At 59.7% G+C, this 56,799-nt stretch carries 55 protein-coding genes (2 of these 55 cut by a window edge); 13 read left to right on the top strand and 42 right to left on the bottom strand.

Features of this window, described 5'->3' with window-relative positions; all coding sequences use genetic code 11:
- The 36 genes from FW764_RS04510 to FW764_RS04335 all read right to left on the bottom strand — a co-directional run.
- Nucleotides 1-83 carry the 5' portion of a cold shock domain-containing protein gene (locus FW764_RS04510; protein ID WP_446432930.1) on the bottom strand. 118 nt of this gene lie to the left of the window's left edge, so the window shows 83 of its 201 coding nt (coding positions 1-83); it begins with the start codon at nt 81-83; its stop codon lies off the left edge, out of view.
- 521 nt (nt 84-604) lie between these two features.
- On the bottom strand, nt 605-1,741 hold the full coding sequence (gene flhB / locus FW764_RS04505; protein ID WP_446432929.1) for a flagellar biosynthesis protein FlhB: 1,137 nt from the start codon (nt 1,739-1,741) through the stop codon (nt 605-607).
- Between the two features lie 3 nt (nt 1,742-1,744).
- Nucleotides 1,745-2,530 carry a flagellar biosynthetic protein FliR gene (fliR, locus tag FW764_RS04500; protein WP_446432928.1) on the bottom strand — a complete coding sequence of 262 codons (786 nt, stop codon included), beginning with the start codon at nt 2,528-2,530 and terminating at the stop codon, nt 1,745-1,747.
- A 4-nt stretch (nt 2,531-2,534) separates the two neighbouring features.
- Complete coding sequence (gene fliQ, locus FW764_RS04495) at nt 2,535-2,804, bottom strand: flagellar biosynthesis protein FliQ (RefSeq protein WP_003214552.1); 270 nt, start codon at nt 2,802-2,804, stop codon at nt 2,535-2,537.
- Nucleotides 2,805-2,808: 4 nt separating this feature from the next.
- Entirely contained in the window at nt 2,809-3,552 is a 744-nt protein-coding gene (gene fliP / locus FW764_RS04490) for a flagellar type III secretion system pore protein FliP (RefSeq protein WP_017134948.1), read from the bottom strand.
- Nucleotides 3,552-3,992 carry a flagellar biosynthetic protein FliO gene (gene fliO, locus FW764_RS04485; protein WP_446432927.1) on the bottom strand — a complete coding sequence of 147 codons (441 nt, stop codon included), beginning with the start codon at nt 3,990-3,992 and terminating at the stop codon, nt 3,552-3,554. The genes fliP and fliO overlap by 1 nt, the downstream gene beginning before the upstream one ends.
- A gap of 1 nt (nt 3,993) precedes the next feature.
- Nucleotides 3,994-4,461, bottom strand: a complete 468-nt coding sequence (gene fliN / locus FW764_RS04480) for a flagellar motor switch protein FliN (protein WP_446432926.1) — start codon at nt 4,459-4,461, stop codon at nt 3,994-3,996.
- Between the two features lie 34 nt (nt 4,462-4,495).
- A complete protein-coding gene (gene fliM, locus FW764_RS04475) occupies nt 4,496-5,464 on the bottom strand; it encodes a flagellar motor switch protein FliM (protein WP_083357499.1) in 969 nt (322 codons plus the stop codon).
- Between the two features lie 9 nt (nt 5,465-5,473).
- The gene (gene fliL / locus FW764_RS04470; RefSeq protein ID WP_431752666.1) at nt 5,474-5,974 is read right to left on the bottom strand and encodes a flagellar basal body-associated protein FliL; all 501 of its coding nucleotides are present in this window, start codon (nt 5,972-5,974) and stop codon (nt 5,474-5,476) included.
- Nucleotides 5,975-6,193: 219 nt separating this feature from the next.
- Nucleotides 6,194-7,507, bottom strand: coding sequence for a flagellar hook-length control protein FliK (locus FW764_RS04465; RefSeq protein WP_446432925.1), 1,314 nt, complete (start codon nt 7,505-7,507; stop codon nt 6,194-6,196).
- Nucleotides 7,508-7,644: 137 nt separating this feature from the next.
- On the bottom strand, nt 7,645-7,989 hold the full coding sequence (locus FW764_RS04460; RefSeq protein ID WP_446432924.1) for an Hpt domain-containing protein: 345 nt from the start codon (nt 7,987-7,989) through the stop codon (nt 7,645-7,647).
- A gap of 30 nt (nt 7,990-8,019) precedes the next feature.
- Nucleotides 8,020-9,738, bottom strand: a complete 1,719-nt coding sequence (locus tag FW764_RS04455; protein ID WP_446432923.1) for an ATP-binding SpoIIE family protein phosphatase — start codon at nt 9,736-9,738, stop codon at nt 8,020-8,022.
- On the bottom strand, nt 9,735-10,040 hold the full coding sequence (locus FW764_RS04450; RefSeq protein ID WP_446432922.1) for an STAS domain-containing protein: 306 nt from the start codon (nt 10,038-10,040) through the stop codon (nt 9,735-9,737). Before FW764_RS04450 ends, FW764_RS04455 begins: the two co-directional genes overlap by 4 nt.
- Nucleotides 10,041-10,124: 84 nt before the next feature.
- Nucleotides 10,125-10,574, bottom strand: coding sequence for a flagellar export protein FliJ (fliJ, locus tag FW764_RS04445; RefSeq protein ID WP_056859755.1), 450 nt, complete (start codon nt 10,572-10,574; stop codon nt 10,125-10,127).
- 3 nt (nt 10,575-10,577) lie between these two features.
- Nucleotides 10,578-11,936 (bottom strand): flagellar protein export ATPase FliI, encoded by a 1,359-nt coding sequence (fliI, locus tag FW764_RS04440; RefSeq protein WP_094951616.1) that lies wholly within the window; start codon nt 11,934-11,936, stop codon nt 10,578-10,580.
- The gene (gene fliH / locus FW764_RS04435) at nt 11,926-12,690 is read right to left on the bottom strand and encodes a flagellar assembly protein FliH (protein WP_446432921.1); all 765 of its coding nucleotides are present in this window, start codon (nt 12,688-12,690) and stop codon (nt 11,926-11,928) included. The genes fliI and fliH overlap by 11 nt, the downstream gene beginning before the upstream one ends.
- Nucleotides 12,691-12,700: 10 nt before the next feature.
- Nucleotides 12,701-13,717 carry a flagellar motor switch protein FliG gene (gene fliG / locus FW764_RS04430; protein WP_446432920.1) on the bottom strand — a complete coding sequence of 339 codons (1,017 nt, stop codon included), beginning with the start codon at nt 13,715-13,717 and terminating at the stop codon, nt 12,701-12,703.
- Nucleotides 13,710-15,485 carry a flagellar basal-body MS-ring/collar protein FliF gene (gene fliF, locus FW764_RS04425; RefSeq protein ID WP_083357490.1) on the bottom strand — a complete coding sequence of 592 codons (1,776 nt, stop codon included), beginning with the start codon at nt 15,483-15,485 and terminating at the stop codon, nt 13,710-13,712. The genes fliG and fliF overlap by 8 nt, the downstream gene beginning before the upstream one ends.
- Before the next feature lie 16 nt (nt 15,486-15,501).
- Nucleotides 15,502-15,831 (bottom strand): flagellar hook-basal body complex protein FliE, encoded by a 330-nt coding sequence (fliE, locus tag FW764_RS04420; protein ID WP_016972029.1) that lies wholly within the window; start codon nt 15,829-15,831, stop codon nt 15,502-15,504.
- Between the two features lie 131 nt (nt 15,832-15,962).
- On the bottom strand, nt 15,963-17,360 hold the full coding sequence (locus FW764_RS04415) for a sigma-54-dependent transcriptional regulator (protein ID WP_446432919.1): 1,398 nt from the start codon (nt 17,358-17,360) through the stop codon (nt 15,963-15,965).
- A 7-nt stretch (nt 17,361-17,367) separates the two neighbouring features.
- Nucleotides 17,368-18,579, bottom strand: coding sequence for a sensor histidine kinase (locus FW764_RS04410; RefSeq protein WP_446432918.1), 1,212 nt, complete (start codon nt 18,577-18,579; stop codon nt 17,368-17,370).
- Between the two features lie 110 nt (nt 18,580-18,689).
- Nucleotides 18,690-20,165: a sigma-54 dependent transcriptional regulator gene (locus tag FW764_RS04405; protein ID WP_407019693.1), complete on the bottom strand. Its 1,476-nt coding sequence runs from the start codon at nt 20,163-20,165 to the stop codon at nt 18,690-18,692.
- A gap of 169 nt (nt 20,166-20,334) precedes the next feature.
- Nucleotides 20,335-20,631, bottom strand: coding sequence for a flagellar protein FliT (gene fliT, locus FW764_RS04400; protein WP_406980338.1), 297 nt, complete (start codon nt 20,629-20,631; stop codon nt 20,335-20,337).
- A gap of 24 nt (nt 20,632-20,655) precedes the next feature.
- Nucleotides 20,656-21,060, bottom strand: coding sequence for a flagellar export chaperone FliS (gene fliS, locus FW764_RS04395; RefSeq protein ID WP_446432917.1), 405 nt, complete (start codon nt 21,058-21,060; stop codon nt 20,656-20,658).
- Nucleotides 21,061-21,197: 137 nt separating this feature from the next.
- Entirely contained in the window at nt 21,198-22,607 is a 1,410-nt protein-coding gene (gene fliD, locus FW764_RS04390) for a flagellar filament capping protein FliD (protein WP_446432916.1), read from the bottom strand.
- Between the two features lie 81 nt (nt 22,608-22,688).
- Complete coding sequence (locus FW764_RS04385; protein ID WP_446432915.1) at nt 22,689-23,039, bottom strand: flagellar protein FlaG; 351 nt, start codon at nt 23,037-23,039, stop codon at nt 22,689-22,691.
- A gap of 74 nt (nt 23,040-23,113) precedes the next feature.
- Entirely contained in the window at nt 23,114-24,529 is a 1,416-nt protein-coding gene (locus FW764_RS04380; protein ID WP_446432914.1) for a flagellin N-terminal helical domain-containing protein, read from the bottom strand.
- Between the two features lie 285 nt (nt 24,530-24,814).
- Entirely contained in the window at nt 24,815-25,744 is a 930-nt protein-coding gene (locus tag FW764_RS04375; protein ID WP_446432913.1) for a ketoacyl-ACP synthase III, read from the bottom strand.
- 279 nt (nt 25,745-26,023) lie between these two features.
- Entirely contained in the window at nt 26,024-27,625 is a 1,602-nt protein-coding gene (locus tag FW764_RS04370) for a flagellar hook-associated protein 3 (RefSeq protein WP_446432912.1), read from the bottom strand.
- A 14-nt stretch (nt 27,626-27,639) separates the two neighbouring features.
- Entirely contained in the window at nt 27,640-29,685 is a 2,046-nt protein-coding gene (gene flgK / locus FW764_RS04365; protein ID WP_446432911.1) for a flagellar hook-associated protein FlgK, read from the bottom strand.
- A 10-nt stretch (nt 29,686-29,695) separates the two neighbouring features.
- On the bottom strand, nt 29,696-30,961 hold the full coding sequence (gene flgJ, locus FW764_RS04360) for a flagellar assembly peptidoglycan hydrolase FlgJ (RefSeq protein ID WP_446432910.1): 1,266 nt from the start codon (nt 30,959-30,961) through the stop codon (nt 29,696-29,698).
- 4 nt (nt 30,962-30,965) lie between these two features.
- The gene (locus tag FW764_RS04355) at nt 30,966-32,054 is read right to left on the bottom strand and encodes a flagellar basal body P-ring protein FlgI (protein WP_446433076.1); all 1,089 of its coding nucleotides are present in this window, start codon (nt 32,052-32,054) and stop codon (nt 30,966-30,968) included.
- 27 nt (nt 32,055-32,081) lie between these two features.
- Nucleotides 32,082-32,777: a flagellar basal body L-ring protein FlgH gene (flgH, locus tag FW764_RS04350; protein WP_446432909.1), complete on the bottom strand. Its 696-nt coding sequence runs from the start codon at nt 32,775-32,777 to the stop codon at nt 32,082-32,084.
- A gap of 53 nt (nt 32,778-32,830) precedes the next feature.
- A complete protein-coding gene (flgG, locus tag FW764_RS04345; protein ID WP_005790105.1) occupies nt 32,831-33,616 on the bottom strand; it encodes a flagellar basal-body rod protein FlgG in 786 nt (261 codons plus the stop codon).
- Between the two features lie 60 nt (nt 33,617-33,676).
- Nucleotides 33,677-34,417: a flagellar basal body rod protein FlgF gene (locus FW764_RS04340; RefSeq protein WP_083357477.1), complete on the bottom strand. Its 741-nt coding sequence runs from the start codon at nt 34,415-34,417 to the stop codon at nt 33,677-33,679.
- Between the two features lie 266 nt (nt 34,418-34,683).
- Nucleotides 34,684-36,246: a sigma-54-dependent transcriptional regulator gene (locus FW764_RS04335; RefSeq protein ID WP_446432908.1), complete on the bottom strand. Its 1,563-nt coding sequence runs from the start codon at nt 36,244-36,246 to the stop codon at nt 34,684-34,686.
- Between the two features lie 257 nt (nt 36,247-36,503).
- Between FW764_RS04335 and phhA the strand changes: the two genes are divergently transcribed.
- The 3 genes from phhA to FW764_RS04320 all read left to right on the top strand — a co-directional run bounded on the left by phhA (nt 36,504) and on the right by FW764_RS04320 (nt 38,944).
- A complete protein-coding gene (gene phhA / locus FW764_RS04330; RefSeq protein ID WP_446432907.1) occupies nt 36,504-37,295 on the top strand; it encodes a phenylalanine 4-monooxygenase in 792 nt (263 codons plus the stop codon).
- Between the two features lie 99 nt (nt 37,296-37,394).
- Nucleotides 37,395-37,751: a 4a-hydroxytetrahydrobiopterin dehydratase gene (locus FW764_RS04325; RefSeq protein WP_017134918.1), complete on the top strand. Its 357-nt coding sequence runs from the start codon at nt 37,395-37,397 to the stop codon at nt 37,749-37,751.
- Nucleotides 37,751-38,944, top strand: a complete 1,194-nt coding sequence (locus FW764_RS04320) for an amino acid aminotransferase (protein WP_446432906.1) — start codon at nt 37,751-37,753, stop codon at nt 38,942-38,944. Before FW764_RS04325 ends, FW764_RS04320 begins: the two co-directional genes overlap by 1 nt.
- 124 nt (nt 38,945-39,068) lie before the next feature.
- On the opposite strand, the gene FW764_RS04315 is transcribed toward FW764_RS04320, so the two are convergent.
- Nucleotides 39,069-39,878, bottom strand: coding sequence for a UDP-2,3-diacylglucosamine diphosphatase (locus FW764_RS04315; protein WP_446432905.1), 810 nt, complete (start codon nt 39,876-39,878; stop codon nt 39,069-39,071).
- A gap of 151 nt (nt 39,879-40,029) precedes the next feature.
- Between FW764_RS04315 and FW764_RS04310 the strand changes: the two genes are divergently transcribed.
- Nucleotides 40,030-40,779, top strand: a complete 750-nt coding sequence (locus FW764_RS04310; RefSeq protein ID WP_446432904.1) for an AraC family transcriptional regulator — start codon at nt 40,030-40,032, stop codon at nt 40,777-40,779.
- Between the two features lie 94 nt (nt 40,780-40,873).
- Nucleotides 40,874-41,758, top strand: coding sequence for a DMT family transporter (locus FW764_RS04305; RefSeq protein WP_446432903.1), 885 nt, complete (start codon nt 40,874-40,876; stop codon nt 41,756-41,758).
- 3 nt (nt 41,759-41,761) lie between these two features.
- Here FW764_RS04305 and FW764_RS04300 read toward each other — a convergent pair whose 3' ends face one another.
- A complete protein-coding gene (locus FW764_RS04300) occupies nt 41,762-42,049 on the bottom strand; it encodes a SelT/SelW/SelH family protein (RefSeq protein ID WP_446432902.1) in 288 nt (95 codons plus the stop codon).
- An 84-nt stretch (nt 42,050-42,133) separates the two neighbouring features.
- Here FW764_RS04300 and FW764_RS04295 point away from each other — a divergent pair, with 84 nt between their 5' ends.
- The gene (locus FW764_RS04295) at nt 42,134-44,323 is read left to right on the top strand and encodes a patatin-like phospholipase family protein (protein WP_446432901.1); all 2,190 of its coding nucleotides are present in this window, start codon (nt 42,134-42,136) and stop codon (nt 44,321-44,323) included.
- 71 nt (nt 44,324-44,394) lie between these two features.
- On the opposite strand, the gene FW764_RS04290 is transcribed toward FW764_RS04295, so the two are convergent.
- A complete protein-coding gene (locus tag FW764_RS04290; protein ID WP_446432900.1) occupies nt 44,395-44,829 on the bottom strand; it encodes a MarR family transcriptional regulator in 435 nt (144 codons plus the stop codon).
- 121 nt (nt 44,830-44,950) lie between these two features.
- Nucleotides 44,951-47,077 (bottom strand): DNA helicase RecQ, encoded by a 2,127-nt coding sequence (gene recQ, locus FW764_RS04285; RefSeq protein WP_446432899.1) that lies wholly within the window; start codon nt 47,075-47,077, stop codon nt 44,951-44,953.
- 275 nt (nt 47,078-47,352) lie between these two features.
- Between recQ and FW764_RS04280 the strand changes: the two genes are divergently transcribed.
- From FW764_RS04280 to FW764_RS04270, 3 genes are all read left to right on the top strand, one after another.
- Nucleotides 47,353-47,940 (top strand): UPF0149 family protein, encoded by a 588-nt coding sequence (locus FW764_RS04280; protein WP_083357466.1) that lies wholly within the window; start codon nt 47,353-47,355, stop codon nt 47,938-47,940.
- A 20-nt stretch (nt 47,941-47,960) separates the two neighbouring features.
- Nucleotides 47,961-48,344, top strand: coding sequence for a YbaN family protein (locus FW764_RS04275; protein ID WP_446432898.1), 384 nt, complete (start codon nt 47,961-47,963; stop codon nt 48,342-48,344).
- Nucleotides 48,345-48,540: 196 nt separating this feature from the next.
- Nucleotides 48,541-52,011 (top strand): hybrid sensor histidine kinase/response regulator, encoded by a 3,471-nt coding sequence (locus tag FW764_RS04270; RefSeq protein ID WP_446432897.1) that lies wholly within the window; start codon nt 48,541-48,543, stop codon nt 52,009-52,011.
- Nucleotides 52,012-52,075: 64 nt separating this feature from the next.
- On the opposite strand, the gene rmuC is transcribed toward FW764_RS04270, so the two are convergent.
- Together rmuC and FW764_RS04260 are read right to left on the bottom strand one after the other, a co-directional pair.
- The gene (rmuC, locus tag FW764_RS04265) at nt 52,076-53,554 is read right to left on the bottom strand and encodes a DNA recombination protein RmuC (RefSeq protein ID WP_446432896.1); all 1,479 of its coding nucleotides are present in this window, start codon (nt 53,552-53,554) and stop codon (nt 52,076-52,078) included.
- 61 nt (nt 53,555-53,615) lie between these two features.
- Nucleotides 53,616-53,939, bottom strand: coding sequence for a sel1 repeat family protein (locus FW764_RS04260; protein WP_446432895.1), 324 nt, complete (start codon nt 53,937-53,939; stop codon nt 53,616-53,618).
- A 457-nt stretch (nt 53,940-54,396) separates the two neighbouring features.
- Between FW764_RS04260 and FW764_RS04255 the strand changes: the two genes are divergently transcribed.
- From FW764_RS04255 to FW764_RS04240, 4 genes are all read left to right on the top strand, one after another.
- The gene (locus tag FW764_RS04255) at nt 54,397-54,702 is read left to right on the top strand and encodes a hypothetical protein (protein ID WP_446432894.1); all 306 of its coding nucleotides are present in this window, start codon (nt 54,397-54,399) and stop codon (nt 54,700-54,702) included.
- 442 nt (nt 54,703-55,144) lie between these two features.
- Nucleotides 55,145-55,369 (top strand): hypothetical protein, encoded by a 225-nt coding sequence (locus tag FW764_RS04250; RefSeq protein ID WP_446432893.1) that lies wholly within the window; start codon nt 55,145-55,147, stop codon nt 55,367-55,369.
- A gap of 278 nt (nt 55,370-55,647) precedes the next feature.
- Nucleotides 55,648-56,130, top strand: a complete 483-nt coding sequence (locus FW764_RS04245; RefSeq protein WP_446432892.1) for a hypothetical protein — start codon at nt 55,648-55,650, stop codon at nt 56,128-56,130.
- Between the two features lie 146 nt (nt 56,131-56,276).
- Nucleotides 56,277-56,799, top strand: partial view of an OmpP1/FadL family transporter gene (locus FW764_RS04240; RefSeq protein WP_446432891.1) — the 5' end (the start) only. 782 nt of this gene lie beyond the right edge of the window; only the first 523 of its 1,305 coding nucleotides appear in the window; it begins with the start codon at nt 56,277-56,279; the stop codon falls past the right edge of the window.

Here is a 56,799-nt window from a genome sequence, read left to right as displayed (position 1 = left end):
GGCTCTTCGCCGCTGTCGAGTGCAATCCAGCCTTCCCCGGTTTTTTGGCTATACGACTTGATTGTGCCCGTCACCGCTTCCATCACCGCTCCCTCTGCATCTCGTAACTACTTGTGCGCAGTGTGTGCTGTTATGGAACCGCAGGAAGGCGTCGCTGGCTACTGTCAAAGTTGACAGGTAGACGAGGGTTAGCGGCGGGTGGTAGAGGATGAGTGGCAACTGAGTGTCGTGGCGAGCGGGCTCGCCACAACAAGCGCTGCTGCAGGACCACGTCTCGATTTATCGTTTTCGCTTGCGAGCTTTTCGCGCCTTGGGCGGAGCAACCGGCGCATCGACTTCGCTGTATTGATTGCCCGCCGACTCGACGGGCACCGCATTGCCATCGCGGTCACGGGCGATAAAACCAATGCCCCTGACTGCGTCGAACCACCTGACCGACCCCCTATCCATGACCACTCTCCCGAGCCGCACATGAAGGCGCGCCTTGTCGCCCTATCAAACAGTGAAGGCGGTGCAAGGGATACTGTCAAAGTTGACAGGTAAGGCCGGAATTTAGACGGATGACAAACGTTGGCTGTTATACCGCCATGGCGGGCAGGGTAACTCAGGAATCGCGGCGCAAATCCGGTGGGATCGGCAGGTCTTTGAGCGGATCAGGCCGCTTGCCCTTGCCGGCGCGGTATTGGCGGATCTGATACACGTATGCCAACACCTGCGCCACCGCCAGGTACAACCCGGCAGGGATTTCCTGATCGAGGTCGGTGGAGTAAAAGATCGAGCGCGCCAGCTCCGGCGACTCCAGCAACAGGATGTCGTTGGCCACGGCGATTTCGCGGATTTTCAAGGCGGTAAAGTCGCTGCCCTTGGCCAGCAACATCGGCGCGCCGCCCTTCTCCGGGTCGTACTTGAGGGCGACGGCGTAGTGGGTTGGGTTGGTGATCACCACGTCGGCATCCGGTACCGAGGCCATCATCTTGCGTTGGGACATTTCGCGCTGCAGTTGGCGAATGCGTTGCTTGACCTCAGGGCGCCCTTCCTGGTCCTTGTGCTCGTCGCGTACTTCCTGCTTGGTCATCAGCAGCTTCTTGTGGCTTTCCCACAGCTGGATCGGTGCATCCACCGCAGCGATGATGATCAGCCCGCAGGCCATCCACAGCGCACTCCAGCCCACCACCTGCACGCTGTGGATAATTGCCGACTCCAGCGGTTCATGGGCGATGCGCAGCAAATCGTCGATATCCGACGATAACACCGTCAGCGCCACAAACAGAATCAGGATGAATTTCGCCAGCGCCTTGAGCAACTCCACCAGCGCCTTGGTGGAAAACATGCGTTTGAGCCCTGCCCCAGGGTTCATCCGGCTAAACTTGGGCGCCATGCTGCCGGCAGCAAACAGCCAGCCGCCGAGCGACACCGGCCCGATCAACGCCGCCAGCAACAAGGTGATGAGCACTGGCTGCACCGCCAGAATCGCGATTTTGCCCGAGTGCAGCAGGTACTGGCCCATGGCGCCGGGGCTGAGCAGCACTTCGCGGGGCAGTGAAAAGTTGAGTTTCATCAACTCCATCATGTCCAGCGCCAAACCACCGCCGTAAATCAACAGGCCGCCGGAACCGGCGAGCATGACCGCCAGGGTATTGAGTTCTTTGGAGCGCGCAATTTCGCCCTTTTCCCTGGAGTCCTTTTTACGTTTCTCCGTGGGGTCTTCTGTTTTGTCCTGACCACTCTCGCTCTCGGCCATGGCTCAACGCGCCCGTGCCAAGTCACGTAAGAACTGCAAGGCTTCGGTCGCCAACGGTTGATACTGATTGAGAATGTCGGCCATGCCGACCCAGAAAATCCCCATGCCCAAGACCAGGGTGAGCGGGAAACCAATCGAGAAAATGTTCAGTTGCGGCGCCGCACGGGTCATCACGCCAAAGGCAATGTTGACCACCAGCAGCGCGGTGATCGCCGGCAATACCAGCAACAACGAAGCGCCCAACACCCAACTGAGGCGCCCCACCAGTTCCCAGAAGTGGTTGACCACCAGCCCCGAGCCCACCGGTAAGGTGGTGAAGCTTTCGGTCATGACCTCGAACACCACCAAGTGGCCGTTCATGGCCAGGAACAGCAAGGTCACCAGCATGGTCAGGAACTGCCCGATCACCGCCACCGACACGCCGTTGGTGGGATCGACCATGGACGCAAAGCCCATGCCCATCTGCACCGAGATGATTTGCCCGGCAATCACAAACGCCTGGAAGAACAACGTCAGCGAGAACCCCAGCAGCGCGCCGATCAGAATTTGTTCGGCAATCAGCAACAGCGCGCTGAGGTCCAGGGCATTCACCGGCGGCATCGGCGGCAAACCGGGCACGATCACCACGGTGATCGCGAAGGCGAAATACAGGCGGATACGCCGCGGAACCAAGGTGGTACCGAACACCGGCATGGTCATCAGCACCGCCGTGACGCGAAACATCGGCAGGATGAAAGACGCCACCCAGGTGCTGATCTGGGTGTCGGTCAAGGCCAGCACGGATTGCATGCGGTCAGCCGATCAACTGCGGAATACTGCCGTACAACTGCAGGATGTATTCCATGAAAGTTTGCACCAGCCACGGGCCGGCGACGATCAAGGTGATCAACATCACCAGCAAGCGCGGGAGGAAGCTCAAGGTTTGTTCGTTGATCTGCGTCGCGGCCTGGAACATCGCCACCAGCAGGCCGACCAACAGGCTCGGCACCACCAGCACAGCGACCATCATAGTGGTCAGCCACAGCGCTTCACGAAACAGGTCGACCGCTACTTCTGGGGTCATGGCGCTACACTCCGCCGAAACTGCTGGCCAGCGTGCCGATAATCAGCGCCCAACCGTCCACCAGCACAAACAGCATGATCTTGAAGGGCAACGAAATAATCAGCGGCGACAGCATCATCATACCCATGGCCATCAGCACGCTCGCCACCACCAGGTCGATGATCAGGAACGGGATAAAGATCATGAAGCCGATCTGGAACGCAGTCTTCAATTCGGAGGTGACAAACGCCGGCACCAAGATGGTCAGTGGCGCCTGATCCGGCGTGGCGATGTCGGTGCGCTTGGACAAGCGCATGAACAGCTCGAGGTCGCTGGAGCGGGTTTGCGACAGCATGAAGTCCTTGATCGGGCCTTGGGCCTTATCGATCGCATCCTGGGCGGTGAGCTTTTCCGCCAGGTAGGGCTGCAGGGCTTGCTGGTTAACCTTGTCGAACACCGGCGCCATGATGAACAGCGTCAAGAACAGCGCCATGCCAGTGAGAATCTGGTTCGACGGTGTCTGCTGCAGGCCTAAAGCCTGACGCAGGATCGAGAACACGATGATGATCCGCGTAAAGCTGGTCATCAGCATGACAAACGCCGGGATAAAACTCAGCGCGGTCATGATCAGCAGGATCTGCAGGCTGACCGAATATTCCTGGGCGCCGGCGGCGTTGGTGCCCAGCGTGATCGCCGGGATCGACAACGGGTCGGCCGCCAACGCCAGAGGCGCTGCCAGCAACAGCATGAGCGTCAATAAAACGCGCATTACTTCTTATCCTTCTGATCCTTGCCCAGCAACTCCATCAGGCGCTGGGCGAATTCTGGCGTAGCGGCCTCGGTCTTAGCCACCTCCACCGGCGACTTGAGCACGTGCAGCGGGGTGATACGACCCGGCGTGATGCCGAGCAGAATCTGTTCCTCACCGACTTGCACCAGCACCAGACGATCACGCGGGCCGAGGGCACGCGAGCCGATCATCTCAATGACTTGGCCATTGCCCGGACCGATGCGCTGCACGCGGCGCATCAACCAGGCCAGCACGAAAATCAACCCGACCACCAGCAACAGGCCCAGCACCAGCTGGGTCAATTGCCCACCGACGCCACTGCTGACTACGGGCGCCGCAGCCGCCGCTTGCGCAATCGGCTCGGCCGCCAGGGCGCTCAATGGCAGCGCCAGAAACAGTCCCGCCATCGAATACTTCATATCAGCGCAACTTCTTGATGCGTTCGCTCGGGCTGATCACGTCCGTCAGGCGGATGCCAAACTTCTCGTTGACCACCACCACCTCGCCATGGGCGATCAGCGTACCGTTGACCAGCACGTCCAACGGCTCACCGGCCAGGCGATCCAGCTCGATCACCGAGCCTTGGTTGAGCTGCAACAGGTTGCGGATGTTGATGTCGGTGCTGCCCACTTCCATAGAAATCGACACAGGAATGTCGAGGATCACATCCAGGTTCGGGCCGTCGAGAGTGACCGGGTCGTTGTTTTTCGGCACACTGCCGAATTCTTCCATCGCCAGGCGGTTGCCAACCGGCGCGCTGGCGGCGTCGGCGGCCAGCAGCGCGTCGATATCGTCCTGCCCAACATCGCCGGTTTCTTCCAGGGCCGCAGCCCACTCGTCAGCCAGGGCTTGGTCTTCGGCGGAAGTGTTTTCGTGTTCGGTAGCCATTACATGTCCTCGGCGAAGCAAAAATAGTTGTTGATCAGCGACGGTTGATCGGTTCGATCACTTGCAGCGCCAAATTGCCTTTGTGGGAACCCAGCTTGACCTTGAACGACGGCACGCCGCTGGCACGCATGATCAGTTCTTCCGGTAATTCCACGGGAATCACGTCCCCCGGCTGCATGTGCAAAATATCGCGCAACCGCAGCTGGCGACGGGCCACGGTGGCGCTCAGGGGTACGTCGACGTCGAGCAGGTCTTCGCGAAGGGCCTTGACCCAGCGTTCGTCTTGATCATCCAGGTCGGACTGGAAGCCGGCGTCAAGCATCTCGCGCACCGGCTCGATCATCGAGTACGGCATGGTCACGTGCAGGTCGCCGCCACCGCCATCGAGCTCGATGTGGAAGGTGGAGACCACAATGGCTTCGCTGGGGCCGACGATGTTGGCCATGGCCGGGTTCACTTCCGAGTTGATGTACTCAAAATTGACTTCCATGATCGCCTGCCAGGCTTCCTTCAAGTCGATGAAGGCCTGCTCCAGCACCATGCGCACCACCCGCAACTCGGTGGGGGTGAATTCACGACCTTCGATCTTGGCGTGACGGCCGTCGCCACCAAAAAAGTTGTCCACCAGCTTGAACACCAGCTTGGCGTCGAGGATGAACAGCGCGGTGCCGCGCAACGGCTTGATCTTGACCAGGTTGAGACTGGTGGGCACGTACAGCGAGTGCACGTACTCGCCGAACTTCATCACCTGCACACCGCCGACCGCCACGTCCGCCGAGCGGCGCAGCATGTTGAACATGCTGATACGGGTGTAGCGGGCAAAACGTTCGTTGATCATCTCCAGCGTCGGCATGCGTCCACGGACGATGCGATCCTGGCTGGTCAGGTCATAACTTTTGACGCTGCCGGGCTCGGCAGCCATTTCGGTCTGTACCAGACCATCGTCGACGCCATGCAACAGCGCGTCGATTTCATCCTGGGACAGCAGGTCTTGCACGGCCATGTCGTGATCCTACTGCAATACGAAGTTAGTGAAGAGCGCCTGCTCGACCACGACTTTGCCGAGCTCTTTCTGGGCCACTTCCTGCACGCTGGCAGTGACCTTCTGGCGCAGCATTTCCTGGCCGACCGGGGTGGCCAGGCTGTCGAAGCTCTGCCCGGAAAACAGCATCACCAGGTTATTGCGGATCACCGGCATGTGCACTTTGAGCGCATCCAGGTCCGCCTGGTTACGCGCCAGCAAGGTGATGCTCACCTGCAGGTAGCGTTGACGACCGTTCTGATTGAAGTTGGCGACAAAGGCCGGAAGCATCGGCTCGAAGATTGCCGGTTGCTTGACGTTAGTGGCGGTTTCGGCGGCGGGGGCTGGTTTGCTCGCGCTGCTATGCATGATGTACCAAGTGCCGCCCACTGAGGCGCCGATGGCCAGGAGCAGGCCCAGCACGATCAACAGGATAAGCTTGAGCTTGCCTTTGCCTGCGGGGGGAGTTGCTGCGTCGTCGCTCTTCGCCATGCCAATAATCCGTCACTATTCGGGAATTCATAGATCTACGGAAAGGCAAGAGCAAGTGTTATGCCAGAGTTGTCTGGTAATTGGGGAAGCGAGAACACCACGAATCAAATGTGGGGGCTGGCTTGCCTGCGATGGCGGTGGCTCAGCTCACATCTCTGTGACTGATACACCGCCATCGCAGGCAAGCCAGCCCCCAGATTGACTGGGTTTCAACAGGTGTCAGGCGTAGTAATCGACGGCGCTGGAGCCGATGATGGTCTGGGTCACCGGCGCGACGGCTGCCGCCACCTCAGCGTGATCACTGCCATCACCGCCGTCACCTCGTCCACCGCTACCGCTCACGCTGCGGGCCTGGTTCTGCGGCTGTTGCTCCTGGCCCTGCCCTTGCCAACCACGGGACTGGTCGGAGACGTTAACGTCCACCTGCCCCATGCCCTGCTGGGCGAACATCTCGCGCAGGCGGCCGGACTGGCTTTCCAGCGCTTCACGCACCACCGCATGACCACTCATGAAGGTGACCTGGGCCTGTTGGTCCGCCGTCATGTTGACCTTGATATCAAGGCGCCCCAGCTCTGCCGGCTGCAACTGGATCTCTGCTGACTTGAGGTTCGCGCTGGACAGGTACATCACGCGGTTAACCACTTCTTCGGTCCAGCCACCCTGATGCATGGCCAACGGCGCATTCGCTACCGGTGGCAACGCATTCGCGGTTTTCGGCGTGGCGGCCTGGGTCAGAGCGACCAGGCGGTTGGCGAAGTCATCGACGCGGGTGTCGCTGCTGGCGTCTTTCAAGTCCTTGAGGCCGCCTTCGATCAACCCGCTGAAGGCTTTGTCACCGCCTTGATCAGTGCTGTCTTTGGTGGCTTGCTGGTCGACCATATTGGCCAGGCCTGCAGCGAAGTTCTGCGCAGCGGTCGGCTGATCCTGAGTCGTCGGCGCGGCTTTCTGCGGCGTCTGGCTGCTGGCCGACACGTGACCGCCCTGCTCCATCGCCAGGCGCACGGCCGGCATCGCGTCCAACGGGTCGGCTTCAGGGTCGAACGCGGGCTGCTTGATCTCATCCGTGGCAGCGACCGGTGCCGCCACGACCGGCTGGGCCTGGTCGTCCTTGGCCGCAACAGGCGCAGGTGTTTCCACGGGGACAGGCACGGCCACCGGCGTGACGGTGACAATCAAGGCCGGGTCGACGGGGGGTTGCTGCACCAAAGACGAGTCGGTGGGTTTGTCGTCGTGACTGCTGGCACTGCTGTCGGACTTGGCCGGTGGCTTGGCAGGCAAGGGATTGCCGCTATCGGCAACCGCTGGCGTGCTGGCGGCAGGCTTGTCGCTGGCATCGGAAGGTTTGTCACGCGTGGGCTTGGCCGAGGTATCGTCGGCTTTTACCGTGGGTTTCGCGCCTTGGCCGGCGAACACCTGAGCGAAGCCAGGGCCCTTGTCCCGTGGGTCCGCAGCCGCGACCTGGGGGGTGACGGCAGGCGCTTGAGGCTTGGCCACGGAGGCAGCCTGAAGAAGCGAATTCTGGGCGACTGGCATAGGTAAAGGTCTCCACTGCATAGGGGATCGGGGATGCAGTCATGGAGGTACAGCAAGAGTTGGGCCAGGTTGCTGGTCTGGATGTTTTTAACGTGTACATATCCGTTATTCAGACAACGGATATGTACTCAACATACCTAAAGCTGAAAGCGCTCTCGCTCCGACTCATACATTGGTCGAACCAACGCAAACTCATGATCAATCTGATCAACCAGGGCGCCCAAGTCCGCCGTCGCGCCAACAGACTCGACCTCCAGCCGCTGACACAACTGCGCCAACCGAACCGCCCCGAGGTTCCCACTGCTGCCCTTGAAGCTATGCGCTATACGCCCAAGCGCCTTGGCATCATCGCGCGATTTGCGCAACGCCTCGACGCGCTTCTGCGAATCGTCGAGGAAGGTATCGAGCAGCTTGGGATACTCGCTCTCCATAACCTCCTGCAAACCCGATAACACGTCAGGGTCCAGATGAATCTCAGCCACTTGCTCGCTCCTTGATCAAGAATCGGCGGATTATGCCAGAGCCTCCCAGTAAAACTCCACGCACACACTGCGCCCGCCATCCAACCAGCGCACATCGCGGCTCAACTGCCGGACCAGACTCAATCCGCGTCCAGACAGACGGTCGACGTCCAGCGGGCGCGCCAGCACCTGCTCCACGTCAAATCCAGGACCGCTGTCGTCGATGCGTAGCGTCATTTTGCCGCCCGTGGGGGTTGGCACCACCTGCACGTGCACACGCACATAACCACTGTTCAATTGCACAAGGCGCTCATTGCGCTGATGGTAATACTCGGCGAACCCCCGCGCATCAAGCTTGAGCCGCGAATCCAAGCCCAGCACGCCATGCTCCAGCGCGTTGGAATACAACTCAGCCATCACACTGTAAAGCGCTCCGCTCTGCTTGCGCAGGCCATGGATCTCCTGCAGCAATTGCAGCAAATACGGCAACGGGTTGTACCTTTTAAGCGTCTGCGCACGAAATTCAAAACTCACCGACCAATCCAGCGGGCATGACTGCCCGCTGTCGGCATACATCGGCTCGGTCGCGCGCATTGGCTCGCCGGCCTGCAAGGTGATCTCGACCATGCTGACGTCGTCGCGCGCCTGGCCACGAAACGCCGCCAGGGCTTGCTCGATGTCTTCGAACAGCCGGTCAGGTTCGCGATTCGCCGCAAACACCTGCTGCAGGCGTTCGGCACCGAACAACTGGTCATTGGCATCGGCGGTGTCCAGCACACCGTCAGAGAGCAAGAACACGCGGTCGCCCAAAGCCATGGGCCAAACTTCGGTGCTGTCATCAAACCTCTCGGCCTTGAGCACGCCCAACGGCAAGTGCCGCGACATCAACGGCGTGCGCTTGCCCGTGGCGACTTCATGCACATAACCTTCGGGCATGCCGCCGTTCCACACCTCCACCACTCGCCGCTCGGCACTCAGGCACATCAGGGTAGCGCAGCAGAACATGTCCACCGGCAGGATACGTTTGAGCTTGGCGTTCATCTCGCGCAGGATCTGGGCCAGGCCATAGCCCTTCGCCGTCATGCCGTAAAACACCTCCGCCAGCGGCATGGCTCCCACGGCCGCCGGCAAGCCATGGCCGGTGAAATCGCCGAGCAGTACGTGCATGTCACCGCAGGGCGTGTACGCCGCCAACAGCAGGTCACCGTTAAACAGCGCATAGGGCGATTGCAGGTAACGAATGTTTGGCGCCGCGTTGATACACCCCGAATGCGCCACCTTGTCGAACACCGCCTTGGCCGCACGCTGCTCATGCAGCAGATAATCGTGGTGCTTGGCGATCAGGTCACGCTGCTGCAACACCGTGCTCTGCAGCCGACGCAGGCGGTCCATGGCGTTGATCTTGGCAGCCAGGATCAACGGGTTGTAAGGCTTGGGCAGGAAGTCATCACCCCCGGCATCCAGGCACTGCGCCAGGGCTTCGCTCTCGCGCAACGACGTGAGGAAGATGATCGGCACCAACGCTTCCCCAGCCAGCTGCTTGATGCGGCGAGCCGCTTCAAAGCCGTCCATCACCGGCATCAGCGCGTCCATCAACACCAACTGCGGGCGCTCGCGGGTAAACACCTCGACCGCTTGCGCACCGTTCGTGGCGGTGAGTACCTGATGGCCCTGGCGCCGAATGATCGTCGACAACAACAGCAAATCGGCGGCGCTGTCTTCGGCGATCAGGATCGTCAGCAGTTCAAGGACTGGGGCCAAGCTGCTCAACCGAGATCGAACAGTTTGTCGAAGTTGGAGATGGCGAGGATCTTGCGCACGTCGGAGTTACTGTTGATCACCTGTACTTCGGCGTTATCGCCACCGGCATGGTCGCGCAACAGCAGGAGCATGCCCAAGGCGGAGCTGTCCATGTAGGTGGTGTCTTTCAAGTCCACCACGTAGACCTCGGGCACCTTGTAGAAACACTCGTAGGCATCACGAAAGGCTTGGTGGCTACCGAAATCGAATCGCCCCTTGATAGTAATCGTCGCTTTTTTCCCATCCAGGGACACTTCTGACTCGACTGACATACGACTGCTTCCTTGTCATTGGCAATGTGCAACAAGGTTTAGCAGGTGAATCGGCTATGAGCAACACAGAGGAGCAAATGACACTTAGTACTGTGATTGGCGGGGAAGGCGTTGTGAAAGCTCATCCAGCAGCTTCTGCTCACGCTTATCTTCAAGCGCCCGCGCTTCGTCGATGTAGCGCTGCACCAGTTTGCGCAAACCTTCGACCCGGGCAAACGCCGCCTGCCAAGCCTCGCGGGCTTTATCGAGGTTGTTCTGGTGCCAGGCGAGGCTCTGGCGCTGCTGGCCGACGGCAGTCTCCAACTGATTGAGGAAGCCCTGATAGCCCATCAACCACTGGCCGGACACGCCTTTGCTGCCGCGTTCGATCCACTGCTGTTGGTATTCGCCGCGAAAGCGCTCCAGGTCGCCCAGCTTGCTTTCCGCCAGGCGTACCTGCCCCTGAAAGTAGCCCAAGCGCTGCACAGCCGTTTTCTCGGCTTTTTCGGCCATATCTACCACGGGTGCCAGGCGTGAAGAACGCGTGCTGGCCATGGCTTATCCGCCTGGCGCTGGCGCGAAGATCGAGCCCAGGTGTGCCTCGCTTTCGCCCATGCTGATCTTGTCGTTGAGGCCTTGGCGCAGGTAGGTCACCAGTTGCGGCTGCAGGGCAATCGCCAAGTCAGTTTCGCGGTCACCACCGGCCACGTAGGCGCCGACACTGATCAGGTCGCGGCTCTGCTGATAGCGCGACCACAATTGCTTGAAGTGCTGCGCGCGGGCCATGTGCTCGGGGGTAACCACCGCCGGCATCACCCGACTGATCGACGCTTCGATGTCGATGGCCGGGTAGTGCCCTTCTTCCGCCAGGCGCCGCGACAGCACGATGTGGCCGTCGAGCACACCACGCGCCGAGTCGGCAATCGGGTCTTGCTGGTCATCGCCTTCGGACAACACCGTGTAGAACGCGGTGATCGAACCGCCGCCGGCTTCAGCATTACCGGCACGCTCCACCAACTTAGGCAGCTTGGCGAACACCGACGGCGGGTAGCCTTTGGTGGCTGGCGGCTCGCCGATGGCCAAGGCGATTTCCCGCTGAGCCTGGGCGAAACGCGTGAGCGAGTCCATCAGCAACAGGACGTTCTTGCCCTTGTCGCGAAAATATTCAGCGATGCGCGTGCAATACATGGCGGCGCGCAAGCGCATCAGCGGCGCATCATCGGCCGGGGATGCGACGACGACCGAGCGCTTGAGACCTTCTTCGCCGAGGCTGTGCTCGATGAATTCCTTTACTTCGCGGCCCCGCTCGCCGATCAGACCGACCACAATGATGTCGGCTTCGGTAAAGCGCGTCATCATGCCCAGCAGCACCGATTTACCCACGCCGGTACCGGCGAACAGGCCCAGGCGCTGGCCGCGACCGACCGTCAATAAACCGTTGATGCTGCGAATGCCCACGTCCAGCGGCACGCTGATCGGGTTGCGGTTGAGCGGGTTGATAGTGGGGCCGTCCATCGGCACCCAGTCCTCAGCCTTCATGCCGCCTTTGCCGTCCAGCGCGCGACCGGCACCGTCCAGCACACGACCGAGCATGCTCATGCCCATCGGCAGGCGGCCAGTATCGGCCAGCGGCACCACGCGGGCACCGGGCGCGATACCCGCCAGGCTGCCCACCGGCATGAGGAAAATCTTGCTGCCGGAAAAGCCCATCACTTCGGCTTCGACCTGCACCGGATGGTAGCTGTCGTCGTTGATCACCAGGCAACGGCTGCCCATAGCGGCGCGCAGGCCTTCGGCTTCGAGGGTGAGGCCGACCATGCGCAACAGGCGCCCTTCAAGGATCGGCTGGCCGGGCAACTCAGTGGCCTCGGCGTAGCCGCTCAGGCGCTTGGCGAAGCTGGTGCGATCAAGGCGCATCGGCGGCGTCCAGGTCCACGCTCAGGTCAGGTTCGGCCGGGTGCAGGGACTGTTCATGCAATTGATCGAACATTTTCGCCATGATCTGGCTGATGCGGGTTTCCACCGTGGCATCGATGCGGCTGTGTTCGGTTTCGACGCGGCAACCACCAGGCAGCAGCGCCGCATCCTCGACGATGCGCCAGGTTTCTTCGTGGCGCTCGCGCAGGGCTTTGACCTGTTCGAAATCCTGCGGATTGATGTACAGCCGCACATTGCCAACGCCCAAAGGCAACAGCTTGAGGGCTTCGCGCATCACGCTTTCGATATGGCTGGAATCGAGCACCAGTTCGCGCTGGATCACCTGGCGGGCGATATGCTCGACCAGGCCGATCATGGATTTTTCCAGCTGCGCATCCTGCTCGGCAATAGGGTCAAACAGGTTGCCCATCAAGCGTTCCAGGCTGGCCAGCTTGACGCTCAGCGCCTCCTCGGCCTCTTGGCGAACTTTCAGCGTGGTGCTGCGAAAACCATCTTTTTCACCCGCGGCGAAGCCTTCGTTGTAGGCCTCCTGGCGGATGGCTTCCAATTCTTCGAGGGTCAGTGGCTGGACTTCCTCCAGCGGCACTTCTTCCATTTGCGCCGGTGTTTCTTCAACCGGCTCAGGCTCGGGCTCCGGCACATGCGGGTCGAAGCTGGGCAACGACCAGATGTCGAACCCGCCGACATCCCGAGCGCGAATCAGATCGCTGGGCGTCTCATCTTTGTTCGACATGGGAAGCGCCTTAAATCATTTCTTCGCCGCCCTTCCCGCCGAGAACGATTTCTCCGGCTTCGGCCATACGGCGGGCAATGGTGAGGATTTCCTTCTGGGCGGTTTCCACGTCGCTGACGCGCACCGGGCCTTTGGCTTCCAGGTCGTCGCGCAACAGTTCGGAGGCACGCTTGGACATGTTCTTGAAGATCTTCTCTTGGACGCCGTCGTCCGAACCTTTGAGCGCCAGTACCAGCACATCAGACGACACCTCACGCAGCAACGCCTGGATGCCACGGTCGTCGACATCGGAGAGGTTGTTGAACACGAACATGAGATCTTCGATCTGGCCGGATAGGGTGTCGTCGATCTCGCGGATCGAGTCCATCAACTGGCCTTCGACCGAGCTGTCGAGGAAGTTCATGATGTCGGCTGCGCGCTTGATACCGCCCAAGGTAGTGCGCGAGGCATTCGAATTACCCGAGAACTGCTTCTCGAGAATCGTGTTGAGCTCTTTCAGGGCTGCCGGCTGCACGGTGTTCAGCGAAGACACGCGCAGGATAATGTCCAGGCGCACTTTATGGTCGAAATGGCCGAGCACTTCACCGGCCTGGTCCGGGTCCAGATAAGCGACGACGATGGCCTGGATCTGGGGGTGTTCGTAGCGAATCACGTCGGCAACGGCGCGCGGCTCCATCCATTTCAGGCTGTCGAGGCCGCTGGTGTTGCCACCCAGCAGGATGCGGTCGATCAGGCCGTTGGCCTTGTCTTCGCCCAAGGCCGAGGTGAGCATCTTGCGGATGTAGCTGTCGGAGCCGACGCCCAGGCTGGTCTGGTCGCCGACGATCTCGACGAACTCGCTCATCACCTGCTCGACTTGCTCACGGTGCACATTGCGCATTTGCGCCATGGCCACGCCTACACGCTGAACCTCTTTGGGGCCCATGTGACGCAGCACTTGTGCGGCGTCGGTCTCACCCAAAGACAGCAGCAACACGGCGGCTTTGTCGACCTTGGTGAGCTTGGCAACAGCGGCTCGATCATTCATCTGCGTTAATCCACTCTTTCACGACCTGGGCCACACGGCCCGGGTCTTCTGCCACCAGACTCTTGATTGCGTTCAACTGAGCGTCATAGCCTTCGCTCGGGCTTGGCAACAGGATGCTTTGCGGGCCGCCGAGGCTGACACGGTCGTTGGCCAGCTCGCCGTCCAGGCCGCCCATGCCACCCAACTCGACGTCGCTTCCTGCAAGCGCCAGCTGTTTTTTGCCGTGACCTGTGATGTTGTTGAGCACCGGGCGCAGGACACCGAACACCAGCACCAGGATGAACAACACACCCAGCACTTGCTTGACGATGTCCCAGAACCACGGCTGCGTGTAGAACGACGGGTCGGCGATCACTTCGCCACGCTCGGCGGAGAACGGCATGTTAATCACGCTGACGCTGTCACCACGGCTGGCGTCGAAACCGACGGCGTCCTGCACCAGGCGCGTGAAGCGCGCCAACTCATCGGCGCTCCATGGCGCACGGGTCACAGCACCGTCAGCGGCATTGACCTTGACTTGGTCATCGACCACCACCGACACCGACAGGCGATTGATTTTGCCCTGTTGCTGCTTAGTGTGGCTGATGGAACGGTCGAGCTCGAAGTTCTTGGTCGACTGGTTCCGCTTGTCCGCCGGGTAGGGCGCGAGCATCGGCTGGCCGGTGGCCGGGTCCATGATCTGTTGACCGTTGGCGTCCAACAAAGGCTGGCCAGGCTGGATCGCACCGGCGGTTGCGGCGGCGCCACCGGTGGTTTGCGGTGCCGAAGCCGGAGCCGGTGGCTGATTACTCAGGGCACCTGGAACACCTTGCGGGCCGTTGCTGGCAGTACGTTGTTCGCTGGTGGACTGCTCGCTGCGCAGTGCTGGCTGGTCCGGGTTGAATTGCTCAGAGGTCGACTCGACCGCACTGAAATCCACGTCGGCGGACACTTCCGCCTTGTAGCGGTCGTTGCCCAACACCGGTTGCAGAATGTTGTGCACACGCTGGGTGAGCATGCTTTCCATACGGCGGCTATAGTCGAACTGTTTGCCAGCCTGGGTCAGCGCAGAGTTTTCCGCCAGGTCAGACAGCAGGTTGCCCTTCTGGTCGACCACGGTGATTTGCGACTTGCTCAATTCGGGAACGCTGGTGGCCACCAGGTTGATGATCGCCAATACCTGGCCTGGCTCCAGGGAGCGGCCGGAAAACAGTTCGACCAATACCGAGGCGCTTGGCTTGCGTTCATCGCGTACAAACACCGAGCTCTTAGGAATCGCCAAGTGCACCCGGGCGCCTTTGACGTTATTGAGGCTCGAGATGGTCCGCGCCAATTCGCCTTCCAGGCCACGACGGTAGCGTGTGGCTTCCATGAACTGGCTGGTGCCCAGACCTTGATCCTTGTCGAGGATTTCAAAACCAATGTTGCTGTCGGACGGCGTTACGCCAGCCGCTGCCAATTTCATCCGCGCACGCGCCACGTCGTCAGCCTTAACCAACAGGGCGCCTGAGTTGGGCTCCACGGTGTAGGGGATGTCGGCGGCGGCCAGGGTCTCCATGATCTGCTTGGAATCCATGCCCGCCAGGCTGCCGTACAACGGGCGGTAATCAGGTTGCTGCGACCACAGCACCACGGCAAAACCAATCGCCACGCTGGCAGCCAGACCGACCATCAGGCCCACCTGACGCAACATGGTCATTTCGGAGAGGTTTTCCAGGAACGACAGGCCAAACAGCGGCGATTTGCCGTCTGCCTTGGCGGGTACGTTGTCCACGACTGCTTCTGCCATGACTTAAATCTCGTCCTTAAACCGGCATCTGCATGATGTCTTGATAAGCCTGAACTAACTTGTTACGCACTTGGGTCAAGGCCTGAAAGGAAACGCTGGCCTTTTGCGAGGCCACCATCACATCGGTAAGGTCCACGCCGCTTTTGCCGATCTCGAAGGCGGTGGCCAACTGATTCGAGGCTTGCTGGGTATCACTGACTTTATTAATTGCCTGACCGAGCATGTCGGCAAAACTGCTTTGGCCCAATTCCGGCGCTGGCGCGACGGATTTCGGTTGAGCCATGGCATCCATTTGCATGGAGCGCATATCCAACATCAACCGATTGAACTCAATACCCTGGCTCATGACCTTCTCTCTCCGACGACCCGCAATTTTTTGACACTACGTAGCGGTTACTAGGGGTGGTAGCAACAAGGGTGCCAGCTCCGTGGCGATTCGTAAGAAAAGGCGACAAACCCTGTCGGCCTATGCATTTATCAGGTGGCGAAGAGGTAGGCTTCCACATCCATTCCCGCATCGCGCATCTGCGCCAGCTTGTAGCGCAAGGTGCGCGGGCTGATCCCTAAGCGCTCGGCCGCTTCCTTGCGGCGGCCGCGCTCGGCGCGCAGGGTATCGATGATCATCTGGAATTCGCGGCGACGCAGGTCGTCGCCCAGGCCGCCGCCAGGCTCGGCTTCGGCCACCACTGCTGGCGCTGGCGCCAGGCTGGGCAATGGTGCCGCGCCACTGCTACTGCTTAGGCTACCGCCAAGGGCCAGGCAGAAGTCTTGCGGCTGGATAAGCCCACCCTGCTGCAAAATCAGCGCGCGCTGGATGGCGTTGTCCAATTCGCGCACGTTGCCGGGCCATGGGTAGCTGATCAGGCAAGCCTGGGCGTCGGCCGACAGCCGTGCCTGGGCGTGCTTCATTTTTTTGACGTGGCTGTTCAACAAGCGCTCGGCCAGCGGGATGATGTCCGCCGGACGCTCGCGCAGTGGGCGCCAGGCTAACGGGAACACCGAAAGTCGGTAGAACAAGTCTTCACGAAAGCGCCCCGCCGCCACTTCGCCCGCCAGGTCGCGGTTCGTGGTGGCAATCACGCGGATATCCAGCTGGATCGGTTTACGCGCGCCGACGCGCTCGACTTCGCGCTCCTGCAGTACGCGCAGCAGCTTGGCTTGCAAACCCAGGGGCATTTCCGAGATTTCGTCGAGCAAAATAGTGCCGCCGTCGGCCTGTTCGAACTTGCCCGCCTGGGCCGCAATGGCGCCAGTAAACGAGCCCTTCTCGTGGCCGAACAACGTAGCTTCAAGCATGTTGTCGGGGATAGCCGCGCAATTGATCGCGATAAACGGTTGTTTGGAGCGGCCGGATTGCTGGTGGATATAACGCGCCAGCACTTCTTTGCCGGTGCCTGACTCGCCGGAAATCAACACTGTGGAATCACTGCGCGCCACACGGGCGGCCAGCTCCAAGAGTTGCGCGCTGGCCGGTTCGAAGGCAATCGGGCCTTCGCCTTCGACGCTCGAAATCACGCCGAGGGCGTGGCGGGCGACCAGCTCGATCAAGGCTTTGGGCTCAAACGGTTTGACCAGGTAATCCGCCGCGCCTTGGCGCATGGCGTCCACCGCGCGCTCCACCGCACCATGGGCAGTCATCAGCAATACCGGCAATTGGGGCTGACGCGCGCGCAGCACGCCGAGCAATTGGTGACCGTCCATGCCAGGCATATTCACGTCGCTGACTACGAGGCTGAAGGACTCCTGCTCAACGGCCTCCAAGGCGTCCTCGGCAGAGCCGACCGCCCGGTAGTCATGGCCCGCCAACAGCAGCGTGTCAGCCAATGCCTCACGCAGCGCACGATCGTCTTCAACCAATAAAACCTTGATAGCCATAGTCCTTTTACTCCGCGCTTGCCGCGCTGAAAAACAGCGGCAAGGTCATCAATGCACACGTACCACGCCCCAACCGGGAGTGCAGCTGCAATTCTCCCTGATGCGCACGCGCCACTGCCTTGACCACGGTCAGGCCCAGGCCCGTACCGTTGGTCTTGGTGGTAAAAAAGGGTTCGCCCAGGCGTTGCAGCACCACCGGGTCGATGCCGCTGCCGCTGTCGCTGATGCACAGACGCAGGGTTTGCTCGCGGCTGTACAGGTGCACTTTGAGCCGTGCACCCGGGCCGCTCGCCTGGGTGGCGTTTTCGATCAGGTTAAGCACGGCGCCGACCAGCGTGTCGCGACTGCACAGCAACTCGCCGAGGTGGCTGTCGCACTGCCAGCGCACGTTGACATCCTGGATATGCGTGGCCGCCGCCGCTTGCAGCGACTGCATCAGCTCGGACGGCGTGATTCGATCGGTCAGCGGCAATTCGCCGCGGGCAAACACCAGCATGTCGCGCACCTGATGTTCCAATTCATGCAGGCGCTCCTTGAGGCGACCGGCAAATCGTTGGTGGGTGGCGGCTGGCAATTGTTCATCAGTCAAATGACTGGCGTAGATCAGCGCCGCCGACAACGGCGTGCGAATTTGATGCGCCAAAGAGGCGACCATGCGCCCCAGCGACGACAATCTTTCATGGCGCGCCAGTTGGTCTTGCAAGTGACGGGTTTCAGTCAGGTCGTTGAGCAACACCAACTGCCCAGGCTCAGCATCCAGGGAGCGAGTGGCGATGGACAAGCGGCGCCCGTCCTTGAGGGAAATCTCATGGCCGTCATCTTCACGCGGCGCAAAGCAGCGCGTGATGACGTGGCGCCACAGCTCGCCTTCGAGCGGTTCGCCCAGCAAGTCGCACGCAGCCGGGTTGGCTTCGCGGACATGGCCCATTTCATCGATGACAATCACGCCACCGGGCAATAGGTCGAGGAGGTTTTGCAGGCGGTTGGCCAAGCGCTCTTTTTCGGCCAGCTCTTCCATGCGCTGAGCACTGACCACCGCCAGCTCGCCTTTAAGCTCGGACACCCGAGCCTCCAGCAAGCTGTAGGAGTCAGCCAGCTGGCTCGACATCTGATTGAACTGCGAGAACGCCTGTTCAAGACCCTGCCGGGCAAGCGGCTCTGCGCACGGAACAAGCCCCGTAATAGTAGGGGCTGAAGAAAGTTGGGCGGCGTGGGGCATCATGCTCTCTCGCGTGGTTGACCGTCAGTTAAACGGAACGTTACGAGGGCTGTAGCAATACCCGTGCCTAAAAAAATAGGCTTATTTTTCAGTCAGTTGAAAAACAGGCGTCAATCATCTGCCTGTTCATCACCTTCTCGACGACTCATGCCGTACTTGCGCATCTTCTCAACCAAGGTGGTTCGACGAATGCGCAAGCGCTCGGCGGCGCGGGCAACAATACCATTGGCATCGTCCAGCGCTTGTTGGATCAGGCCCTGTTCCAGGCTACCGAGATAGTCCTTCAAGTCCAGGCCTTCCGGCGGCAGCATGGCGGTGGAACCGAAGTCCGGCGTATGACCATTAATGGCCACGCGCTCTTCCAAGTCGCTACGCAGGCTGTCCACGAGTTGCTCGTCTTCATCGTCGACGTAGCGGAATTTTTTCGGCAGTTCGACCACGCCAATCACACCGTAAGGGTGCATGATCGCCATGCGCTCGACCAGGTTGGCCAGCTCGCGGACGTTGCCCGGCCAACCATGGCGGCACAGCGACATTATCGCGGCGGAATTGAAGCGAATCGAGCCGCGCTTTTCGTGTTCCATGCGCGAGATCAGTTCGTTCATCAACAGCGGGATATCTTCCACGCGCTCACGCAGCGGGGCCATCTCGATCGGGAATACGTTGAGGCGGTAGTACAGGTCTTCGCGGAAGCTGCCGACTTCGATCATGCTTTCGAGGTTCTTGTGCGTGGCCGCGATGATGCGCACGTCGACGCTCTGGGTCTTGTTGCTGCCTACGCGCTCGAAGGTGCGCTCCTGCAGTACGCGCAACAGCTTGACCTGCATCGGCAAAGGCATGTCGCCGATTTCATCGAGGAACAGCGTGCCGCCGTTGGCCAGCTCGAAACGCCCGGCACGGCTGGTGATCGCCCCGGTAAAGGCGCCCTTCTCGTGGCCGAACAATTCGCTTTCGAGCAGCTCTGCCGGGATCGCCCCGCAGTTGACCGGCACGAAGGGCCCGTCGCGGCGCTTGGAGTGATAGTGCAGGTTGCGTGCAACCACTTCCTTGCCGGTGCCGGACTCACCAAGGATCAGCACGCTGGCGTCGGTGTCGGCCACTTGCTGCATCATCTGGCGCACGTGCTGAATCGCACGGCTGGTGCCGACGAGGCTGCGGAACAGATTGGGTTCGCGGTGGCGGCCGCGCTCGCGGGCCTGGTCGTACATCTCGCGGTAAACCTGGGCGCGATGCAGGGAGTCGAGCAATTTGCTGTAGCTGGGCGGCATTTCCAGGGTCGAAAGCACGCGGCGGCGCTGATCTTCCGGCAGGTCCACGGAAGAAATATCGCCCATCAGCAACACCGGAAGGAACTCATCCCAGGTCGCCAGTGTCTTTAACAGGCCTTGAACCGCACCAGGAGCGTTTACCGTCCCGATCAGTACACAAATGACTTCACGGCTCGATGACAAGGAGCTGACCGCCTGCTGCCAATCATGGCTACCGCAGGGTAAATTTTCTTCGCCAAGAAAATTTAAAATCACCGCCAAATCGCGGCGGCGGACGCTATCGTCATCGATCAGCAGAATTTTGGTTTCACGCCACATGCAATAGCAACTTCCCTAGTAAAACTTCCTGCCCCAGAGTGAGGGCAATCAAGACGCCTGTAAGATTCTTACCCTACTAGACGTCTGAAATCTGAAAACAGCACTAGTTAAGTCAAAAATGCTGGCACAGTCAAATATATGACGCACCGTTCGGATTAACTGAGCCCATTCAGCCGAACAGATGGTAAACCTTTGACGCATTTTTAGCTTGGTTGATCTGCGACATCTCTTCGAAAATCGCCTGGCGCTCGCCGGTCGTCACTTCAAGCAACTGCTGATAAACCGCCAGTAGGCTTTCCAGCTTTTCCCGCAGCGCATCTTCATCAACCGGCGCTTCGCTGAGCACTTCGTCGATCACGCTGCGACAGCCCATATCCAATTCGCCAATGGCGTCCCAGTTACGTTCCGCCAGCGCGCCGATCAAGGCTTCACGGGTTTCATCAATGCGTTGCAGTGCGTGGCTCATGACGTGTCCTCAAGGCCAGTGGCCTTATTGTGCAGCACCTTGTGGCTCAGCGATGGCGTCCCAGCCTTCTTTCACGGTAATCAGCAAACGGGCGACTTCGTCGATCATGTCGGCATCGTTATGCAGGTTAGCTTCCATCAAGCGGTTGGTCATGTAGACATACAGGCCTTCCAATTGCTGGACGTAATCCTTGTTGTCGCTTTTTTCCGCATCCAGGCCATCACGCAGGCCGATCAGGATATCGGTGGCCTTGCCCAGCATGAGGCCCTTCTGCGCGACGTCGCCACGCGCGAGTGCGCCTTTGGCTTGGGCCATACGGTCCAGGCCACCTTCCATCAACATCTGCACCAGGCGATGCGGGCTGGCTTCAGAGATCTGGGCATGGGAATTGACCTTCTGGTATTGGCGAAGGGCTCTCATGGGATTCATGTTTCTACCTCGTGACAGGCAACAGCGAGAAGGTTTTCAGTAACCAATATGTCGACTGGGTCGCAAAAAACTTTAACCCGACGGTCTTAGAAAGAACAAAGCCCAGGTCAACGGACCCGGGCTTTTTATGCGATCAATCAGTTGCTGTTGCTTTTCGAATTACTGATCGCGTTGAGCGTGCCGAGGATGCTGTTGCTCTGCTGGCGCAGCTGCGCCACCAGGGTATCCATGGCCGTGTACTTGCGGGTCAAGGCGTCCTGCATCGTCGTCAGACGCGTATCCAGGTCGGTCTGCTGCTTGGTCAAGTCCTTCAGGCTGTCGGCCAACGACGTCGTGCGCGTCGCCAGAATCCCCGTGGTGGGCTTGGCGTAGGAGTCGGTCGCGGCCGTCAAGCGTGCGAGCAGACCGGTCTTGCCGCTGAAGATACTGTTGATATCGGCGGCATTGGTCAGCACCGCCTTATCCCACTGCTTGCTGTCGATGCTCAGCGCGCCGGTGTTCTGGTCAGTGGTAACGCCGAATTGCGCCAGGGACTTCAAGGTGCCATTACCGGAAAGTGAGTTGAACTCGTTGCGAATCGCCGCCTGCAAGGTGCGCATGGTCGAGTCGCCGGTCAGGGTCGCGGCAATGGAGTTACCGGCAGCATCCTTGGTGACCTTGGTCTCGGCGTTCATGGCCTTGAGCAGGGCGTTGTAGGTGTCGACAAAGCCCTTGACCCCGGACTTGAGCGCGGTGGGGCTGGTGGTGACCGAAATGGTCATGGCTGTACGAATAGGATTCGTGGTATTCGGATCATTGGGAGTGACCGTAGGTGAAAGTGACAGCAACTTAATGCTCACCCCACTCACCGCATCCGTGATGCTGTTGGATTTGGACTCCGCCGCAATGCCATCGATGGTGTACTTGGCGTTCTGAGGCGGGCTGACTACCGTGTAGCCGGTATCAATCCCAGAGTTGCCCGACATCGTCAGGTCCGAACCAACCCCGCCATTCGTGGAGGTCAGAATAAGACGCGAACCCGTGGAGTCTGTGAGGATGTTGGCACTCAAGCCGGCGGTGCCGAACGTGGTGTTGATCGAATCACGCACCTGTTGCAGCGTCGCGCCTGCCGGCACACTCAGGTCGAAGTTCTTGCCCGACTGCGAGATGGTCAGCGTTGTCGGCGTGGTGCCGGCGTTCACAACTGTCGACTGGCCACCGGCATACGTTTTGGTCGATAGCTTCGACGGTGTGGCCAGTTGGTTGACGATCAACGAGAAGCTGCCGTTCGCAGCCCCCTGGTTGGCCGTCATGGTGGCGACCTTTTCGTCCGAGGACGTACCGGTCAAGCCACTGAAGCTGTTATCCGTGCCCATGCTGGTCAGCGCACCACGGAAGGCGTCCAGGGCAGCCTGGATCTTGCCGATCGACGACAGCTGGGTAGTTGCCTTTTGCGATTGAGTGTTGATCTGCGCCTGCTTCGGCGCTCGCTCGGCATCCACCAGGGACTTCACAATCGCCTGGGTGTCAAAGCCCGACCCCACGCCTGTAATAGTTGTACCCGCCATCATCCTTCTCCTGTTCCGGTGGCTGCCGTTATCTTGACGAACAACACTTCAAGTCGTAGCAGCAACAAATTTCATGCCAGCTTAAGCCTTGTCGTCAAACAACACGTGGCTGGCGCTGGACAAGCTTTGCGCCAGCTTCAAGGCCGTTTCCGAGGGAATCTGGCGGATCACTTCACCGGTGTCGGTGGCAATGACCTTGACCACAACCCTATGGGTGGAATCATCAATCGAAAAATCCAGATTGCGCTGGGCCGCTTGTACGAATTCTTTAATATCAGTGACCGCTTTTTCCAGATCGCCCTTTTGGGACGGACCTGCGGTTGGCGCGGCCGGCTCAACCTTGCTCTTGTCTTTGTCAGCAACCACAGGTGCCGCAGCGCCTTGAGGGGCCAGCGGCGGATAAGACAAGTTCAACTTTACATTCATGTCCATGCCCAATCTCCTCTGACTGGAAAAGACGAAAGGGCACGTAAACGCGCCCTTCCGTCAGTCACCAAGTGCTGTAATTACTGAAGCAGCTTCAGTACAGCGGATGGCAGCTGGTTAGCCTGCGACAGGATCGCAGTGGAAGCCGACTGCAGGGTTTGCTGCTTGGTCAGTTCAGCGGCTTCGGAAGCGAAGTCGACATCCTGGATGGTGGAGCGAGCAGCAGTGCTGTTTTTCTGGATGTTGGACAGGTTGTCCACAGTGCTGGTCAGACGGTTCTGAACAGCGCCCAGGCCCGAACGGGAGCTGGAGATGGTCGCGATAGCCTGGTCGATCACGGAAACGGCGTTCTGCGCCTTGGTGGCGTCAGTTACGTCGGTTTGTGATACGGAGGTCTTGGCCGAAGCAGCCGAAGTAGCGGCACCGAAGATACCGGTCACACCAGCGCCTTCCAGGGAGTAGCCCTTGGCGGAGTCCATGTTCACCGCACCGGTGGCGATGATGCCATCAGCCAGGGCAGTAGCAGTACCGTAAGTGCCGGAACCGTCTTTGGTTGCAACAGTGATGGTGCCGGCAGCGGTCGAAGCGCTGAAGGACAGGTTTTCACCGGTGTCGGATTTAACCGACAGAGTGCCTTTGGTCTCGTCGTAGTTAACGCTGATACCCAGTTTGGCGGAGTTCGACTTCAGCTGGTCAGCCAGGCTGGCAGTGTCTTTTACGCCAACGAACGTGGTGGCTTGGCCGCCAACGGTCATGGTGAACGAAGCAGGAGCGGTAGCAGCACCGGCGCCGACTACGAACTCAGCTTCAGTGCTGGCGGTAGCGTTCAGGCCACCGATGGCGCCGTTCAGCTGGGCAGCGATGGTTTTGGCAGAAGCTGCACCGGCTACGGTAACGCTGGCAGTCTGGCCGTTACCGGTCACTGCGATTGCGCCGCCTACAACACCAGCGCCTGGAGTGATGCCGATGCTCTTGATTTGCTGCGAACCGATGTTGTTGGCAGCAACGTTGTCCAGGGACAGGTTGATGGTTTCGTTAGCATTGGCGCCAACCTGGATCGACTTGGTACCGTACGAACCGTCCAGCAGCTTCTGGCCACCGAAAGTAGTGGTCTGGGCGATACGGGTCAGTTCCGAAGTCAGAGCCTGGTATTCGTCGTTGTTCGACTTACGGTCGTCGGTGCTCAGGGAGCCAGTAGCCGAGGACAGAGCCAGGGTACGCATTTTTTGCAGAATATCGGTCGAAGCCTGCATTGCGCCTTCAGCGGTCTGCGCGATGGAGATACCATCGTTGGCGTTCTTTACAGCTTGACCCAGGCCGTTGATCTGGCTGGTCATACGGTTGGCGATACCCAGGCCGGCGGCGTCGTCTTTAGCGCTGTTGATACGCAGGCCGGAAGACAGGCGCTGCATCGATTGGGCCAGGGCGCCGCCAGCTTTGTTCAGGTTGCCCTGAGTAGTGATCGAAGCAATGTTGGTGTTTACTGTTAAAGCCATGACGAAATCCTCGTTGGATGGATACTGCGGCTTCCGGCCCTGGCAACCGCCGGGTGTGGCCTGAGAACCTACGTAATAGTTATCGTCGTGGGAGCCGGTTGCTTGAGGCTTTTTTTGAAAATTTTTACTAGCCCTGTGCCACCCCTTGAATTTCAACGGTTTACGGTAGCTCAAAACCCCGGATTCATTGGCTTTTCTGGCGCCAAATAAAAAACGCCGATGATCGGTCGATCATCGGCGTTTTTTTATGCCGCGCTTGTGGAGAGCGTTCAGGCTATTGAGGCGTCACGGGCGATAGAGAATTGCCGAGCCCCAGGACAGGCCAACACCAAAGCCACTGATCGCCACGCGCTTCCAGGTCGCGCTCATCACGTGCTTTTCAAGCAACAGCGGAATGCTCGACGACACGGTGTTACCGGTCTCGACCATGTCCTTGATGAACTTGTCCACCGGCGCATCTTCAAACCGCCGCGCCACGGCATCGACAATCGCCGCACTGCCCTGGTGAATGCAAAACGCATCGATGTCGTCAGCCTTGAGGTCAGACTCATTGAGCAGTTCGTGCAAATGCGCCGGCACCTTGAGCAAGGCAAAGTTGAACACCTGGCGGCCGTTCATGAAGAACACACCATCACTGACCTTCAGGTGCGGTGCGCCGGAACCATCGGTGCCGAATTTGGACTTGCCCAGCAACCACGGCGCGTCTTCGCCCATCCAGGTGGCGGTGGCGGCATCGCCGAACAACATGGTGGTGTTGCGATCTTGCGGGTCGACGATCTTCGAATACGGGTCCGCGGTAATCAGCAGGCCGTTTTTCAGGCCGGTGGCTTCCATGAAGCCCTTCATCGCGTAAATGCCGTAGACGTAGCCGGAGCAGCCCAGGGAAATATCGAAGGCGGCCACGTGAGTTGGCAGGCCGAGTTTGTCCTGAACGATAGCGGCGGTGTGCGGCAAACCCTCTTCGTCGCCGTTCTGGGTCACGACGATCAGCGCGTCAATCGACTCGCGCTTCAAATCCGGGTTGTTGGCAAACAAAGCGTTGACCGCCTCGACACACAGATCAGAAGTTTCCTGCGTCGTTTCCTTGCGCGGCAGGAACGCCGAGCCGATCTTGCCAATGATGAATTCTTCATCCTTGGCGAATTTGGCACCCTGGGCGTAGTTATCGATCCCGTCTGCCGGCACGTAACTGGCGATGCTTTTTATGCCAATCATTGTGGCTTCCCAATACTAAATAGCTGGAGAACACCCCGCGAACTGCCTCGGGGGCGTTGACAATAAAGGGGATAACCCCGCAAAAATCTCGCTGAAAGCCTGCGCGCAACGACCTGGCGACGACTTTTCCTTTTCACACGATACAGTGAAGATGCGCTTTATGACTCACAGGTCACTCAATTTTGTGTGCTTTGTGCAAAACCTTCAAACAATTAAGGCGCAGAAACGACAACGGCCCAGCCTGTTACCAGGCTGGGCCGCTGCGTAATCGCGATGGGATTACATTCGGCTGAACAGGGTCAACTGGGAAATTTTCACGAAAGCCAGTTGCGACGCTTGCAGCATGGTTTGCTGCAACGTCAGGTTGATCGCCGCCTCGCCCATGTCGATGTTGGCCAGATCGCTCATGGTGCTGGTATTGGCCAGGCCAATACTGGTGTTTTCACTGGCCTGGATATCCAGGGCATTCTGCCGCGCACCGATGGAGCCACGCACGTTATCGAGTTGGGTACGCGAATTGGCCAGGTTGCTGATCGACGCATCCAGGACATCCTTGAGCTTGATCATCGCCGCCGGATTGCCGTCGGCAGGTTGCTCCAGTGCCTGACGCAATTGGCTGAGGGTATCCAGCGCGTTCTGGGTTTTCTTAGTACTGGCACCGACTGAGAATTGGTCACCCGCCTGCGGTGGTCCGGCATTCACATCAAACGTCACCCCAGCCGCCGTCACGGTTGTGCCGCCGCCGGTATCACCGGTGGCAATTGCCTTGCTGTCGGTCGAGTAAGGTTGGGCGTACACCTCGTAGGCGGTGGCGCTGGTGAACTTGATAACCGCCCCACTGTTGGCCGGGAACGTGCTGGCGTAATCCGCCTGATTGGACACACGAGCACCGGTCAATTGAGCCGTGGAGGTATTGCTTGGCGTGCGCGAGACGCTGAAGGTATCCGGCTTGGCTTCCAGGCTGAACGAACGATCCTTGACCAGTGCATCAGAATTGGCGCCGGGCGAGACATCACCCAGGCTCAGCGTGATATCGAACTTCACACCGCGCAACGCCACGCTGTTACCGCCTTCCTTGGTGGCATCGAACGTGCCGTTGCCGGGAATCTCGGACGTTACGTCGTTGCCGTCCTTGTCGGCCACCTTGTATTGCGTGCTGCTGGTGAAGGTCAGCTTGTAGGGCTGGCCATCAGCGAATTTCTTGGTGTAGTCAATACCCGAGGTGACCAACCCGGCCGACAGCGCGACCTTATTATCATTGACCGTAGGCGGCACCGTCTGCGGCACCGGCGGCAGCCACGTGGCCTGGGTGCGCCCCGAGTTGGCTGCGCCTTCCAGAATGGTCTTGCCGGTATCACCAGCGCTGACGTTCAGCGTATTGGAAACCTGCAGACTCAGCGGCGTTTCATCACCCTGATAGCTGTAGGTGCCGTCGCTGTTACGCGAATACGGCGGGGTCTGGGACCTGGAGCCGGAAAACATATAGTTGCCGGACGAGTCTTTGCTGTTGAGCAGCCCCAGTACCTGATTTTCAATCGCGCCGATCTCGCTGGCGATAGACCGGCGATCAGCATCGCTGATCGAACCACCGGCACGCAGCGCCAACTGACTGGCGCGCTGCATCGCATCGTCGATCGAACTCAGTACGCTTTCTTCGTTGGTCAGGGAGTTTTTCAGGCTGGTGACGTTACCGCTGAACTGGCCCAGCATGTCTTTCTGCTGTTGCAGCAACAGCAACCGTGCGGCCGCTACCGGATCATCCGCGGCGGTTTGCACACGCACACCGGAGCTGGCCTGTTCCTGGGCCTTCACCACACTGGAGTAGTTGTCCGAGTACTTGGCGGAGCTGGTTTCGTAATATTGAGCAGTCGAAATACGCATCGTACCAAGCTCCTTTAAAGACTATTGATCAGCGTGCTGAAGGTTTCTTGCGCAGCCTTGATGATCTGCGACGACGCCGTGTAGTACTGCTGGAACTTGATCATGTCGCCCGCCTCCTCATCCAAGTTGACCTGGGACACCGAGTTACGCGCATCCTGGTTGGCCTTGAGCAACGCACCGGTGGCTGTGGTGTCGGTAATGGCCGAGGCAGCCTTGGCCCCCACCGTGGAGACCAGGCGGCTGTTAGCCGCGACCAAGCTCACACCGCCGCCGCTGCCGTCCGACAACCCGACCGTGGCCTTGGTTTGCAGGTCCAGCAGGGCTTGGGCATTGCGGTTGTCCGACTTACCCGACGCGTTGAAGGAGAACGTGGTGCTGTCACCATCGGCAGGCGCGCCCCCCACGGTCGTATCAAACTTGAAGCTCTTGGCCGGCACCAGCAGTGCGCCGTTGGCGTCACGCATTGGCACGTCGACGGTGATTTTGTTGCTCGTGCCCGGCACGATAGTGCCGTTGCCAATCGGGTTGCCCTGAGAGTCATTGAGCGTGTAAGCCTGAGTGCCATCAGCGGCTGGCTTACCGAACACCATCTTCACTGGCATCGAGTGTTCAATCCCAGTACGCAATTGAGCGGTATCCGCGCCACCGTGAATGTCGATCGGCACGCTCAAGGTCGGCGGCGTAAAAGTGCCAGTGCCTTGGTTGGTCTTGCTGCCCTCACCCAGCAACGGCCCGGCGAATGCGATTTTATTCGCGTCCTTCAGGTCGGTACCCATGTTGGTCGCACCGTTAGCGGTCGGGCTAACTTTGAAGCTGTCGCCGGCGGCGATCGGCCCCTTGCCGTCTAACGCCAAGGTGAACCCGTCAATCACCGGCGGCGGTGTAGTGGTCGTGTCGAACGCGCCCATGGCTTTACCGTCGGAACGCATCACGGTGTAATTGTTGCCACTGGTGAAGGTGACTTTATAGTCGTAGGTCGACAGCTTGCTGCTGTCTTGGATGCTCACGTTCAGGTTGCCGGAACCGCTGCTGTTGCTCGCCGCGCCAACGCTACGCTGGGCAATCGCCGCGGCGCTGTTGATGTCCTTGAACAACGACGAGCCGAAGTCACCGTTCAAATCCAGGCCCTGGCCCAACTGACTGTTGACGGTGTCGGCAGTGGCAATCGCAATACGCCCCAGGTCATTGATCGCTGGCATCAACGCGTCACTGCGATAACGCAGCAGGCCGCCAATGCTGCCACCGCTGATGACGTTACCCAGATCAATCGATGTGCCGCCGCCAGCGTTGAGCTGGATGGTGTACTGGCTCGGGTCGCTGGCGCTCGGCACTGCCGAAATAGTGTTGGACTGATCACCCAGCACCAGCGACTGGCCACTGCCGGTACTGACGCTGAACACGCCATTCTTTTCGCTGGCGGTAACGCCGACCAACTCATTGAGCGAACGCACGGCTTCGTTACGGGTATCCAGCAGGTTGGCCGGGGCGCTGTTGCTTGAACCCTGGGCCTGAGTGATCTGCTTGTTGAGCGAGGCAATCGAGGAGGTCAGTTTGTTGACCTGATCGCTCATGGTGCTCAACTGGCCATTGATCGACTCTTTTTGCTGGTTCAATTGGTTGGAGATCGAGTTGAAACGGTTGCTCAGGGTCTGCGCACTGGACAACAGCACTTGCCGGGCGGACACGTCACTGGGGTTGGCCGCCGAGGTCTGTACGGCGGCGAAGAACGCACTCAACACCGAGGACATGCCGGTGGTCTTGTCCGACAAGGTCTTATCAATCGCACTCGCCTGGCTTGCGTAAGCCTTGACATCGTTATTGAGTGAGGTGCTGTTCTGGTAGGCCGCATCCAAGAACTCGTTATACACCCGGCGCACATCCGCCAGGGTCGTGCCGCTGCCAATAAATACGCCGCCGTACGGGTTCGAAGCGCTGGCATTCTGAGTCGTCTGCTGGCGCGAGTACCCCGGAGTGTTGGCGTTGGCGATGTTGTTACTCAGGACCGACAACGATCCTTGAGCGGCGTTAAGCCCCGACATCCCGATATTGAGCAAACTCATGATTCAAACCTTATAAATGAGTGGATGCGCCCGCGGCAGCGTAGTTCTGGTAACTGTTCATCGTTTTGGCGATCTGCGAAATCTTGCTGGCGTAGTCCGGGTCGGTTGCATATCCGGCTTTTTGCAACTCGCGTACAAACTGTTCCGGGTTGTCGGCTGATTTCACAACTTCTTTATAGCGATCATTGCTTTGCAGCAATGTCACGAGGTCGTGGAAGCTGTCCTGATAGGAGTTATAGGAGCGGAAGTGTGCCGTCTCCTTGACCATCGCCCCATCACGAAACTCGCTGGTAATCGCACGCGCCTGGCCGCCCTGCCAACTCTGCCCGGCCTTGATGCCGAACAGGTTGTGGCTGCTGCTGCCGTCTTCGGCGCGCATCACCGATTTACCCCAACCGGTTTCCAGGGCGGCCTGGGCCACCAGGTACTTGGGATCGACACCGATACGCGCTGCAGCGGCCTTGGCCATCGGCAGCATGGTGGCGACAAATTCATCCTGCGAGCTGAAGGCTTTCTTCGCCGGCGCCAGCGGTGGCTGGGCGATGGCGCGGCCATACACCTGCATGCGCCCGCTCGGCACGGCGAAGCTACGCGTGCTGTTGATCACGTTGTCGGCGACGGCGCTATTGCGCAACGGCGCGCTTTTGGCATCGATGGCAACCGGTGCGTTGGGCACGATGCCGGCCAACAGTCGATCCGTCAGCTTGCTCGGCAAGGCGATACGGCGCTGGTTCATCAATTCCATATCGTTGGCGTGGGTACTGGCGCCTTCAGGCACCGCCACGCGGTAAGCCCACAGCGGTCGCTGGCCATTGGAGCGGCCCAGCGGCCCCTCTGCTTTAGTGCCCGCTGCAATTTCAGTCGGCACATCGACTTTCTTCGCGGGCGCTTGCGCCGCCTCCGGGCCTTGCAACGTGGCCGCCTGGGCGTCCACCGGTTTGTTCTTCTGCATTTGGCGCATCAACACGTCAGCCAGACCGATACCGCCGCCCTCGCGGGACATCGAGACCGCGAGTTGCTGGTCATACATTTCCTGGTACTGCTTGGCGGCCGGGGTATTCAGTGGGTTGTCCTTGCCCAGCGCTTCGGTGGCCGAGCGCATGGACTTGAGCATCTCGCTCAAGAACAGCGACTCGAACTCCTGCGCCACTTTGCGCATGTTGCCGTCACTGTTCTTGTCAGCGCCGACCTTGAGCTGGTTAAGCCGGTTCAGGTCGGAGTAGGACCCCGAGTCCGCTGTGCTGCTGATCCCACTCTTGCGCATATCCATGGCCATGACCTCAGATCACGATCAGGTCGGCTTGCAAGGCGCCGGCCTGTTTCAGAGCTTCAAGGATCGCCATCAAGTCGCCTGGCGCAGCGCCCACCTGGTTCACCGCGCGGACAATCTCGTCCAGAGTGGTGCCGGGGCCGAATTTGAACATTGGCTTGGCTTCTTGCTGAGCATTCACACGCGAACGCGGAACCACCGCTGTCTGGCCGTTGGACAATGGCCCAGGCTGGCTGACGATCGGGTCTTCGGTGATGGTCACGGTCAGACTGCCGTGGGTCACCGCTGCTGGCGACACCTTGACGTTCTGGCCGATCACGATGGTGCCGGTACGCGAGTTGATGATGACCTTGGCCACCGCCTGACCCGGGTCGACCTCGAGGTTTTCGAGCAACGACAGGTAGTCAACGCGCTGGCTTGGGTCCAGCGGCGCAGTGACGCGAATCGAGCCGCCATCAATGGCCTGGGCCACGCCTGGGCCGAGCAGTTCATTGATCTTGTCGACCACGCGCTTGGCGGTGGTGAAGTCCGAACGGTTGAGGTTCAGGGTCAGGCTGTTGCCCTGGTTGAAGCCGCTGGGAACCGTGCGCTCCACCGACGCACCACCGGGAATCCGGCCGGCCGACGGCACGTTGACGGTGATCTTCGAACCGTCGCGGCCCTCAGCGTCAAAACCGCCCACCACCAGGTTGCCCTGGGCGATAGCGTAGACGTTGCCGTCGATCCCCTTCAGCGGCGTCATCAACAGAGTGCCGCCGCGCAGGCTTTTCGAGTTACCGATGGACGAAACAGTAATGTCCACCACCTGCCCCGGCTTGGCGAACGCCGGCAAGTCGGCACTGATCGACACGGCGGCAACGTTTTTCAGCTGCACGTTGCCCGAACCCGCTGGTACCTTGATGCCAAACTGAGAGAGCATGTTGTTGAAGGTCTGCAGGGTGAACGGGGTCTGGGTGGTTTGGTCACCCGTACCGTTGAGCCCCACCACCAGACCGTACCCGATCAATTGGTTGGAGCGCACGCCGGAAATACTGGCGATGTCTTTCAACCGCTCGGCGTGAACCCCTGCGCTCAAGGCCAGCAATAACGCGGCAGCCATCAGCTGTTTGAGTTTCAAAGTGGCCACCTAGAAAGGGAACAACGGGCTAAGGAAGAAACGGTCGAACCAGCCCGGCTGACTCGCATCAGCAAACGAACCCGTACCCGAGTAGGTAATGCGTGCATCGGCAATCCGCGTCGAAGACACCGTGTTGTCGGTGGCAATGTCATCGGCCCGCACCATTCCAGCAATTCGCACCAACTCGTCACCGGTGTTGAGGGTCATCCACTTTTCGCCACGGATGGCGATGATGCCGTTTGGCAACACATCTGCGACGGTCACGGTGATCGAACCCGTGAGGCTATTGCCCTGCCCCGCGGCGCTTTTGCCGTTGGTGGCGCGGTTACCGCTGTACCCGGCGTTAAGGCTCAGATCGCCATTGCCCAGCGGGTTATTGGTGTTCGGCACAGCACCAAACAACGAGGTCAGACCAATGCTGTTGGTGCTGGTTTTGCCCACCTGCGAGTTGGCGTTTTTACTGGCCTGGGTCTTCTCGTTCAGCGTGATGGTGATGATGTCACCCACACGGAACGCCTTGCGGTCGCTGTACAGGTTCTGTTCGAAACCAGCCTGGTAGATCGAGCCATTGTTGGCCGCCGCCGGCAACGGCGTGCGTGGCAACACCGGCGCATAGTACGGGTCATTGGGCTTTGGCGTCGGGGCAACACAGCCCGCGAGCACGGCGATCCCACTCAATGCCAGAACATAAACATAGCGATTCATGACCCTTACCTCACGGTGTTGCAGGCGCCACCAAGGGCGCCCCATAGACTTGATTACAGATTCTGCGTTACGAACGAAAGCATCTGGTCGGCGGTGGAAATCACCTTGGAGTTCATCTCGTAGGCGCGCTGGGTGGTGATCATGTTGACCATCTCCTCAACGGTGCTCACGTTGGAGGTTTCCAGGGTGCTTTGCAGGGTGGTGCCGAAACCGTTCAGGCCAGGGGTGCCGATTTGCGGCGCGCCGCTGGAGGCGGTTTCCAGGAACAAGTTGTTACCCATGGCCTGCAGGCCAGCCGGGTTGATGAAGTCGGCGGTTTGCAGGTTGCCGATCACTTGCGACGCCGGGTTGCCGGCCACAGTAATCGACACGGTGCCGTCGTTGCCGACGGTGAAGGTCTTGGCATCCGCAGGCACGACGACAGCCGGCTCCAGGGCGAACCCATTGGCCGTGACGATCTGGCCGTTGGAGTCGAGGTGAAAAGTACCGTCGCGGGTGTAGGACGTGGTCCCATCCGGCTGCAGGATCTGGAAGAAACCACGGCCGTTGATGGCCATGTCCAACGGCTGGCCGGTTTGCTGCAGGTTACCGGCGCTGAAGTTCTTCTGGGTGCCGACGATCTGCACACCGGTACCCAATTGCAGGCCCGAAGGCAGTTCGCTGTCCTGGGTCGACTGGGCGCCCGGCTGCTTCTTGATCTGATAGAGCAAGTCCTGGAACTCAGCACGGTCACGTTTGAAACCCGTGGTCGATACGTTCGCCAAGTTGTTGGAAATGGTGGTCAGGTTGGTGTCCTGGGCGGACAAACCTGTTTTGGCAACCCATAGAGCCGGAAGCATAGTGTTCTCCTTCGTGCGCCTGTTTGTTGGCGCCGTGCTGCAAAATTAGTCTTCGGTCAATCAGCTCATCTGCATGACGCGAGTCATGGCCTGATCATCTTCTTTGGCGCTGTTCATCATCTTGATGTGCAGCTCGAACTGCTTGGAGAGCGACAGCACCGCGGTCATTTCTTCCACGGCGTTGACGTTGCTCGCCTGCAGGAAGCCCGACGTCAGCGTGACGCTCGCGTCCGCCTGCGCCGGTTTGCCATCCTTAGTGTGGATGGTGCCGTCGAGGCCTTTATTCATGTTCTTGAGGTCTGGCTGGACCATCTTGATGCGGTCCACTTCAGCCATCACTCGCGGGCCTTCGCCCATGGCACGGATGCTAATGGTGCCGTCAGAGCCCACTTCGATTTTTTGCTGTGGCGGCACAGCAATGGGACCACCGTTGCCCATCACGGGCATGCCGTTGCCAGCGCGCAACACACCCAGCGCATCGACGTTCATGCTGGCGCTGCGCACGTAGGCTTCGCTGCCATCAGGGGTTTGCACGGCGATCCAACCGTTGCCGTTGACGGCCACATCGAGGTCACGACCGGTTTCGATCATGGCGCCCGGGGAGAAGTCGGTGGCCGGCCGTTCGGTCATGGCAAATGCCCGCGCCGGAAAGCTGTCACCAAACACTGGCATCGACCGCGCCTGCTCCAGGTCACGCTGGAAGCCGTTGGTGGAAATGTTCGCCAGATTGTTGGCATGGGCCTTCTGCGCCAGTGCATTCTGGCTGGCGCCGGTCATTGCCACATAAAGGTACTTGTCCACGCTCTATCCTCTTTCTGACGGACGCTTGCCGCCCACCGCTGTACTGATGAGGCTTAAGCAATTTGCGAACCAACTTTTTAAAAGAGGGGCAAATCCAGACGGGGCGGGGGTTTGCTGACAGGCGTGAGGATTTACGGGATGGGTAAGAGTCGAAAAAACGGCGGACTACTGCCGCCTGCGGCAAGCATCGGTCTTGAAAATGACAAAGATCAAATGTGGGAGCGCGCTTGCTCGCTCCCACAGTTTTAACAGCGGTGTGTCTGTGCTTATTTATCGCCCTTGAGAATCTCGTAATCACGCAACTTATTCGCGATGGTGGTATGAGACACCCCCAGGCGCTTACCCAACTGTCGGCTGCTCGGGTGCTCGGCATACAAACTCTCAAGCACCGCCTTTTCGAACCGACCGACGATCGCTTCCAATCCACCCTCCAGCGAGAAATCACCCAGCGGCTGACGCACGCCGTAGTCCGGCAAGCGAATATGCTCAGCCTTGACCGTCCCGCCCTCGCACAACGACACCGCCTGAAACAACACATTCTCCAACTGCCGCACATTGCCCGGCCAGTGATAGTGGCTCAGCCGATCCATTGCCGCCGGTGCCAGCTTGGGCAGCGAGCAGCCGATCTGTCGGCTGGCTTGATCAAGGAAGTGTTCGACCAAAGGCGCAAGGCCGTCGAGGCATTCGCGCAACGGCGGGATATGCAGCGAGAGCACGTTCAGCCGATGATAAAGATCCTGGCGAAACTCACCGCGGGCGCAGAGTTCTGACAAGTCCACCTGCGTTGCGCAGATCACCCGCACATCCAGATACACCTCCTCGTCGCTGCCGACCCGACGAAAGCACCCATCCTGCAGAAAGCGCAGCAATTTCACCTGCAAGCGCGCGCTCATTTCCCCTACACCGTCGAGAAACAACGTACCGCCCGCCGTCAGCTCCAGCAGCCCCAATTTGCCTTCCGCCCGCGCGCCTTCAAATGCGCCGGGGCCATAGCCAAACAACTCAGTCTCGGCCATCGACTCAGGTAAACCTGCACAATTGAGCGCCATCAGCGGCGACTGCCCACGCGGGCTGGCCAGGTGACAAGCACGCGCCAGCAGCTCCTTGCCGGTGCCGGTTTCGCCTTCTATTAATAGAGGCGCATCCAACGGCGCCATGCGTCGCGCTTCACGTACCACCGCAGCCATGACCTTAGAGCTCTGGAAAATGCTGTCAAAGCCGCGCAACTCCTGCTTGCGTACATTGTAGATTCGCTCCCCCACCCGGTCGGCACGGTGCAGGGTCAACACGGCGCCAGCCATGGCTTCACTGTCATCGTGCTCGGAGGATTGCAGCGGCGCGATATCCGCCAGGAATACGTCGCCCTTGACCTTGACCCGCAAGCCGTTGATTCGCGACTTGCTCGCGCGCACCAGCTCCGGCAAATCAAAGTCCTCGGCATAACGTGACAACGGAATGCCCGGCACCTCGTCCACGCGCACCCCGAGCAACTGCGCCGCCGCGCGGTTGGCGGCGACGATGGAGCCGCCCATGTCGATGGACAGCACCGGAAACTCCAGGGCTCCAAGCAGCGCATTGAGCTCCATATGCCGCCGCTCGCTGGGCATTAGCCCTACCCTTTTAACGCCAAAAACCCCGGCAATTGCTTCGAACTGCGGACGTAGCGCTTGAAACTGCATGTTCACTAAATTCGGGCAAAACAGGTAAATGGCGTTGCCATGTTCGCCGCCCACCTCGCCCTTCGCGACGTTGACGCCGTACTCCACCAACAGGTTGAGGATGTCCCGAAGGATGCCGATGCGGTTCTGGCAATGCACTTTAATACGCATGAAAAGGCCCGAAAGATGGGAAGGCGCCGCGTCTTTTTGCCGCGAGGCGCAGATAGTCGTCAAGATTATGTGACAGCAGGCAGCCTTTTTACAGCCCAAGGCAACGATGAATGCCACTATCGTAACGAATACTTTACGAAAGTCGGTAAATTTTCCTACAAAGCAGAGCCTCTACCTGATGGAATCCATCGCCTTCCGCGTTATCAATAGGTGCATCGCAGGACATAACAAGAACGAATGCCTAGCAGGAGAGCCGTATGAAGCAGACGCACTACGTGGCCCGCGAGCCCGATGCGCAAGGTTTTATCCACTACCCGCCAGAAGAGCACGCGGTGTGGAACACCCTGATCACGCGCCAGTTGAACGTGATCGAAGGTCGCGCCTGTCAGGAATACCTGGACGGCATCGACAAGCTCGACCTGCCCCTGGACCGCATTCCACAACTGGGCGAAATCAACCAGGTGTTGGCTGAGACCACCGGCTGGCAGGTCGCCCGTGTACCCGCGCTGATCCCCTTCCAGACCTTCTTCGAATTGCTCGCCAACAAGCAGTTTCCGGTGGCGACTTTTATTCGTACCCGCGAAGAATTGGACTACCTGCAAGAGCCGGATATTTTCCACGAGATTTTCGGCCATTGCCCGCTGCTCACCAACCCGTGGTTCGCCGAATTCACCCACACTTATGGCAAGCTCGGCCTAGCCGCGACCAAGGAACAGCGTGTGTACTTGGCGCGCCTGTACTGGATGACCATCGAGTTTGGGCTGGTGGACACGCCGCAAGGTCGACGCATTTACGGTGGCGGCATTCTGTCGTCGCCCAAAGAAAGCGTGTACTGCCTGTCGGACGAGCCCGAGCACCAAGCCTTCGATCCGCTGGAAGCAATGCGCACGCCGTATCGCATCGACATCCTGCAGCCGCTGTATTTCGTCTTGCCCGCGCTCAAGCGCCTGTTCGACGTGGCGCAGGAAGACATCATGGGCATGGTTGAACGCGGTATGCAGTTGGGTCTGCACGCGCCGAAGTTCCCCCCCAAACCCAAAGCCGCGTGACACTTACGTTTTGAGGCCAGGTGAGTCTGTTCCCTGGCCCCGCGTTGCTTTAGGGTAACGCCCACTGATCTTCAATCATTCGAATTCAGGACACCCCACATGACCACCTTGAACCAAGCCCATTGCGAAGCCTGCCGTGCCGACGCCCCGCAAGTCAGCGACGAAGAGCTGCCAGTACTGATCAAGCAGATTCCGGACTGGAACATCGAAGTACGCGACGGCGTGATGCAGCTGGAGAAGGTTTTCCTGTTCAAGAACTTCAAATTCGCCTTGGCCTTTACCAACGCCATGGGTGAAATCTCCGAAGCCGAAGGCCATCACCCAGGCCTGCTCACCGAATGGGGCAAAGTCACCGTAACTTGGTGGAGCCACTCGATTAAGGGCCTGCACCGCAACGACTTCATCATGGCCGCGCGCACCGACGAAGTGGCCAAGGACGCCGAGGGCCGTAAGTAATGCATTTCGACGCGATTGGCCGCGTGCCCGGCGACCCGATCCTCGGGCTGATGGACCTGTACGCCCAGGACAGCAACCCGAACAAGTTCGACCTGGGGGTGGGCGTCTATAAGGACAACCAAGGCCTGACGCCGATTCCGCATTCGGTGAAGCTCGCCGAGCAACGCTTAGTGGACACACAGACCACCAAGACCTACATCGGCGGCCACGGTAATGCGGCCTTCGGTACACTGATCAGCGAACTGGTACTCGGCGCCGATTCAGCGTTGATCCGCGACCGCCGTGCCGGTGCCACCCAAACCCCGGGCGGCACCGGCGCCCTGCGCCTGAGCGCCGACTTTATCGCCCACAACCTGCCCGGCCGTGGCGTGTGGCTGAGCAACCCGACCTGGCCCATCCACGAAACCATCTTCGCCAAGGCCGGGCTCACGGTCAGTCACTACCCCTACGTGGGTGCTGATAACCGCCTGGATGTGGCCGCGATGCTGGCAACACTTGCCAGCGTGCCCAAGGGCGACGTGGTGTTGCTGCACGCCTGCTGCCATAACCCGACCGGTTTTGACCTGTCCCAGGATGACTGGCGCCAAGTGCTGCAAATCGTGCGTGAGCGCCAACTGCTGCCGCTGATCGACTTCGCCTACCAAGGCTTTGGCGACGGCCTGGAGCAGGACGCCTGGGCAGTCCGGCTGTTCGCGGCCGAACTGCCGGAAGTACTGATCACCAGTTCCTGCTCAAAAAATTTCGGCCTTTACAGCGATCGTGTCGGGGCGCTGATCGTGTGTGCGGCGGATGCCGAGAAGCTCACTGATGTGCGCAGCCAACTTGCCAATACAGCGCGCAACCTGTGGTCGACGCCGCCGGATCATGGTGCAGCGGTGGTCGCGACCATCCTCGGTGATGCCGCGCTTAAGCAGGTGTGGAGCGACGAAGTCGAAGCCATGCGTTCGCGGATCGCACAGTTGCGCTCCGGGTTGGTGGAGGCGCTGGCGCCACACGGGCTGTCCGAACGGTTTGCGCATATTGGTGCACAGCGCGGGATGTTTTCCTACACCGGCTTGAGTGCCGAGCAGGTGAAGCAACTGCGGGAGAAGCACAGCGTGTACATGGTCAGCTCGGGACGGGCTAACGTCGCAGGTATTGATGCGACACGCTTGAGCCTGCTCGCCCAAGCCATCGCCGACGTTTCCAGCTGAAGCAGCCGGAAGTAAATGCAGGAGCGGGCTTGCTCGCGAATGCGGTAGATCAGTCGCCAGATGCATTGACTGACACACTGCATTCGCGAGCAAGCCCGCTCCCACATTTGGATCGCGCCCGGCTTTAGCCCGCGACCATTTCAGCTTTTAGCTGTGCCTCTTTCGCCTGCGCGTCCGCCAACCGATACAACTCGATACTCCCATCCCAGTGCTCGATCAACGCCGTGCACGACTCCACCCAATCCCCGCAGTTGAGGTAGTCCACCTCGCCCACCTTGCGAATCTCTGCATGGTGAATATGCCCGCAGACCACGCCATGCAGCTCGCGCTTGGTCACTTCGTGGGCGATCGCCTCTTCAAAATCGCTGATAAAACTCACCGCCGTCTTCACCTTGTGTTTCAAATACGCCGACAGCGACCAGTAGCCATAGCCATACCGCGCCCGCCAGTGGTTAAGCCAGCGGTTGAGCGTAAGGGTGAACTCGTAGGCCGAGTCGCCGAGGAACGCCAGCCAGCGGTGGTAACGGGTGATCACATCAAACTGATCGCCGTGGATCACCAACAGGTGACGCCCATCAGCGGTGACGTGCACGGCTTCGTCAACCAGTTGGATATTGCCCAGGATCAGCTTGGAATAGCGCCGTAGAAATTCGTCGTGGTTGCCGGTGACGTAGATCACCTCGGTGCCGCGCTTGGCCATGGTCAGCAGGCGGCGGATCACGTTGGTGTGGGCCTGGGGCCAATACATGCCGCCGCGCATCTTCCAGCCATCGATTATGTCGCCGACCAGGTACACCTTATCGGCGTGATAGCCCTTGAGGAACTGCGACAAGTGTTCGGCCTGGCAATCCCGCGTGCCCAAGTGCACGTCGGAAATCCACAGGGTACGAACCCGTTGCTTGCGGCTGGGTTTGGCGAACTCGGCACGGGTCATGGGCATCCCTCAACGGTGTTTTCGCGAGCTTGCGCCTGGGCGGTTAATAGCCCATGACAACTGTGCGTCAGTCTGATGACAGGGCCCGGGCCGTTGAAGCGTTGTAGACTGGCGCGACTATGCCAGGAGCCTGCTCGCCCAGGAGACCGCGATGAGCCCGACCCTCACGCTGCGCCACTATCTCGAAGAACCCCTCGCCCATAGCCATGACCATGCACAACTGGTGTTCGGTTTGTCCGGACACCTGGACCTGGAAGTCGATGGCCATGGCAACCAGGTACGCGAAAGCAGCGTGATGGTGCTGCCCTTCTCTGCCCACCATGCCTGCTGCAGTCGCGATGGCAGCCGGTGCCTGGTGCTGGATGTGCCCACCGAACACTGGGTACTGCAATCGCTGGGCGCACACGCCGACGCCTGTCGACGCCTGCTAGACCAACCGGCGCGCCTGACCTTGGATTCCAGGCAAAGCCAGTTGGTGCAATGGCTAGCCCACAGCCCGGTGCATGACCCGCTGATCGTGCAACAAGGTGCAGTGCTGTTGCTGGCCAGCCTTAATCACCCGCACGCCCAACCGGTGCCGGGCCGGCGCCTGCCGTATGCAGCGTTTGATGCGCTCATCGAACGACACGTTGCACACCCGCTGCAGGTCGCAGACCTTGCGCGCATCGTCGACCTGTCGGTGGCGCGTTTGCATGCGCGTTTTATAGCCGAGTGCGGGCAGACGCCGATGGACTACATCCGCAGTCGTCGCCTGCAGACGGCCTTGAACATGCTGCGCGAAACCTCGCTGCCCATCGGTGAAATCGCCGAACGCGTCGGCTACAGTTCGCAAAGTGCGTTTGCCGCGGCGATGTTGCGCGAATTTGGCGCATCACCCGGCGCATTGCGACGCTCGTCATAGTCTTGCGATAAAAATCGCGACCCCGGCGACAGACGTCCACGCCCTCAACCCTCTAGACTGCGGCTCTGTCACTCCCGTTGGTTCAAGGAACGCAATGACTCCCCGCTCAGCCCTCGGCGCCCTGCATATCGGCGCATTGATGTTTGGCCTCACCGGCGTATTCGGCAAGCTGGCGGCCGCCTCGCCCGCCATCATCGTGTTTGGTCGCGCCGCCTTTGCTGTGGTGGCCCTGGCGGTATTCGCGCGATTCGCCAGCAACACCACCTGGAAAACACTCGAGATGCGCGACTGGCGCCGCCTGCTGATCAGCGGCGTGCTGCTCGCGGCGCATTGGGTGACGTTTTTTATTGCCGTGAAAGTCGCCGGTGTCGCCGTCGCCACCCTGGGGTTTACGGCGTTCCCGGCGTTTACTGTAATCCTTGAAGGGATGATCTTCCGCGAGCGCATTCGCGCTAATGAAGTGCTGCTGGTGGTGCTGGTCAGCATCGGCCTGATACTGGTGACGCCAGACTTCGACCTCGCCAGCGCAGCGACGGGCGGCCTGCTCTGGGGCATTGCCTCGGGCCTACTGTTTTCGCTGTTGTCGCTGAACAATCGCGCCAGTTCCGGGCGGATCCCGGCGGTGCAGGCTGCACTGTGCCAGAACGTAGTGGTGGCGGCCTGCCTGCTGCCCGTGGCGGCGCCGGGGCTGGCAGAGGTGCGTGCCATCGACTGGTTATGGATCGGCCTCCTGGGAGTGTTCTGCACCGGCCTGGCCCACAGCCTGTTTGTCGCCAGCCTCGCGGTGATCAAGGCGCGCACCGCCTCGGTGGTGTTTGCCATGGAGCCGGTCTATGGCATCACCGTGGCCTGGCTGTTGTTCGCCGAAACCCCAACCTTGCGCATGTTGCTGGGTGGCGCGCTAATCATCGTCGCCATCGTGCTCTCCGGCTTGATGGGCAGCGCCAGCCAGGCCAAAGCGCCTGCGGCAACGGCGTGATCTTCAGGGCTGACGATCGTTATGGCCCAAATCCCGCTGAGGGTCGATCTGATCACGCACACGCTGTTTAAGCACCTTGGCTTGCGGAAAGCCGCCGTCGGCCTTGCGCTCCCAGATCTGCACGCCATCGCAGGCAATCCGAAACGCGCCGCCAGTGGCCGGCTCCAGCGCCACCCGGCCCAAGTCGTCGGCAAACGTACTCAATAATTCCTGGGCTAACCACGCGGCGCGTAACAGCCACTGGCACTGGGTGCAATAGGTGATGACGATCTCGGGTTTGCTCAGCGACATAATTTGACAGGTTCCTGATATGACGGGCTCGGCAGTTCGAGTGGCTATAATACCGGCCTTTATCGCCCAGCCCCGAGATTCGTGATGCGCCGCCTGTTGTCCTGCCTGTTCCTGTGCCTGCTCCCTCTGCTCGCCAACGCCGTTGAAACACCGCGCCCTAAAATCGGCCTGGTGCTGTCGGGTGGTGCCGCACGTGGCCTGGCGCATATCGGTGTGCTCAAGGCTCTGGAGGAACAAGGCATTCAGATCGATGCGATTGCCGGCACCAGCATGGGCGCGGTGATTGGCGGGCTGTATGCGTCGGGCTACAAGATCGATGAGCTGGAAAAGCTCGCGCTGAATATTGATTGGAAACAGGCACTGTCCGACGCGCCGCCACGGGAAGATGTACCGTTTCGACGCAAACAGGATGACCGCGATTTCCTGGTCAAACAGAAGCTCAGCTTTCGCGACGATGGCAGCCTCGGCCTGCCGCTCGGCGTGATCCAGGGCCAGAACCTGGCATTGCTGCTGGAAAGCATGTTCGCCCACAGCAGTAACACGCGTAACTTCGACAAGCTGCCGATCCCGTTCCGCGCAGTGGCAACCGACATCACCACCGGCGAAAAAGTAGTGTTCAACAAAGGCCACCTGCCCCAGGTGATCCGCGCCAGCATGTCGATCCCGGCGGTGTTCGCCCCGGTGGAAATAGACGGCCGGCTGCTGGTGGACGGCGGCATGACCGACAACATCCCGCTGGATGTGGCCCGCGAGATGGGCGTCGACATTGCCATCGTCGTCGACATCGGCACCCCGCTGCGCACGCGCAAGCAACTGGCCACCGTGGTCGACGTGCTCAACCAGTCGATCACCCTGATGACCCGGCGCAACTCTGAAGAGCAACTCAAGGCCCTGCACCCCAAAGACGTGCTGATCCAGCCGCCACTGGCCGCCTATGGCGTGACAGACTTCGGTCGCGCCAAAGACATGATCGACGCCGGCTACCGCGCCACCCGCGCCCTCGACGTACGCTTGGCGCGTCTACGCCCCGCCGAGCCGATAGACCCGCAACTGGTCGAAGCGCGCACACCGGGCGAACGCACCCCGGTGATCACCTCGATCAAGGTGGAGAACGATTCGAAAGTCAGCGATGACGTGATCCGTTACTACATTCGCCAAGACTTGGGCGAACCGCTGAACCTAGGTCGCCTGCAAACTGACATGGGCACCCTGTACGGCCTGGATTACTTCGAGCAGGTGCAATACCGCGTGGTGAAAAAGGGCAAGGACAACACCTTGGTGATCAGCGCACGCGGCAAGCGCAGCGGCACCGATTACTTACGCCTGGGCTTGAACCTGTCGGATGACATGCGCGGTGAAAGTGCCTTCAACCTTGGCGCCAGTTACCGCATGAACGGTATCAACCGCCTCGGCGCCGAATGGCTGACGCGGGTGCAGATCGGTGATAGACAGGAGCTGTACAGCGAGTTCTACCAGCCGCTGGATGTCGGCTCTCGCTACTTCGTCGCGCCCTATATCAGTGCCCAAGCGCAGAACGTTGACCTGGTTCTGGACAACGACCCTATCGCCGAGTATCGCCTGGAGCGCTACGGTTTTGGCTTGAATGTGGGGCGCCAGATCGGCACCAGCGGCGAGATCCGCTTCGGCGTCGGCGAAGCCTGGGGCAAGGCGGACGTGCGCATTGGCGAGCGTGACCTGCCGAGCGTGAGCTTCAGCGAGGGCTTTTATGAGTTGAAGTACTCCTTCGACTCCCTGGACAACGTGTACTTCCCCCACACCGGCGAAGACATCGGCCTGGCCTTTCGCGAATTTGAACCTGGCCTAGGCTCGGACCAACGCTACCGGCAGTGGGAGTTCAAGCTGGACAAGGCCATGAGCCACGGCCCGGACACGCTGATACTGGGCGGGCGTTACGGGCGCACCCTGGATAAATCCGACGTGGTGATCTCCAGCTTCCTGCTGGGCGGTGCGCGGCAACTGTCGGGCTTTCGCGAAGATTCGATTTCGGGGCAGAACATTGCCTTGATGCGCGCGGTGTACTACCGCCGCCTGACGCCGCGCTCGTACCTGCCGCTGGATTTCCCGCTGTACCTGGGCGCCTCGGTAGAACGCGGCCGAGCGTGGAACAACGACAATCAATTCGACAGTGGGTATATCAACGCCGCGAGTGTATTCCTCGGCTTTGATACGCCGCTGGGTCCGCTGAACTTCAGCTATGGGTTCAATGATGATAAGCAGCAGGCGGTGTACCTGAACCTGGGCCAAACCTTCTAACGCGCTGCACAAAACCCGATGTGGAAGGGGGCTTGCTCCCTCCCACATTGTGATCTCTGCTGTCCTTAGGATCAGGGCTTTTCCAGGTTCGCCAAAATATGCCCGTGCACACGCATGCACACACGCAAATCTTCTTCATCCACACCCACAAACAGCTCATGGCGCAACGCCGTAGCGATGGTTTCGATCTGCTCGATCAAAGGGCGGGCGGTGTCGCACAGCAAAATGCGCTTGGCACGCCGGTCTTCCAGCACGGCCTGGCGTTGCACCAGGCCTTGGCCTTCAAGGCTGTCGAGCAAACGCGCCAGCGTCGGCCCTTCTACTCCAACGCTTTGCGCCAGCTCACGCTGGGTGGGCGCTTCTGTGAAACGGGCCAAGTGCAACAGCACCAGCCAACGCGCCTGAGACAAACCCAGCCCCGCCAAACGGCGGTCCAGCTCGGCGCGCCAACCACGGGACATTTGCGCCAACTGCATGCCAAAGCGGTGTTGATCGGTTAACGGCATAAAAAACTCATGATTTAGACTGAAAATAAAGTGTGGCTAATTATTAGTCAGCTAAGCATGAGCCATGCCAGGAGGCAAGCGCCGCTATGTACTGATTCGTTACATTGGCGCAATTGGCACACTAAATTTCGAATTCCGACTGCAAAGCGGCACGCACACAGTACAAAACACCCTCTGGAACACGCCCCGTAAACAGCGGCGCGATCTCCGAAACGGGTGGCAATTCACCTTCTCCGTCAAGGAACGCGTCCTGGATTTCACCGAGCAGATCCTCCGGCAAATCAAGGGCCTGCTCCAACGACAACTGCTGCTTGCCAATGGACTCGGCCAGCAAGGTGTAGACGTTTTTTTCCGAGCATTGCAGCTGGCCGGCAATCTGGATCGGGGTCATGCCGGCGCGTGCCAGGCTGACCAATTCGTGGCGTATATCGGCGACTTCCTTCGGCGCTTCGGCCTGCCCGCCGAGCACTTCGAGGAAGGCCTGCCCGTAGCGTTCCAGCTTGCGCGCGCCGACACCGCTGACCCGGCCCATCTCTGCCATGGTGGTCGGCTGCTCGCGCAGCATCTCCAGCAAGGTGGAGTCAGGGAAAATAACGTAAGGCGGCACACTGTGTTCTTGCGCCAGTTTGCGGCGCAGGGTGCGCAAAGCCTCCCACTGCTCGCGTTCTTCGCCGCGCACCAGCTGGCTGGCCTGGCTAGTGCTGCTTTTGGCGGTGGTCTGCGGCTTGAGGTCGCGACGCAACTCCAGGCTTACTTCACCCTTGAGCAATGGCCGGCAACTGTCGTTCAGGCGCAGGCCGCCATACCCTTCAAGGTCGATGTCCACCAGGCCGCGCGCAACCATCTGCCGGAACAATGAGCGCCACTCGCCCTCGGCGCGGGCCTTGCCGACGCCGTAGACCGAGAGTTTTTCGTGGCCAAAGCTGCGCACCTTTTCGTTGTCCTTGCCCAGCAACACATCCACCAAGTGGCCCACGCCATAGCGTTGGCCAGTACGGTAGATGGCCGACAACGCCTGGCGCGCCGGCTCGGTGGCATCCCAAGTCTGCACGCCGTCGACGCAGTTGTCGCAGTGGCCACACGGCTCGGGCATGTCCTCGTCGAAATACGCCAACAACGTTTGGCGGCGGCAGCGCGTCTCTTCGCACAGCGATAGCATGGCATCGAGCTTGTGCTGTTCCAAACGCTTGTGGCGCTCGTCGCCTTCGGAGTTCTGCAGCATCTGCTTGAGCATCACCACGTCTTGCAGGCCGTAGACCATCCAGGCATCCGCCGGCAGGCCATCACGGCCGGCGCGACCGGTTTCCTGGTAATACGCCTCAAGGGACTTGGGCAGGTCCATGTGCGCCACAAAGCGCACGTTGGATTTGTCGATGCCCATGCCGAACGCGATGGTAGCCACCATGATCAGGCCTTCCTCGTTGAGGAAGCGTTTCTGGTGGGCAGAGCGCGTTTCATTAGGCAGCCCTGCGTGGTACGGCAACGCCGGGTAGCCTTGCTCGCAGAGGAACGCGGCGACTTCATCGACCTTCTTACGCGACAGGCAATAGACGATGCCGGCATCGCTGCGCCGCTCGGAAAGGAACGCCAGCAACTGCTTGCGCGGCTGTTCCTTGGGCACGATGCGGTAGAAAATATTCGGCCGGTCGAAGCTCGACAGAAAGCGCTCGGCGTTCTGCAAATGCAGGCGCTCAACGATTTCTTCGCGGGTACGTTTGTCGGCGGTGGCAGTCAAAGCGATGCGCGGGACGTCGGGAAACAACTCCGCCAACTGGCCCAACTGCAAATATTCGCGGCGGAAATCGTGGCCCCACTGCGACACACAGTGCGCTTCGTCAATGGCGAACAGCGCGATTTCCAGGCTCTGCAAAAACGCCAGCATGCGCGGCTGCACCAGGCGCTCGGGGGCGAGGTAGAGCATCTTCACTTCACCGCGCTTGATGCGCGCGGCCAGGTCGCGTTGCTGCTCAGCGCTAAGGGTGGAGTTCAAGGCCGCGGCGGCGACGCCGAGTTCCTCAAGGGTGGCGACCTGGTCGTCCATCAGCGCGATCAGCGGCGACACCACCACGGCCAGGCCGTTGCGCAACAACGCCGGCACCTGGAAGCACAGGGATTTGCCGCCGCCCGTAGGCATCAATACCAGGGCGTCACCGCCATTGGCCACGCGCTCAATGATCGCACCCTGACGGCCACGAAAACTGTCGTAGCCGAAGATGTCCTTGAGGACGCGTTGAGCCTGCTCGAGCATGTAAAACTCCAAAATGGTGCCGAAATCCCTCTGTACAGGCTGGCCGAAAAAACACGCTTTCACGGGAAATAATCCGTAAGCGAAGTTTTCGCGGGTTGGCGCTTGGCCTGCAGGGGCATCACAAAACGCGGCAGTATACCCGAGCGTTACTGCGCAAAGGGCGCGACTGACGAATAGCGACCGCTATCTAAAACCCGGCAAATATGCAGTGTGGCTGGCCTGGGCGCTCAAGAAAGCCTAGAATTGCGCATCGTTTATTCCCAAGGTAGCCCGTAATGTCCTTCGCTGAGCAACTAACCCGCCTGCAAGCCTTCCTCGACGCCGATGAGCTGCATGACGAGGCGCTGGACTACGTGGCCGCCCACGGCTATCTGACTGCCCTGTCGATCTCGTCGGACATCGTGCCGGACCGTGAGTGGATCGACGCCTTGTTCGCCGAAGAACCGCATTACGCCGATGCCGCCCAGCGCGAAGAAATCGAATCCACCCTGCTGGCCCTCAAGGCCCACATCGGTCGCCAACTGGCCTCCGATGAGGAATTCGAGCTGCCGTGCGACCTCGACCTCGGCGAAGAGCCGGATGACTCCGACCTGCGCGGCTGGTGTATCGGTTTCATGGAAGGCGTGTTCCTGCGCGAAGCCGCCTGGTTCGAAACCGCCGAGGAAGAAGTCAGCGAAATGCTGCTGCCGATCATGGTCGGTTCGGGTCTGTTCGACGACCAGCCGGAGTTTTCCGACATCGCCTCCGACGCCAACCTGATGGACGACATGATCGTACAGATCCCGGAAGCGCTGACCGCGCTGTACCTGCTGTGCAACGCACCAGACGAAAAACCGGCGATCCTCAAGCCACGTCACCACTGAGTCGTTTGCCCGTGACACCCATGGGCAACCGCTCTGCATTCCTGCGTTACGCACTGCTGGCCATCGGCTGGCTGAGCGTTGCGCTGGGGGTGATCGGTATTTTCCTACCGGTATTGCCGACCACACCCTTCCTGCTTCTCGCCGCCGCCTGCTTCGCTCGAAGCTCACCGCGCTTCTACCACTGGCTGGTGGAACACCCGCGCTTGGGGCCCTGGATCAAAGACTACCTGGACGGCAATGGCATTCCGCTCAAGGGCAAGGTTTATGCCATTGGCCTGATGTGGCTGAGCATTGGCGCCTCCTGCTACCTGGTGCCGTTGTTTTGGGCACGCGGGTTTATGCTGACCAGTGCAGTGCTAGTGACGATCTATATCTTGCGTCAGAAGACACTGCCACCGAGGTAGCCGTGGGAGCTGAATTCTGTGGGAGCCGGCTTGCCTGCGATCGCATCAATCGGATGCCACTGATAGACCGAGCTGCCCGCATCGCAGGCAGGCTAGCGCCCACACGACCTTGGTCGACACTGACTAACCCCAAGCATCATGCGAGACTGTCCCACCGGGCCTGGAATGCCTGGGTGTTCTTACGCTCGGAGTTACCATGACGCTGTCCAGCGGGCTGATCGCCGCCGTTGCCCTGGCCTATATGGCCATTATGTTTGCCATCGCCTTTTACGGTGACCGCCGCCACGCGCCGTTGCCGCCGAAGATGCGTGCCTGGGTGTACAGCCTGTCGCTGGCCGTCTATTGCACCAGCTGGACTTTCTTCGGCGCGGTAGGCCAGGCCGCCGAACAACTGTGGGCATTTTTACCGATCTATTTAGGACCGGTATTGCTATTGGTGTTGGCTCCCTGGGTGCTGCAGAAGATGATTCTGATCAGCAAGCAGGAAAACATCACGTCCATCGCCGACTTTATCGCCGCGCGCTACGGCAAATCCCAGTCCCTGGCGGTGGTTGTCGCGCTGATCTGTCTGGTCGGCGTGCTGCCCTACATCGCCCTGCAACTCAAAGGCATCGTGCTGGGCGTAAACCTGCTGATCGGGTCCGGCCCCGACACCACCGGCACCCGCGCCCAGGACACCGCGCTTATCGTGTCGCTGGTGCTCGCGCTGTTCACCATTGTGTTCGGTACGCGTAACCTCGACGCCACTGAACACCACCGTGGCATGGTGCTAGCGATTGCGTTTGAATCACTGGTCAAGCTGTTCGCCTTTTTGGCCGTCGGTGCCTTTGTGACCTATGGCCTTTACGACGGTTTCGGTGACCTGTTCAGCCAAGCGATGCTGGCACCGCGCCTTGAGGAATACTGGAAAGAAACCATCAACTGGCCGTCGATGGTGGTGCAAACCGGTGTGGCGATGATGGCGATCATCTGCCTGCCCCGGCAGTTTCACGTCACCGTGGTGGAAAACATCGACCCGCAGGATTTGCGCCTCGCCAAGTGGGTGTTCCCGGCGTACTTGATCCTCGCCGCGCTGTTCGTCATTCCTATCGCGCTCGGCGGCAAAATGCTATTGCCTGGTTCGGTATTGCCGGACTCCTACGTCATCAGCCTGCCCATGGCACAGGCGCATCCAGCCCTCGCCGTGCTTGCATTTATCGGTGGCGCTTCGGCGGCCACCGGCATGGTGATTGTCGCGAGTATTGCACTGTCAACCATGGTCTCCAACGACATGTTGCTGCCGTGGCTGCTGCGTCGCTCCAGCGCCGAACGACCGTTCGAAGTGTTCCGCCATTGGATGCTGTCGGTACGCCGGGTCAGCATTGTGATCATCCTGCTGCTGGCCTACGTGAGTTATCGCCTGCTCGGCTCCACCGCGAGCCTGGCGACCATCGGCCAGATCGCTTTCGCCGCCGTGACTCAACTGGCCCCGGCGATGCTCGGTGCACTTTACTGGAAACAAGCCAACCGGCGTGGTGTGTTTGCCGGATTAGCGGCGGGCACCTTTCTGTGGTTCTACACCCTGGTCCTGCCGGTGACGGCGAAAAGTCTTGGCTGGTCGTTTAGCCTTTTCCCTGGGTTGACGTGGATGCATTCGCACCCATTGGGTTTATCCGTCACCTCACTCACCTTGGGCACCGTGTTTTCCCTGGCGGGTAATTTCACGCTGTTTGTCTGGGTCTCGATGCTGTCGCGTACACGCGTTTCCGAGCATTGGCAGGCCGGGCGTTTTATCGGCCAGGAAATCAGCCAGCGTGCCAGCGCGCGCTCGATGCTGTCCGTGCAAATCAGCGACCTGCTCAGTCTCGCGGCGCGCTTTGTCGGCGAAGAACGCGCCCAACAGAGCTTTATCCGCTTCGCCTATCGCCAAGGCAAAGGTTTCAACCCCAACCAGAATGCCGATAACGATTGGATCGCCCACACTGAACGGCTATTGGCCGGTGTACTGGGTGCATCTTCGACACGTGCGGTCGTAAAAGCCGCGATTGAAGGGCGGGAAATGCAGCTAGAGGACGTCGTACGGATCGCCGACGAAGCGTCAGAAGTGTTGCAGTTCAACCGCGCGTTGCTGCAAGGCGCCATTGAAAACATCACACAGGGCATCAGCGTGGTCGACCAGTCACTCAAGCTGGTGGCCTGGAACCGGCGCTACCTGGAACTCTTCAACTACCCCGAAGGTTTGATCAGTGTAGGACGACCGATTGCCGATATTATTCGCTACAACGCCGAGCGCGGCCTGTGCGGGCCGGGCGAAGCCGAGGTCCACGTGGCGCGACGCCTGCACTGGATGCGCCAGGGCCGCGCGCACACATCCGAGCGCTTGTTTCCTAATGGACGCGTGATTGAGTTGATCGGCAACCCCATGCCTGGCGGCGGGTTTGTCATGAGCTTCACCGACATCACGGCATTCCGTGAAGCAGAACAAGCGCTGACCGAGGCCAATGAGGGCCTGGAGCAACGGGTCACCGAACGCACCCAGGAACTGTCGCAACTCAATGTGGCACTTACCGACGCCAAAGGCGTGGCCGAATCCACCAGTCAGTCGAAGACACGTTTTTTGGCAGCCGTGAGCCATGACCTGATGCAACCGCTGAACGCGGCGCGGCTGTTTTCCGCCGCCCTCTCCCACCAGAACGACGGCCTGTCCAGCGAAGCCCGCCAGTTGGTGCAGCACCTGGACAGCTCGCTGCGTTCTGCCGAAGACCTGATCAGCGACCTGCTGGATATCTCGCGCCTGGAAAACGGCAAGATAAACCCACACCGCCAGCCTTTTGTGCTCAACGAGCTGTTCGACACCCTGGGCGCTGAATTCAAGGCGCTGGCCCATGAGCAAGGTCTGCGTTTCCGCCTGCGCGGAAGCCGTTTGCGGGTAGACAGTGACATCAAGTTGCTGCGCCGGATCCTGCAGAATTTTCTCACCAATGCCTTTCGCTATGCCGACGGCCCAGTGCTACTTGGCGTACGCAGACGCAAGGGTGAACTGTGCCTGGAAGTGTGGGACCGCGGCCCGGGCATTCCGTTGGATAAACAGCAGGTGATTTTCGAAGAGTTCAAGCGCCTCGACAGCCACCAGACCCGCGCCGAAAAAGGCCTGGGCCTGGGCCTCGCGATCGCCGACGGTCTATGCCGTGTGCTGGACCATCGCTTAAGCGTGCGTTCGTGGCCGGGCAAAGGCAGCGTGTTCAGCGTGCGCGTGCCTTTAGCACGTAACCAGGCCAGTTTGAAGGTCAAGACAAAGCAGGACAATGGGCAGCCATTGAGCGGTGCACAGGTGCTGTGCGTGGACAATGAAGAAAGCATCCTGATCGGCATGCGCAGCCTGCTGACGCGCTGGGGCTGCGAGGTGTGGACCGCCACCGATCAGGCGCAGTGTGCGTTGTTGCTGGCCGATGGCGTGCGCCCGCAATTGGCGCTGGTGGACTACCACCTGGACCACGGCGAGACGGGCACAGAGTTGATGGGCTGGCTGCGCACGCAGTTGGCGGAGCCGATTCCAGGGGTGGTGATCAGCGCCGATGGCCGGCCGGAGATGCTGGCCGAGGTGCATGCGGCGGGGCTGGATTATTTGGCCAAACCGGTGAAGCCGGCGGCGTTGCGGGCGTTGCTCAGCAGGCATTTACCTCTATAAACCTGGAGCACTCGATTAAAAATTGTGGGAGGGGGCTTGCTCCCTCCCACATGGTGGATCGTTTTTACTCAGGCAGGTGCGCGACACCGTCTGAATCGGTCATCGCCCGCTCAAGCAAATCCGCCGGCAAGCTTTTACTCGCACGCGCCCCCAGCAACCTTAATTGCTCGGTACGGCTGACCAGATTACCGCGGCCATCCGTCAGCTTGTTTCGCGCCGCGCTGTAAGCCTTATCCAACTGCTGCAAGCGGTTGCCTACTTCATCCAAGTCTTGGATAAACAGCACAAACTTGTCATACAGCCAACCGGCGCGCTCGGCGATCTCGCGCGCGTTTTGGCTCTGGCGCTCCTGTTTCCACAGGCTATCGATAACCCGCAAGGTCGCCAGCAAGGTCGTGGGGCTGACGATCACGATATGGCGGTCGAACGCTTCCTGGAACAGGTTCGGTTCGGCTTGCAACGCGGCGGAAAACGCCGCCTCTATGGGTACGAACAACAGCACGAAATCCAGGCTGTGCAAGCCTTCGAGGCGCTTGTAATCCTTACCGGCCAAGCCTTTGACGTGATTGCGCAGCGACAGTACGTGCTGCTTGAGCGCCGCCTGGCCAATCACGTCATCCTCTGCCCCTACGTATTGCTGATAGGCCGTAAGGCTGACCTTGGAGTCGACCACCACCTGTTTGTCGCCGGGCAACATGATCAACACGTCCGGCTGGAAGCGCTCGCCGTCCGGACCTTTGAGGCTGACCTGGGTCTGATACTCGCGCCCCTTCTCCAGCCCGGCATGTTCCAGCACGCGCTCAAGGATCAATTCCCCCCAGTTCCCCTGGGTTTTCTGGCCCTTGAGCGCGCGAGTGAGGTTGGTGGCTTCGTCTGACAGGCGCAGGTTCAGTTGCTGCAGGCGCTCAAGCTCCTTGGCCAGGGAAAAACGTTCGCGCGCTTCATTCTGGTAGCTTTCTTCCACGCGCTTTTCGAAGGACTGGATGCGTTCCTTGAGCGGGTCGAGCAATTGGCCGAGGCGCTCCTGGCTGGTTTCGGCAAAACGCTGTTCACGTTCATCAAAGATTTTCCCGGCAAGTTCGGCGAACTGCGCGCGTAGCTCGTCCCGTGCGCCTTGCAGGTCGGCGAGCCGTTGTTGATGGCTCTCCTGTTGCTCACGCAGTTCGGCACGCAGTGACGCCGACAGCGCGTCGAGGCGGCGCAGCTCGGTGTCCTTGGCGCTGCGGTCGAGGTTCCAGGCGTGCGCAGCGTCGCGGGCGTTATCACGGTCGATCTGCAGCAGTTCGACTTCACGGCGCACGGCAGCCAGGTCAGCTTGTTTGGCGGCGTTGGCCTGGCTGAGGTCGCTGATCTCGTCGCGGCTGGCGTCGAGTTGTGCCGCCAGCCCTTCCTGGGCCAGTTGCGCGGTGGCCAAGCGCTCTTCCAGCAGTTCCCAGCCGGTCATACGCGCGCTCAGCCGCCGTTGAATCTGCCAGCACAACACCAATAAAGGCACTGCAGCGCCAGCCAGGCCCAAGGCAATACTGGTCCAGTCAAAAGCCATCGCCATTTCTGCCATTACCGAAAAAGAGCAAGGTTAACCAAGCATAGGGCCTGAGGACAGCTCAGTCTTCGACCTGCCCCAGTTCGCGCTGGGCGCGGCGGTCACCGGCACGGGCGGCCAGGCGCAACAGGTCATGGCCAATGCGGCGGTCGCGGGCGTTGCCGCACTCGCGACACATCAATTGGCCCAAGCGGCTCTGCGCGGCGACCACGCCTTCGCGGGCCGGCTGCTTGAGCAAGCGCCCGGCAAAATGCTTGACGTTGGTGTTGTGACCCAGCCGCGGGCTGTCGAGCAGCCACAGAGCGACTTTCAAGGAGAAACGCTTGGGGACGGTAACAGTCTGAGGCGTGTCGGTAACAGAGGTTGATACTGAGCGAAACTTCATAAAGCACTGCGGGACAGAACGGAAGGCGCGCAACTCTACTCTTTTTTTCCTACAGGTAAAGCTGAAAAGTCCGTGCACGCCCGTTCTAGAGCAAGCGCTTGGGACAATCCACAGAAGCTGTGGATAACTCAGTGGACAACCCGTCTTTAGCTCGCGCAAAGGCCCATGGAACGGGGGCCGCAGTCAAACTGACGATTTTTTCACCAATAAAAAAAAGCGATATTTTTCATTGACTTAAATTCTCATTGCAGGCAAATGGTGGCGTTTCCAGGAGGGTGACAGAGCGGTTACACACTTCGCAACTAATGTGCACAAGTACCCATCCACTGGTTATATCGCCGAGTTTTTTTGCTTCAAAGCGTCCGAAAAATGTTACTGCAGGTCCAAAACTGGGGTCTTTTCAAATTTGCTCCGTCTCGCCACACTGCCCTACCTCCACGTAGCCTTGTAAGGTCTGATGAAAGGAATCCTCTTATTCGCCGTGTTGCTGCTGGCCATCTGTGCGACTTCACTTTGCATCAACGCGGCGCTGCCTTCTCCTGACGGTGCCCTGTTCGCCATCGCCATTGTGCTGTCGGCAGCCTTTACCGCAGTGAGCCTGTGCATTGAATTGGGTGAAGGCCGAATCAATGACATGCGCGACGTGATGAGAGTGATCGAGACTGGCCGTTCCTGGCGCCTGTCGTTGGCGGCCTACGCACTGGGCTGCTCGTTGGCGGCGACAACGACAGTGCTGGTGTATCGAGGATTGCTGGGCGGCTAATTGAAGTTTTTTGGTTCGGGCGCTTCCCTTCCGTGTTTCGATCCGTTACTATCCGCGGCGTTAGTACCAAGCTGAAAGTCAATTCTGGTCGAATAACTCCCCTGAACAACACGGGATCGGCCACCTCGATGGTTTCCAGGTATTCCTTGCGACGACACTGCCTTTGAACAAGCAAAGGGTGCCGCGAAGTTTCAATACTCTGACCGAACCAACCTGCAAATTGATCAGGATCTTCACCCTGGGCCCAGAACCTTGCCCCTGTTGTGTTGCCTGCCCTCCTAAGTACCTACCTGCCAGCCCAAGCGCGCCTAACTTATTAGCGCTTCAAACTGGCTGCTTTGTTCCAGTCGGGTTCTTCGTTTGATCAATGGTGATCAACGTTACTGGAACGTTTTAACGTTGCACGGTTCTTAACCGTGTCATTTGTAGGAACACCAATAATATGCACACTCAAATCCACACTCAGGATGCCATTCGCACCCTCACCAACGCTTTTGCACCAATGAACTGCCTGATCATGGCCGCTCGCAAAGGCTGCTTCAGCTTCACCCTGGTCAACGAACACGGCATCGCTCGTCACAGCGAACGCCTGTACCCCGATCAATACTCCAGCGCAGAGCCGCTGCAGGCCGTGATCGAGCGTACCCGTCAGGCATTGATTGCCTGATCGACCCGAGTCGCTGAAACACAAAAAACCCTGCTAAAAACGCAGGGTTTTTTATTGCCTGAAATTTTATTTTGGAATACTTGCACTAAGCTCGAATAGATATAAACGTTATAACTAAACGATGAAGATGTTTTAAAAACAGTCCTTTACATCACAAATATGACACTACACTTCAACTCAAGCGGCCTGATCCGCTTGCGACGAGCCTGAGATCCGATTAACCGCTGCCAAGCCCCCTTCTCAGGCATCGTCGACCACTTTCATGGATTGAGGCCTGTATGGGTATCGCCGCCAGCGAATTGTGTCGTTATGTGATCAGGCCGACGTTGATCTACCTCGGCCGCCATGACTCGACAGCTGAAGCCCTGTTGCTGGGCATTGCCGCCAGCCAATCGGAACTTGGCTCCGCACTGCATGACCGGCGCGGCCATGGCCTGTACAGCATCACCGAGCCTCGTCACCGCGCTCTGTGGGACGAATACCTCGCACAAGACCCCGAGCGCGCCAGCCTGGTACGCGGCTTGGCCAGTCAGCATGCGTTCCTCAGCGCGCCCCAGCTGGAACTGACGGTCAACCTGCGTTACGCCACCGCTATTGCTTGGTTGCTGGTCGAACAACATCGCTCTGCACTGCCGCCAGCGGGTGACGTACTGGCCATGGCGCGTATCTGGAAAGAAATATTTCATCCTCAAGGTCGGCTGCGAGACTTTACCCAGGCCTGGCAAACCTGTGTTTCACCCATGAATCAGGTCACTTGCTGATCAGGCATTTTGCAAGATTCGGCTAAAAACCTCGATTCTGGTCGGATTGTCCTACAAAACAGCTCTATCTCCTACATTACAGCCTATAGCGCTAACTTAAATTTATTGATACTTTCCGCAGCGGTGATCACCACGGAGTTCTAATAATGAAAAAAGTAATGCTCAAGACCACACTTAGCCTCGCCGTTGCCATGGCATCTTCCCAACTGTTCGCAAGCGGCTTCGCCCTCAACGAACAAGACGTCGCTGGCATGGGTACGGGTTTCGCAGGCCGCTCTTCTTCTGCCGAAAACGCCAGCACCGTCTACGGCAACCCTGCCGGCATGGCTCGTCTGGAAGGCCAGCAAATCACCGGTGGCGTCGCCGCTATCGATGCAACAACCGACATCAAAGACGCCAGCGGCCGCTCACGCGGCAGCAACAAAGGCGACATGGTGCCGTTCACCGCGGTGCCTTTTGGTTTCTACACCAATAAACTTAATGACCAGTGGGCTGTCGGCTTCGGTGTTTACGCACCGTTTGGCCTGAAGACTGACTACGAACGTGGCTTCCAAGGCCGTGCATTCGGCAGCAAGAGTGAAGTGGCTGTTATCACCTTCCAGCCGACTGTGAGCTACGCCTTCAACGACAAGGTGTCGATCGGTTTTGGCCCAACCATTAACCGCATTT

This window comes from Pseudomonas sp. 1152_12 (assembly GCF_052850675.1).
Note: the sequence above shows the minus strand (reverse complement) of the source record. Positions and strands in the feature narration are given on the sequence as shown.

Coding starts and splice junctions, on each gene's coding strand:
- flhB (WP_446432929.1), bottom strand. CDS start 1,741: ATGGCCGAGAGCGAGAGTGGTCAGGACAAAACAGAAGACCCCACGGAG.
- fliR (WP_446432928.1), bottom strand. CDS start 2,530: ATGCAATCCGTGCTGGCCTTGACCGACACCCAGATCAGCACCTGGGTG.
- fliQ (WP_003214552.1), bottom strand. CDS start 2,804: ATGACCCCAGAAGTAGCGGTCGACCTGTTTCGTGAAGCGCTGTGGCTG.
- fliP (WP_017134948.1), bottom strand. CDS start 3,552: ATGCGCGTTTTATTGACGCTCATGCTGTTGCTGGCAGCGCCTCTGGCG.
- fliO (WP_446432927.1), bottom strand. CDS start 3,992: ATGAAGTATTCGATGGCGGGACTGTTTCTGGCGCTGCCATTGAGCGCC.
- fliN (WP_446432926.1), bottom strand. CDS start 4,461: ATGGCTACCGAACACGAAAACACTTCCGCCGAAGACCAAGCCCTGGCT.
- fliM (WP_083357499.1), bottom strand. CDS start 5,464: ATGGCCGTGCAAGACCTGCTGTCCCAGGATGAAATCGACGCGCTGTTG.
- fliL (WP_431752666.1), bottom strand. CDS start 5,974: ATGGCGAAGAGCGACGACGCAGCAACTCCCCCCGCAGGCAAAGGCAAG.
- FW764_RS04465 (WP_446432925.1), bottom strand. CDS start 7,507: ATGCCAGTCGCCCAGAATTCGCTTCTTCAGGCTGCCTCCGTGGCCAAG.
- FW764_RS04450 (WP_446432922.1), bottom strand. CDS start 10,040: ATGTCAGTCGAGTCAGAAGTGTCCCTGGATGGGAAAAAAGCGACGATT.
- fliJ (WP_056859755.1), bottom strand. CDS start 10,574: ATGGCCAGCACGCGTTCTTCACGCCTGGCACCCGTGGTAGATATGGCC.
- fliI (WP_094951616.1), bottom strand. CDS start 11,936: ATGCGCCTTGATCGCACCAGCTTCGCCAAGCGCCTGAGCGGCTACGCC.
- fliH (WP_446432921.1), bottom strand. CDS start 12,690: ATGTCGAACAAAGATGAGACGCCCAGCGATCTGATTCGCGCTCGGGAT.
- fliG (WP_446432920.1), bottom strand. CDS start 13,717: ATGAATGATCGAGCCGCTGTTGCCAAGCTCACCAAGGTCGACAAAGCC.
- fliF (WP_083357490.1), bottom strand. CDS start 15,485: ATGGCAGAAGCAGTCGTGGACAACGTACCCGCCAAGGCAGACGGCAAA.
- fliE (WP_016972029.1), bottom strand. CDS start 15,831: ATGAGCCAGGGTATTGAGTTCAATCGGTTGATGTTGGATATGCGCTCC.
- FW764_RS04415 (WP_446432919.1), bottom strand. CDS start 17,360: ATGGCTATCAAGGTTTTATTGGTTGAAGACGATCGTGCGCTGCGTGAG.
- FW764_RS04410 (WP_446432918.1), bottom strand. CDS start 18,579: ATGCCCCACGCCGCCCAACTTTCTTCAGCCCCTACTATTACGGGGCTT.
- FW764_RS04405 (WP_407019693.1), bottom strand. CDS start 20,165: ATGTGGCGTGAAACCAAAATTCTGCTGATCGATGACGATAGCGTCCGC.
- fliT (WP_406980338.1), bottom strand. CDS start 20,631: ATGAGCCACGCACTGCAACGCATTGATGAAACCCGTGAAGCCTTGATC.
- fliS (WP_446432917.1), bottom strand. CDS start 21,060: ATGAATCCCATGAGAGCCCTTCGCCAATACCAGAAGGTCAATTCCCAT.
- fliD (WP_446432916.1), bottom strand. CDS start 22,607: ATGGCGGGTACAACTATTACAGGCGTGGGGTCGGGCTTTGACACCCAG.
- FW764_RS04385 (WP_446432915.1), bottom strand. CDS start 23,039: ATGGACATGAATGTAAAGTTGAACTTGTCTTATCCGCCGCTGGCCCCT.
- FW764_RS04380 (WP_446432914.1), bottom strand. CDS start 24,529: ATGGCTTTAACAGTAAACACCAACATTGCTTCGATCACTACTCAGGGC.
- FW764_RS04375 (WP_446432913.1), bottom strand. CDS start 25,744: ATGATTGGCATAAAAAGCATCGCCAGTTACGTGCCGGCAGACGGGATC.
- FW764_RS04370 (WP_446432912.1), bottom strand. CDS start 27,625: ATGCGTATTTCGACTGCTCAATATTACGAAACCAGCTCCGCCAAGTAC.
- flgK (WP_446432911.1), bottom strand. CDS start 29,685: ATGAGTTTGCTCAATATCGGGATGTCGGGGCTTAACGCCGCTCAAGGA.
- flgJ (WP_446432910.1), bottom strand. CDS start 30,961: ATGGCCATGGATATGCGCAAGAGTGGGATCAGCAGCACAGCGGACTCG.
- FW764_RS04355 (WP_446433076.1), bottom strand. CDS start 32,054: ATGGCTGCCGCGTTATTGCTGGCCTTGAGCGCAGGGGTTCACGCCGAG.
- flgH (WP_446432909.1), bottom strand. CDS start 32,777: ATGAATCGCTATGTTTATGTTCTGGCATTGAGTGGGATCGCCGTGCTC.
- flgG (WP_005790105.1), bottom strand. CDS start 33,616: ATGCTTCCGGCTCTATGGGTTGCCAAAACAGGTTTGTCCGCCCAGGAC.
- FW764_RS04335 (WP_446432908.1), bottom strand. CDS start 36,246: ATGCGTATTAAAGTGCATTGCCAGAACCGCATCGGCATCCTTCGGGAC.
- phhA (WP_446432907.1), top strand. CDS start 36,504: ATGAAGCAGACGCACTACGTGGCCCGCGAGCCCGATGCGCAAGGTTTT.
- FW764_RS04325 (WP_017134918.1), top strand. CDS start 37,395: ATGACCACCTTGAACCAAGCCCATTGCGAAGCCTGCCGTGCCGACGCC.
- FW764_RS04320 (WP_446432906.1), top strand. CDS start 37,751: ATGCATTTCGACGCGATTGGCCGCGTGCCCGGCGACCCGATCCTCGGG.
- FW764_RS04315 (WP_446432905.1), bottom strand. CDS start 39,878: ATGACCCGTGCCGAGTTCGCCAAACCCAGCCGCAAGCAACGGGTTCGT.
- FW764_RS04310 (WP_446432904.1), top strand. CDS start 40,030: ATGAGCCCGACCCTCACGCTGCGCCACTATCTCGAAGAACCCCTCGCC.
- FW764_RS04305 (WP_446432903.1), top strand. CDS start 40,874: ATGACTCCCCGCTCAGCCCTCGGCGCCCTGCATATCGGCGCATTGATG.
- FW764_RS04300 (WP_446432902.1), bottom strand. CDS start 42,049: ATGTCGCTGAGCAAACCCGAGATCGTCATCACCTATTGCACCCAGTGC.
- FW764_RS04295 (WP_446432901.1), top strand. CDS start 42,134: ATGCGCCGCCTGTTGTCCTGCCTGTTCCTGTGCCTGCTCCCTCTGCTC.
- FW764_RS04290 (WP_446432900.1), bottom strand. CDS start 44,829: ATGCCGTTAACCGATCAACACCGCTTTGGCATGCAGTTGGCGCAAATG.
- recQ (WP_446432899.1), bottom strand. CDS start 47,077: ATGCTCGAGCAGGCTCAACGCGTCCTCAAGGACATCTTCGGCTACGAC.
- FW764_RS04280 (WP_083357466.1), top strand. CDS start 47,353: ATGTCCTTCGCTGAGCAACTAACCCGCCTGCAAGCCTTCCTCGACGCC.
- FW764_RS04275 (WP_446432898.1), top strand. CDS start 47,961: ATGGGCAACCGCTCTGCATTCCTGCGTTACGCACTGCTGGCCATCGGC.
- FW764_RS04270 (WP_446432897.1), top strand. CDS start 48,541: ATGACGCTGTCCAGCGGGCTGATCGCCGCCGTTGCCCTGGCCTATATG.
- rmuC (WP_446432896.1), bottom strand. CDS start 53,554: ATGGCTTTTGACTGGACCAGTATTGCCTTGGGCCTGGCTGGCGCTGCA.
- FW764_RS04260 (WP_446432895.1), bottom strand. CDS start 53,939: ATGAAGTTTCGCTCAGTATCAACCTCTGTTACCGACACGCCTCAGACT.
- FW764_RS04255 (WP_446432894.1), top strand. CDS start 54,397: ATGAAAGGAATCCTCTTATTCGCCGTGTTGCTGCTGGCCATCTGTGCG.
- FW764_RS04250 (WP_446432893.1), top strand. CDS start 55,145: ATGCACACTCAAATCCACACTCAGGATGCCATTCGCACCCTCACCAAC.
- FW764_RS04245 (WP_446432892.1), top strand. CDS start 55,648: ATGGGTATCGCCGCCAGCGAATTGTGTCGTTATGTGATCAGGCCGACG.